Raw genomic sequence first — 57671 nt, 5'->3', positions numbered from 1 at the left:
ACCTTGCCACTTCACTTCACAGAGGACGGCCTCAAATTATCAAAAAAGGAATTTTATGAGTTGGGTCACTCTTGTCATTGCAGGAATTTTTGAAATTTTTTGGGCAGTAGGTCTTAAATATACAGATGGTTTTTCAAAATTAATCCCAAGTTTATTTACAATAATTGCAATGCTAGTTAGTATTTGGTTATTAAGTCTTTCTTTGAAAACTCTTCCTTTAGGAACTGCTTATGCTGTTTGGGTAGGAATAGGAACAGTAGGAACAGTAATTGCTGGAATAATGTTATTTGGTGATTCTATAAATATAATTAGAATAATTAGTATTTTATTTATCATCTTAGGTATTATTGGTCTTAAATTTACAACTGCTTAGGATTTTTTTGTAAAAGAGGTAATCTTACCTCTTTTTATTATAACTCTTTTAAATATTCAACATAATTTTTTGCAGATTCTTCAAGTTTTTCATCACTTATTACAAAAGTTTCATAAGTTACAAAAGGTTTTGCATAATTCATTTTTGTATAATTCGCTGTTGCTTCAAATGAATTTAAAAACTCTTCAACCGTAAATTTATTGCTTCCATTTTTATTATATTGCGCTATTCCACTTCCTACACTTGTTGCTATTGCTAAAGTTTTGTTTTCTAATTTATAGTGTTCACCAAAAGCAAAATTATATTCTAAAACTACATCTAACCACTCTTTTAAAAGTGCTGGTGAACTTAACCAATACATTGGAAATTGAAAAATTATTACATCATTTTCTAATAGTAATTGTTGTTCTTCTTTTGCATCAATTTTAAAATCTGGATATTTTGCATATAAATTATTGATTGTTATAAAATCTTCTTTTTGTGCAACTTCACTTAAAACTTTATTTACTCTTGATTCATCCATATTTGGGTGAACTAAATTTATTAAAACTCTTTTTTTAGTTTGTGCCATTTTTTGTCCTTTTAAAATAATTATTGAAATAATACATATTTTTGACATATTTGTCAATATTAGACTTTATTGTCATAATTGATTTTTTTAAGATTATTTGATACACTTCAAAAAAGGAAAATAATGATAAGTCTAAATGGAAAAGTTTATGAATGTCCAAGTAAAATCCCTATGGATTTAGTTGATGACAAATGGAAATTTTTAATTCTATGGAGTCTCTCGTTTAAAGCTCTTAGAATTAGTGAATTATCTGAAAAAATAAGTGATATTTCACAAAGAACTCTAAGTAGAAAGTTAAAAGCTTTAGAAGAAGTTTCATTGGTAAAAAGAGTAGTTTTTGCAGAAGTTCCCCCAAGAGTTGAATACTCTTTAACAATACATGGAGAAAGACTGCTTGAAGTCTTTAATATCATGAGTAAATGGGGAGAACAATATGCAAAAGAGATGGATGCTATAATAGAATAGCTACTCTTTTTTTAATAAAATTAAAGTTGCTAATGAAGAGATAAAAATTCCCAATAACATCCAAAAATTTATACTTTTTAACTCAAATAAAAAAAGTAAAATAGCAATTGTTCCTGGATTTAAATATACATAAGCCATTACTTTTTTTGAACCTAAAATAATCGTACCTTTCTGATATAAATATGAAGTAATTAAAGTAGCAAAAATAGTTAAATATCCCAAATATAAAAACTCTTTACTACTTATTTTTTGCCAATTTAAAGGTACATCAAATAAGACTAAAGCTAAAGTCATCCAAATTATTCCACCAACTAAAGTCATAAAAACTAATACTACTAATTCATCATCTTGTTTATGAAAATATTTCGTACTTATTGAATATAAAGCCATACAAAAAGTTGAAAAAATAAATATTACATCTCCTTTATTTAATGATAAAGATAAAAATAACTCTAAATTTCCTTTAAAAATCACCATACAAGTTCCAATTATTCCAATTAAATAAATCAAATATTGATTAAAAGATATTTTTTGTTTAAATACAAATATTGAAAAAAGCGCAGTTAGAAGTGGAACTAAAGTGAATATTGTTCCTGTATTTAAAGCTGTTGTAAACTCTAATGCTTTAAACATTCCTATAAAATAAATAGAGTAAAAAAAGCTTATAATCATGGCTCTTTTAAAAGTTGAGATAATTTTTTCTCTATATTTTTGATTTAAAAATACAATTGGAGCTAAAAGCAGTGAAGCTATAATAAATCTAAGAAGTGTTATAGAAATTGGATCTATTATTCCTGATAATTTTTGTGATATTATAAATGAACCCCCAACTAAAAAAGTGGCTAATAGTATTATAAAATGTGCATTTAAATCTTTTGACATAATTCTCCTTTGAAAATGAAAGAATATTAAAATAAATTTTTTTAGTCATTTACATAGGTTGATTTTTTAGAGATTTTTTTATATTCTTTGCAAAAAATAAGTAGAATAATGAAAATAAACAATGATGAAATATTTGAATCTTTAAATAAAACGATGAACTCGTACTTTCCCATTTCAAAAACTACTTGGGAAGAGTTTGAAAAAATATGTATAATTAAAACTATCAAAAAGAATGAGTATGCTTTTGATATGTATGACAAAGTAAATGCTATAAGTTTTGTATATAGTGGACTTTTTAGAACTTTTATTATAAATGAAAAAGGTGAAGAATATACAAAAAACTTCTTTTGGGAAACAAGATTTTATGGTCCAATGGTTGCTTTACTTACAAACACTCCTATAACTTCTATTGTTCAAGCTTTGGAAGATTCGATTGTTGTTGATATACAACATGATAAATATAGAGAGATTTTAGCTAAATATGATGATTTGAAGATGTATCATATTTTGTATTTAGAAAAGCATTGGATTATGCAAAAAGATGACAATGGATACTCTTTGGTTTTAGAAGATGCAAAACAAAGATATGAAAGATTTAAAAAAGAGTTTGGACATATCTTATCAAGACTTTCTCAATATCATATCGCTTCATATTTAGGTATTTCACCAACTCATCTAAGTAGAATAAAAAAAGAGTCTTAAGGCTCTATTCCCATTCTTAAAAATCCTGTAAATCCTGAATTATCAGATGTAAGTTTATTTGAAACTTGTTTTTTCATCTCATTTAAAACTTTTTTGTATGCATTATAAAATTCAAAAGTTGGTTTTGGTTTATAAACTAAATTTTCTATTTCCAAATATTTCAATACATTTTTTGTAGTTGTTGGTTTGATAAAAAACTCTTTAGTTGGTGAAAAATAGTAAGGAATAAGTGTAATTATCGACCATTTTGCTAGATTTTTTTGAGTTAAAATATCAACTATATCCTCAAATCCATCTTTAAAATTACCATAAAGAAGTTCATCTAATGCAATACAAAACATATCTTTTTCATAAATACTCATTGATTTTATAGCATCTCTTACTTTTGGTTTTTCAAATAGTGAAATAAGAGGAGATTTTGAGATAATTTTTGAAAAATTATCACAAATAATCTCTGGTTGTGAAAAGTTCTCTTTTTTGAAAAGTTCTTTTGTTTCTTCATGAAATTTTGATGACTTAAATCTTTTGATTATTGGTAAAAGCTTATCATCTTCAAAACCATTTGGATAGTATTCAAAAAAACTCTCTTCTAACTCTTTTAGTTTTTTTATATTCATTATCTCAATCTCCCCTATTTTAAATCAGAAAATTACAACTGGTTTAATCAAATTTCTTGGTTTATCTTTCATCAAAAGTAAAGCTTCTTCTATGTGTTCCATACCATTAAAAGTATGAGTTATCAATTTTTTAGGATTTATTCTTTTTGATTGAATTAAAGAAACAAGTTTTTCAATTCTTAGTCTTCCTCCTGGCATCAATCCTCCAACTATTGTTTTATGAGCCATTCCATTTCCCCAAGCAAGTCTCGGAATTTTCACAAAATCACCTGAACCTAAATAGTTTACATTTCCTATTGTTCCGCCTGGTTTTAATATATTTGTAGCTTGAACAAAAGTTTCTATATCTCCACCTGCGATAATTACTCTATCAACACCTTTTCCTTTTGTTTTTTCCATAACTTGTTCTACAATATCACCATTTTTATAATTAATAATATCTGTTGCTCCAAAATCTTTAGCTACTTCAATACAATTTGGACGACTTCCAACAGCAAAAAGTCTTGAAGTTCCTCTTATTGCTGAAGCTCTTACAGCCATCAATCCTACTGGACCAATTCCTATAACACAAACACTATCTCCAAATTTGATATCTGCAAGTTCAGCACCATGAACTCCTGTTGGAACCATATCGCATAACATAACTGCTTCAATTGGATCAACATCATCAGGCAAAAGTGCTAAATTTCCATCTGCATCATTTACATGAAAATATTCTGCAAATACTCCATCTTTAAAGTTAGAAAACTTCCAACCTGCAAGCATTCCACCTGAATGCATAGAGTATCCAGCTTGTGCTTCCAAACTATTCCAATCAGGCGTAATAGCAGGAACAATTACTTTATCACCTACTTTAAAATCTTTTACCAATGAACCAACTTCTACTACTTCGCCAACAGCCTCATGTCCTAAGATCATATCATGTCTATCACCTAAAGCTCCAGCCCAAACAGTATGAACATCAGATGAACAAGGTGAAACTGCTATTGGTTTAACTATCGCATCCATTACACCACAAGTTGGTTTTTCTTTTTCTATCCAACCTACTTGCCCTATTTTCAACATTGCAAAACCTTTCATAGTAATCCTTTCTTAGTAAAATTATTGTCTTTATAATGTAGCACCTTTTGATTAATTATAAGTTAAAACAAAATATTATTTTTTAGAAAACTTAAAAATATTTTGGCTTTTATCTACTTTTACTGAATAGATTTTTGGTAATGCCATTAAAAATTTATCAAAATCATCTATGTCAAACTTACCTGTTATTAGAGTTTGAGATACTTTTTCATCTTGAAATTCTATTTTTATATTTTTATATCTTGAAAACTCTTCTAAACTATCTTTTAAAGTAGTTTTATCAAAAGTTAAAAAACCTTTTTCCCAAGTTGCTATATCTTCTACTTGTGTTTTTGCTAACTCAATTTCTTTATTTTTATCTATATATATTTTTTCACCTTGATTTAAATAAGCAATTTTTTTATCAAAAAACACTTTTACTCTTCCCTCTTTTACTTTTACACTAAAACTATCATTTAAATTTGAAACTTCAAATGCCGTTCCAACTACTTCAATTTTTTCATCTTTTGTTTTTATTATAAATGGTTTGTCTTTATTTTTTGAGACATAAAAAACTGCTCTTCCATCTATAAAATCAACATGTCTACTACTTTTATAATAGTTTACATTCATATTTGAACTTACATCTAAAACTATTTTAGAACTATCAGGAAGGATAAAAATATTCTCTTTTTCTTGAATTGCAACTAGATTTTGTGAATAAACTGGAATAAAAAAATAATCTATTCCAAAACAAATACAGAAAAAAAGTGAAGCAGCAACAAAAAACTTTTTTGATTGTTCTATAAATTTAGTTTTTTTAGCTCCTTGATTTGCTTTTTCTACTAATTTTTCTTTCATATTTTCTGATATTTTTGAAAATCTTTCTCTTAAAAGTTTATTTGTATTGTAAGATTTTTGATGAGAAGGATTTTTTTCTAACCACTGTTTTAGTTCAATTTTTTCTGTTTCATTTAATCCTTCTTTTTCTTTTATTAGCCAAGAAATAGCTTCTTCATCAATAGTTTTCATCAATTATTTCCCTCAATACTTTCTAACTTTTCTTTTATTTTTTCTGTCGCTCGAATAATATGTTTTTCAACTGCAGATACACTTATTCCCATTTTAGAAGCTATTTCTTTTCTATTAAAACCTTCAAAAACATGTAAAATGAAAGCTTGTGCATTTTTGGCAGGAATTGTATCTAAAATTTCAAATAGTATTTCTTGTTGATTTTCTTCTAAAAGTAGTTCATCTGGTTGTTGTTCTTGTGGGATATTATATGCTTCTTCATAATACTCTATTGAAAGCAAATGTTTATCTTTTCTTGCAATATCAAAAACGATATTTCTAGCTAATTTATATAAAAAAGCTCTTTTATTTTCTATTGGAGTTATTTTATCTATATCTAACATCCTACTATAAGATTCTTGTATTATGTCTTTTGCTTTCTCTTTATCTCCAACCATTTTTTGAACATAATACAGTAATTCCTGATAATACTGAATCATAAAAAAATATCCCTTTTATTTTTTGAGATATACTATCATAATTACTATTGTGCTTATATTAAAAATATAGCTATTTCTTTTTCCATTCTAAGTAGAATTTAGTTACTATTACTTTTTAATCAATAATATAAGGAATTTCAATGAATATAATAGATTTTGAAAATATTGATGTAGGATATGATGAAAAAATAGTTCTAAAAGATGTAAATTTAAAAATTAAAGAAGGTGAACACTGGGCAATTTTAGGTGCAAATGGAAGTGGAAAATCAACTTTAATGAAACTAATCCAATCAGAAATTCATCCAAGACATACAAAAGAGTTTAAAAAAGAAATTTTTGGTAAAAGTAGATATTCTATATTTGAATTAAGATGTGAACTTGGGATTATAACAAATGACTTACATAACTATTTTGCAAAAGAAGCTGGTTATTTAACTGGTTTTGAAGTTGTTTTAAGTGGACATTATGGTTCTATTGGAATTTTTACTCATCAAGATTTTACTAAAGAGCAAATATTAAAAGCAAAAGAAGTTATGCAATTTTTAGAAATAGAAGATTTAAAAGATAAAAAAGTTGCTGCAATGAGCACAGGACAACTACGAAAATGTATAGTAGGACGAGCATTAATTCATAATCCAAAAGCTTTTGTTTTAGATGAGCCAACAGTAGGTTTAGATATAAAAGCACAAATAAACTTTATAAAAATGTTAAAAAAACTAGCTCTTCGTTCTTCTATTATTTTAGTAACTCACCATTTAGAAGAAGTTTTTGAAGAGATAGCAAATGTTGCTTTAGTTTATAACCAAACAATCTATAAAAATGGAAAAAAAGAGGATATTTTGACAAGTGAAAATCTATCAGAGATTTTTGAAACTAAACTTACTTTAAAAGAGAAAAATAAAAGATATTTTATTGAAGAGATTTTATAATCTCTTCTTTTTATATATTATTTAACAATTTATCTATTTTATTATTTGAATCTATAATCTTTTGTAAACTTATTTGTTTATTTTGAACTTGTAAATAAACAGTATCTACAATCTCTTTTAGAGTAACTGGTTTTGCTAATTGATTTGCAAAAAGTAGCATATTAACTCCAGAATTTATAGCTAAAGTTAAAGTCTGTTTTAAATCATAATGTTTTGAAATAGCGCTCATTTGTAAATCATCTGTTACAAGAACTCCTTTATATCCCAACTCTTCTCTAAGTAGTTTTGTATTTACATTGAAAGACAAAGTTGCAGGATAATTTTTATCTAAATTTTCATTAAATACATGAGCTGTCATTATCATATCTACATTCTTATTTTTTATAAAATATTTATATGGTTCAAGCTCTTTTTGATTCCAAGTTTTTGTAATATCTACAAATCCTAAATGAGAATCAGCTAAAGATGAACCATGTCCAGGAAAGTGTTTTAAAACTGAAATTACATTTTGTTTTCTTAGTTCATCAACAAAAATCGAAGAGTATTTTATAACTTCACTTGAATTCTCACCAAAACTTCTTCCTCTTGTTACGATAACTTTGTTATTTTTGTTTATAGATAAATCAACAACTGGAGCAAAATCAAGATTTATTCCAACATCTTTTAAATCCTTAGCAAGTGCTTTATAACTTTGTTTTGCAAAATCTTCACCATTTGTAGCAATATCTTTCGCACTTAAAGTATCTACAAAACCACTATCTTTTTTAAGCCTTTGTACTACTCCACCTTCTTGATCAATAGAAATTAACAATTTTTGATTTGAAATTGCTTGAAGTTGTGTATTAAGATTTTTTAACTGATTTTTATCTTTTATATTTTTTATTTTTGTTTTATCATTTGGGTCTTTATCAAATAGTATTACACCACCAAGTCCTGATTGTATATTTTTATATATTTCATCATTTTTATCTACACTTGTACCATTAAAACCTAAAATAACCATTTTTGCTATCATTTTTTCTATTTGTGCTTTTGAATAATTTTCATCTGCAAATAAGCTATTTGATACAAATAAAATAGCTAAAATCAAAAACTTTTTTATCATCTATTTTTTCCTTTATTTCATCCAATTTTTATAATTTGTAAATGCTGGAAATTGTCGTTTAAACTCTTCCTCATCAAAAGAATAACAATAATTATCCATATAAGCTAAAAGCAAATCATAATTTTTTTTAAGTTCTGTAAACTTTTCATTACTACCTTCTGGCATATCAGGATGATACTTTTTTGATAATTTTAAATATTTATTTTTTATATCTTTTTTTGAAACTGTTGTTAAAATACCAAACATATCTACTGCTTTTTCAAATTCACTATAATCCATAAAAATCCTTTGTGTGGTATTGTACTTAAATAATTTTAATTTAAAATGATTTTTATATAATACAAAATTATTTTTAAAAGGTATTTTATGTATAACAATACAATTCTTTATATATTTAACAGAATTTTGAGTGTTGCTATTTTTCTTTTTATTTTATATTTAATATTTACAAACTTTGGAACTTTTTTGATAATTATCGCAATAATAGTTTCTATAATTGCATTTATAATCTATAATTTCAAAAAAAAGTTAAAACAAAGCAATTTTAATAACTTTGAGTTTAGATTTGATAATTCACAGTTTCAAAATGGAAAATTTGATTTTGATTTCAAAGATTTCCAAAACTTTAATAACTCAAGTTTTCAAGGTTTTTCAAATACTGCAAGATTTGATGAAGTTTCAAAAGCAAAAGAGTTTTTTGGATTTACTCAAACTCCTACAAAAGAAGAAGTAAAAAAAAGATATAAAGAGTTAGCGAAAAAATATCATCCAGATTTAAACAATGGTAATGAAGAGAAAATGAAAGAATTAAATCATTATAGAGATATTTTGATGAATATAGTAAATTAAAGGATTTTTTTGAACATAGATATGACAAAAGTAGCAAATATTATTTTATACATGCTACATAAACAAGTAAAACAACTTAATGATAAAAAAATATTAATTATGCTTTTTTTGATAGATTATAATCACTTAAATTTTTGTGGTAAAAAGATTACAAATGACAAATATAAAAAAAGTGCTAGATATCCTGAAGCAGTTATTTTAAGTGAGCTTTTTGACATTATTGCAAATAGTGAAGATTTAGAAGAAGATGATGAAAGAATCTATTTAATTCAAGAATTATTTGATTATTTAGATATTGAAATTAAAGAAAAAGAGAATTTTATAGAATTAAACTTTATAAAACTTCCAGATGAAGATTTTGATGAATCAACATTTTCTAAAGATGAGATGAAAACTATTCATAAAATCGTTTCTTTATACAAAGATTTTAGTAGTAGAAATCTAGCAAATGAATGTTTTAAAATAGAAGATGTAAGAAAAACACCAAAAGATGAAATAATAATATAAGAAAGAGTTAACTTTCTTATATATTACCATTTTGGGTCAAAAGTCACTCTCTCTCCATCATCAGTAGTATGTTCTTCTAATGAATTTTCTTTTGATTGAATAACTATATAAATCATAGTCTCATCGGAGTTATTTTTAATACCTCTAATTCCAGAAGGTGCTACACGAATAACAGAACCCTCTTTTATTCCAAAACAGTTTCCATCTACTTGAAAATATCCATAACCTTTTAAAATAATATATGTTTCTTCATTTTTTTTATGAATATGGAAATATGGTTGTTCAGCTTTTGGAGCTAAAGAGTTAAAAGAGATTTCAGTACCTGTTGCATCTATTGCATCTTTTATAAAAACTTTTCCTTCAATTTTTTGCTTATTAATTTTATGTATTAAAGAATATTCCATTAATTCATCTAAATTTCCTAAATCAATAGCTGTATAATTTTTATCTTTAACAATTTCTTTAACTGTTTTCATTTTATTTCCTTGTTTTTATTTGACCTATTAGTCAAGTAGAATTGTAACAAAAAATAATTAAAATAAAATGAATTTTAAAATATTTTATATAGTGAGAAATTTGAATTATTTAAGAATAAAAAGAGATAAAAATCTCTTTTTATATTATTTAGATATGATAGTTAGGAGCTTCGTTTGTGATTGTTACATCATGAACATGAGATTCTTTTAATCCTGCACTTGTAATCTCTACAAATTCTGCTCTTTCTTGGAATGTTGGAATATCTTTTGAACCTAAATATCCCATAGAACTTCTAAGTCCTCCAACCATTTGGTGAATGATATCTGCGATGCTTCCTCTATAAGCAACTCTTCCTTCAATTCCTTCTGGTACAAGTTTATCAGCGGCTGTTCCTTCTTGGAAATATCTATCTGTACTTCCTTTTGTCATAGCACCAATTGAACCCATTCCTCGATAAGTTTTAAATTTTCTTCCTTGATATAAAACAACTTCACCAGGACTTTCATCTGTTCCAGCTAATGCACTTCCCATCATAACAGAACTAGCTCCAACAGCTAATGCTTTTGCAACATCACCAGAATATTTAATTCCACCATCTGCAATAATTGGAGTTCCTGTTTTTGCACCTTCAGCTGCACATTCATCAATAGCAGAAATTTGAGGAACACCAACACCTGCAACAATTCTTGTTGTACAGATACTTCCAGGTCCTATTCCAACTTTAACTGCATCAGCACCAGCTTTTATTAAATCTGCTGTTGCTTCAGCAGTTGCTACATTTCCAGCAATAATTTGAACATCCATCTCAGCTTTAATTGCTTTAACTGTATCTAAAATACCTTTTGAATGACCATGAGCTGAATCTAATACTAAAACATCAACACCAACAGCTACTAAAGCTCTTGCTCTATCTAATTGATTTACACCAATAGCAGCTCCAACTCTTAATCTTCCAAATTCATCTTTATTTGCATTTGGATATTCTCTTTTTTTATTTATATCTTTAATTGTAATTAAACCAATTAATTTATTATTGTTATCAACTATTGGTAATTTTTCTATTTTATTTTGATGCATAATATCAGCAGCTTCATCTAAAGTTGTACCTTCTTTTGCTGTTACTAAAGGCATTTTTGTCATTTTATCAATTGCTTTTTGTTTAAAATCTTTTGTAAATCTCATATCTCTATTTGTTAAAATACCAACTAGAATACCATTATCATCAACTACAGGAACACCTGATATTTTATAAGAAGCCATAATATCTTCTGCATCTTGCAATGTTTGTTCAGGTTTAATTGTAATTGGGTCAATAATCATACCAGACTCAGATTTTTTAACTTTTTTACATTGTAAAACTTGAGATTCTATATCCATATTTTTATGAATTATTCCTATTCCACCAAGTCTTGCCATTGCAATTGCAGCTTCAAACTCTGTAACTGTATCCATTGCTGCACTTATAAAAGGAATATTTAATTCAATTTTTCTAGTTAATTTTGTTTTTGTACAAACTTCTTTTGGTAAAACTTCTGATTTCGCAGGTACCAAAAGCACATCATCGAAAGTTAATGCTCTTTTTTTAATTCTCATTTTAAATCCTAGTTAATATTTATTTTTTATAATTTATAGCTTTTTCTAAAGATAAAGCACCATCAAATAAAGTTTGTTCTTCATACACATTTGCAATAAACTGTAATCCTATTGGCATTCCATCTTCATCTTTATCAACAGGAAGTGAAATAGCAGGAAGTCCTGCAAGGTTCACAGAAATTGTATAAATATCACTTAAATACATCTCTAAAGAAGTTTTAAATGAACCAAATTTTGGAGCTGTTGTTGGGGCAACTGGAGATAAAATCAAATCAGCTTCACTAAAAATTTTAGAATATTCATCTTTTATTAGATGCCTTACTTTTTGAGCTTTAATATAATAAGCATCATAATATCCAGAACTTAAAACAAAAGAACCTAACATAATTCTTTTTTGTACTTCTGGTCCAAAACCTTGTGATTTTGTTTGAACATACATATCTTTTAATCCACTGTCACCTTTTCTATTACCGAATCTAACACCATCAAATCTAGCTAAATTTGCACTAGCTTCTGCTGTTGCAACTATATAATAAGTTGAAACTATTTTTTGAGTATCAAGCATATTTTTATGAATTATTTTATGCCCAGCTTCTTCTAAAGCCTTTACAGCTTTTTCAAAACCTTTTTGTATTGCATGACTTGCTTGTGATACAAAGTTATCAATAACAGCAATTGTTAATTTTTTATTTGGATTTAAATTTGGTGTAATTGCTTCATAATTAATATTTGCAGATGTTGAATCCATTGGATCATATCCAGAAATAATATCATATAAAATAGCTGCATCCTCTACATTTTGTGTAATTGGTCCACATTGATCCAAAGATGATGAATAAGCTGTAATTCCATATCGTGAAACTCTTCCATAAGTTGGTTTCATCCCAACACAACCACAATAAGCTGCAGGTTGTCTAATACTACCACCTGTATCTGTTCCAAGAGCAGCAACAGCAATACCAGCAGCAACAGCTGCGGCACTTCCACCACTACTTCCACCTGGAACTTTTTCATTATCCACTGGATTCAAAGTTTTCCCATAACAAGAAGATTCAGTTGAACTTCCCATAGCAAATTCATCCATATTTGTTCTACCAAATGGACTTAATCCAGCTTTTTCTAATTTTTCAATAACTGTTGCATTATAAGGAGATATATAACCTTTTAAAATATTACTAGAACAAGTTATTTCCCAATTTTTAACATTTATATTATCTTTTATTGCTATTGGAATACCTACGCCTGATTGCGAAATATCTGCCGAAGTTAATTGTTCAACATAAGCACCTATTTTGCTATCTTTTATTTTTGAAGTTAAATCATTTCTTAATTTTTTTATATCATCACTAGCTAAGTTTAGTGCTTCTTTTAAAGTCATCAATCGGTTCTCCTATGATTTTTAGGTTGTAGTATTCGGCGAAGTATATCAAAAATTTGATTAAAAAAAAGTTAGATTTTAGAAATAAAAAAAGGAATAGGAAATAAATCCTATTCCTTATAAAAACAGTAAAAAACTCTTAGATAAAAGAGATAAATGCCATAGGAGTAGCATCACCTTTTCTAATTCTAGTTTTAATTATAGAAGTATATCCACCATTTCTACCTTCGTATTTTGGTGCTATTTCATTAATAAGTTTTTTTGTAGCTTCTTTTGACTGTAATGCAGCAAATACTTGTCTATGAGTATTTAAGTCTGCATTTCTAGCAACAGTTACTAATCTTTCTATATATCTTTTTAACTCTTTTGCTTTTGGTACAGTTGTCTCAATTTTTTCTCTTTCGATAATTGCAATTGCTAGATTTTTTAACAATGCTTTTCTATGAGAAGAAGTTCTACTTAACTTTCTATATCCATGCTTATGTCTCATATTAAACCCTTAAATTATGCTTTTAGTTGCTCTAATTTTCTTCTTAACGCAGAAGCAACATTTTCTGGAAGTGTATTTTCAACTGGGTATCCTAAAGATTCTAACTTTTCAGCTATTTCATCATAAGACTTTTTCCCAAGATTTTTAATATTTTTTACTTCAACTTCGCTCATAAGTACTAATTCACCTAAGTATTTTAGTCCTGCTCTATCCAAAGAGTTAAAACTTCTAGCACTTAAATTTAAATCATCAATTCTTATAACTAACTCTTTTAACTCAACTGGTTCTTCACCAGATTCACTTACTGTTACTTCAGATAAATCAAAAACTTTATTAAACACTGACATTTGAGAATACATAACTGAAACTGCTTCTTTAAATGCAGCTACTGGAGAAATTTGTCCATTAGTTTGTACTGTAAATACAGCTTTTTCATAGTTTGGATTATCTTCAACTAACATTTTTTCAATATTATAAACTACTTTTTTAACAGGTGTGAAAAAAGCATCAATTGGAATATAATCAGCTCCAACAATATCTCTAATATCTTCACTTGGCATATAACCTATACCTTTTTGAAGAATTACAGAAAAAGTCAAATTACAATCACTATTAATCGTTGCTAAATGAGCATCTTTTGAAACAACATCAACTTCAGAGTTAATTAAATCTTCACCCTTAATATCTCTTGGTCCATTAAATGAATACTCAACAACAACTTGCTCTTTATCACTATTTATTTTAAATTTAATGTTTTTTAAATTTATAACAAAAATAGCTATATCTTCTAACATACCTCTTAATGAGTCAAACTCATGAGAAGCACCCTCAATTTTCACAGCGATTGGTGCACAACCAACTGATGAACTTAGAAGTAATCTTCTCAAAGGGTGTGCTAAAGTAATTGCAAAACCATCCTCAAATGGATATGCTGATATTTTAGCTTCATTATCACTGATAGCTTCTATTTCAACTTCTGTTGGTAAAAACGGAGTTTCTGCAAACTTTTTCATTAGCTACCTTTTATTTATTATTTAGAATATAACTCTACGATTAATCTCTCTTCAACAGGAATAACAACTTCTTCTCTAGCTGGGATTCTTGTGAAAATTCCAAATACTTTATCTTTATCTACATTAACCCAATCAACCATTCCAGTTTGATTTGTTAATTCTAATGCTCTAACAACTTGAGGATTAGATTTAGATTTTTCTTTAATTTCGATTTTTTGTCCAGGTTTTACTAAGTAAGAAGGAATATCAACTTTTTTACCATCTACTAAAACATGTCCATGAGTTGTAAATTGTCTAGCATTTGCTCTAGTTGTAGCAAATCCCATTCTAAATACAACATTATCTAATCTTTGTTCAATTAAACTAATAAGAATTGCTCCAGTGTTACCTTCTCTTCTTACCGCTTCTTTGAAGTAATTTCTAAATTGTTTTTCAGAAATACCATACATAAATTTAACTTTTTGTTTTTCTCTTAATTGTAATCCGTACTCAGAAATCTTAGCTCTTCTTTGTCCGTGTTGTCCTGGAGCAAATGGTCTTTTTTCTAAAGCACTTTTACCTGATAATCTTCTCTCACCTTTTAATCCAAGATCCGCATCAAGTCTTCTTTCGATTTTTTCTACTGGTCCTCTATATCTTGCCATTATTTACCCCTTACACTCTTCTTCTTTTAGGAGGTCTACAACCATTGTGTGCTAATGGTGTAACATCTTTTAACCAAGTAACTCTAATTCCATCCATAGAACCTACCGCTTTAACTGCTGTATCTCTTCCAGAACCTGGTCCTTGAATTTTAATTCCAACATTTTTAATACCATGTTCCATTGCTTTATTCATTGCATCTTCAACTGCAGCTTGTGCAGCAAATGGAGTTGATTTTTTAGAACCTTTAAATCCTAAATTTCCAGCACTTGACCATGCAATTGCATTTCCTGCATTGTCTGTAACTGTAACCATTGTATTATTGAAACTTGCAGCAATATGTACGATACCATCAGCAATATTTTTTCTTACAATTTTTTTTCTAGTAACTTTTCTTTTTGCCATTTACAATCCCTTATTTAGTTGCTGCACCAACAGTTTTCTTTTTACCTTTTCTTGTTCTTGCATTAGTTTTAGTCTTTTGCCCTCTACAAGGTAAACCTTTTCTATGTCTTAATCCTCTATATGAACCTAAATCCATTAAAGATTTAATATCCATAGCAACTTTTTTTCTTAAGTCACCTTCTACTAGGTAGTTTTCTTGGATCTCTTTTCTGATTGTTGCTGCTTCATCTTCTGTTAATTCAAAAGCTCTTTTGTTGAAATCAATTCCAACTGCATTTAAAATTAATCTTGAATTATGTAAACCTATACCATAAATATACGTTAATGCATATTCCATTCTTTTTTTATTTGGTAAATCAACACCCGCGATTCTTGCCATGTGTCTTATCCTTGTCTTTGTTTATGTTTTTTGTTTTCGCAGATTACTCTAACGATACCTCTTCTTTTGATAACTTTGCATTTATCACACATTTTTTTTACTGAAGCTCTTACTTTCATAAGTCTTGTCCTTCTTATTTGTGTTTTTTACCACTTCCAACAGGAAAAAGCCCAAAAAACTCTCACCAACTCTTTATAAAATAGTAAATATTCTATAAAAACTTCCTCAATGGTTGGAAAAATGGAATTTGGATTATATTTAACTTATGCTTAAAGCTAGTTGAATATTAATTTTAATAGCAATTGTAGTATTATTCAAAATATTTTATAAATAAGGTTAGTAATGTTACTTTTTAAAAATGAATTAATAAAAATAGAGATTGAAAATAGTGAAATTCCTTGGTTGAAAATATTTACGAATGAACCAATAAAAGAGTTTTCTTTTTGTGATTTTAAAACAAAAGAAGAAATTTGGAAATATTTAGACTTAATTGAAAAAGAGATGTTAGAATACTTTAAACCAGAAAAAATAAATATAGCATCATTTGGGAATTATGTTCCTCACGTACATTTTCACATAATGTCAAGATTTAAAGAAGATTCTTATTTTCCAGAACCAATGTGGGGAAAAAAACAAAGAGATTCAAATTTGAATTTACCTTCTTTTGAAGAATTTTATGAAATATTAAAAAAGAAGTTTTAAAACTTCTTTTTTATCCATCTTGATTTATTTTTTTTATTAATTCTTCTAAAACAGTTTGTGCTTTTTGTGTCTCAATTTGACAACCACCAGCAGCAATGTGTCCACCACCACCATATTTAAGCATTAATTCACCAATATTTGTTTTTGAAGTTTTATTAATAATTGATTTTCCTGGACTAAATACAATATTTTGTTTATCTCTACCCCAAACTACATGAATAGATATATTTTGCTCAGGGAATAAAGCATAAACCATAAATCTATTTCCTGGATAAATTACCTCTTCTTCTCTATAATCTACAATTAAAAGATTGTTTATAACTTTTGTACATCTTTTTAATTGTTCTTTAAACTCATTTTCATATTTGAAGTATAATTCAACTCTTTCTTTAACATCTGGTAGTTCTAAAATTTCATCAATATTATGTTTTGCACAATAATTAATTAAATCCATCATTAATTGATAATTAGAAATTCTAAAATTTCTAAATCGTCCAAGTCCTGTCCTACTATCCATCAGAAAACTAAGTAATGCCCAAGCTCTTGGTTCCAATATATCTTCTATTGTGAAATCTGCACTATCAGCTTTATTCGCACCAATCATCATTGAAGTGAAATATCCAGGAAAAACTTCATCTCCATTATAATATTCATAAACAACTTGTGCGGCACTTGGAGCATCTGGATTAATAATATGATTTTCTTTTTTTTCATTTCTCAAAGTTTCAGAAAAATGATGATCAAAAGCTAAATATACACCATCTACATAAGGTAGATTTGTTGTTATATCATTTTGTGTTATTTCTACTTTTCCATCTTGCATATCTTTAGGATGAACAAAAGTGATTTCATCAATAATATCTAGATACTTAAGTAAAGTACCACAAACTAAGCCATCCATATCACTTCTAGTAACTAATCTATATTTTTTATCACTCATCATTTAATCCCAATAAATATAAAATTATGAATTTATATATTTAACAATAATATCACCCATTGAAGATGTATTTAACACTTCTTTTGCATCATATGCTGCTAAATCTTTAGTTCTATAACCATCTTTTAATACAGCTTTTATAGAATCTTCTATTAAATCTGCTGCTTTTGATTCATTTAATGAATATCTTAACATCATTGCTGCACTTACTATTGTTGCTAATGGATTCGCAATACCAAGCCCTGCAATATCAGGTGCTGAACCATGAATTGGTTCATAAATTGCTGTTTTATCACCTGTTGAAGCTGATGGAAGTAATCCAATAGAACCAACAACCATTGAAGCTGTATCAGATAAAATATCTCCAAAAATATTTCCAGTTACAATAACATCAAATTGTTTTGGATTTCTTACTAATTGCATTGCAGCATTATCTACATACATATGACTTAAAGTTACTTCTGGATAATCTTTTGATAATTCATTCATAGTATCTCTCCAAAGTTGAGAAACTTCTAAAACATTTGCTTTATCAACAGAACAAACTCTTTTATCTCTTTTCATTGCAAGTTCAAATGCTGTTTTACCAATTCTTACTATTTCTGGTTTTGTATAAACCATTGTATTAAATGCTTTAAATCCATCATTTTCTCTTGGTTTTCCAAAGTAAATACCACCAATTAATTCTCTTACAATCATAATATCCACACCAGTAATTACTTCAGGTTTTAAAGTTGAAGCATTTACTAATTCATCATAAATAATTGCAGGTCTTAAGTTTGCATAAACACCCATCTCTTCTCTGAATTTTAATAATCCAGTTTCAGGTCTTAACTCTCTTGGTAATGTATCCCATTTTTCTCCACCAATTGCACCAAATAAACAAGCATCACTAGCTAATACCCCATCTATTGTTTCTTGAGGAAGAGGAACACCAGTTGTATCAATAGCAATACCACCCATTAAATATTCTTTATAATTTAATTCAAAATCACATTTTTTTGCTGCAGCGTTTAATACTTTTATTGCTTCATCAACGATTTCTGGACCTATTCCATCACCTTTTATTATTGAAATATTGTAATTTTTCATTTATATTGCCTTTTTCATTTCTGCTTTTGCATAATTTATTAATCCACCAGTTGCAATTAATTCTTGCATAAATGGTGGAATTGGAATAAATTTATAAGTTTTTTTAGTTGTATTATTTGTAATTTCACCTTTATCTAAATTAATAGATATCTCTTCACCCTCTTTTATCTCTAAAGATTCTGGTAATTCAAATATTGGTAATCCCATATTAAAAGCATTTCTATAGAAAATTCTTGCAAAAGAAGGTGCAACAACAGCAGCAACTCCTGCAGCTTTTAAAGCGATTGGTGCATGTTCTCTACTTGAACCACATCCAAAGTTTTCTCCAGCAACAATAATGTCACCTCTTTGTAATTTTTTTGGAAACTCTGGATCTGCATCTTCCATAACATATTTAGCTAAATGTTCTGGGTCTGAACTATTTAAATAACGAGCTGCAATTATAACATCAGTATCAATATTCGCTCCAAAATTCCAAACTTTCCCTGTAATAGTATTCATACTTTTTATCCTTGATATTTAATAAACTAATTTTTTTATTAATTAAAAATGAGACATTCTAACTAATTTTTTAGTAATTTTTCTTTAAATAAATTATTCTTAATCAGATATTTAATTAATTTGGGTATAATCCTCTCTTATCATAAAAAAGGAGATTTCCTAGCAAAATGAGCGTAAAAGATATAAATAAAACTATTGAACTTCTTGTAAAAGAGTACAAAGACTCAGTTCTTACTTATGAAAAAATTATTAAAATTTTTCCAAAAGCGCCATCTGGTCCTACTATTAAAAAACTTTTAGCACTAATTCAATTATATAATGTAACAGTTATTAGTTCTCAAGAACAAGCAAAAAGAATGAATGATGAAGAAGCTAAAAAGAAAAAAGAGTTAAGAGAAAAGCTTATTGAAAATGAAGATGATGTTTTCGATTTATTAAAAAATAAAGAGCTACTTGAATGGTCGAGATCAGATTCTCCTGTTAGAATGTATTTAAGAGAAATGGGACAAATTCCTCTTTTAACAAAAGAAGAAGAAGTTGAAATATCAAAAAAAATTGAGACTGGTGAAGATATCATTCTTGATGCAATTTGTTATGTACCATATTTGATTGATTTTATTTTAGAATATAAAGAACCTTTAGTTAATAGAGAAAGAAAAGTAAAAGAATTATTTAAAAACTTTGATGATGATAACGAAGAGGAAGAAGATGATTTTGATAATGAAGATTTAGAGGAAGAAGATTCTGAAGAAGAAAATTTTGAAGATGATGATGAAAAAGTTTCTGGTAAAAAACAGAAAAAACTAGATAAAAGAGCTCAAACAATCATCGAAGCATTTAAAAATCTTGAAAAAGCAAAAAAAGAGTGGCTAAAATTTCAAGCAAAAGAGACTGCTAAATCTGATGATGAATCTGATTTAATGACTTTTAATCTTGCAACTGCCTTTAAAAAAAGACTTTTAAAAGAAGCATTACTTGATTTAGGTCCAACATCTAAACTTATTACAGAAATTGTAAAAGCTATGGAAACAGCACTTAAATCAGATACTGGTTTTGATAGTGAATTAAAAAGATTAGAGTACAAATTACCACTATTTAATGAAACTTTACAAAAAAACCACCAAAAAATATTGGATAACATTGTAAATTTATCAAAAGCACAAATAACTACAATGGTTCCTGAAGCTACTATGGTTTCTACATATATGGAAATAAAAAAATTATTTCAAACAGCAGAAGCTTCTAAAGATGGTTTTGATTTAACTCCTGAAGAGTTAAAAGCAGTTCTTGAACAAATAAAAAGAGGTAAACAAATAACAGATACTTCAAAAACAAGAATGGCAAAATCAAATTTAAGACTTGTTGTTTCTATTGCAAAAAGATATACAAATAGAGGTTTACCTTTCTTAGACTTAATTCAAGAAGGAAATATCGGTCTAATGAAAGCTGTTGATAAGTTTGAATATAAAAAAGGTTACAAATTCTCAACTTATGCAACTTGGTGGATTAGACAAGCTATAAGTAGAGCAATTGCAGATCAAGCAAGAACTATTAGAATTCCAATTCACATGATTGAAACTATTAATAGAATTAATAAAATCATCAGAAAAGGTGTTCAAGAAAATGGTAAAGAGCCTGATATTGAAGAAATTGCAAAAGAAGTTGGATTACCTGTTGATAAAGTAAAACAAGTTATTAAAATTACAAAAGAGCCTGTATCTTTGGAAGCTCCTATTGGAAGTGATGAAGATGGTAAATTTGGAGATTTTGTTCCTGATGAAAAAGCTCCAACACCTATTGATAATATCATGAAAGAAGATTTACAAGGACAAATTGACCAGATTTTAAGTCAGTTAAATGAAAGAGAACAAGCAGTTATTAGAATGAGATTTGGTCTTATGGAAGATGCAAGCGACAGAACATTAGAAGAAATTGGTAAAGAACTAAACGTAACAAGAGAAAGAGTTAGACAAATTGAATCTAGTGCAATTAAGAAGCTAAAACATCCAAAAGTTGGTAAAAATCTTAAAAATTACGTAGAAAGTTAAATATGAATTTTTTTGAAAATTGGGTAGAAATGGATTTAAATCCTATTTTATCTTTTTCATCTAACGCAAAAATATTGTATTCTAATTCAGAAGCACAATTTTTATTGAATAGAATAAAACCTAAAGAGCTTTTTGATTTAGCACTTACTTATGCTCCAAAAACTTTTGGAGCATTAACTTCGTATATTGATTTGACAATTCAAAACTACACTTTTTATGCTATTACAGTTATGTATGAAAATGATGAAGAAATACATGTAAAACTTTATAAGAGTGCAATGGTAAAAAAAGAGACTAATTTAAATATAAAAAATATTAATACTACTAATATTTTTACTTTAGTTGATTTAGCTATTTCTACAAGTAAAATCAAATCAAATATTAATTTTGCAAAAAAATATGATCCTTCAATTCCAGAATTTAAACTTGATGCAAATTCTTTTATAAAAACACTAAATCATGTATTTGAAGAATTTAGTAGTGAGACAAAAAATGTATCTTGTTCTATTTTATTAAAAGTTGGAGAGCATATAAAAATAGATGAAAAGAAATACTCTTTAATAAGTGTAGATATATCTTCTTATGATAAAAATAGTGATTTTTCTAAAATAAATATAAAAGACAGTAACTCTTTCATAATAACATGCAACAAAAATCAAGTAACTATAGACTTGCCTTTAGTTCTATAATTTCAAAGTTATTTTTTAACTAACTTTGAAATTAAAACTCCAATTGGAACTACTCCCAAACCTACAATAAAAGCTATTGGCATAAAAATTTTATTATTATTTAAAACAAAAAAACCAAAAATCAGTATAACATATCCAAAAACTCTATAAATAGACAAAAATCCACTTGCAGAAAAGATTGTATTTTTTACAGAATTTCTTTTAACTTTTGATTTCTCATCATTTATTATTTCTTTGATTTTTTCGGCTGTTAATTCATTTTCAGGAATTTCTTCATATTCAGTATATAAATCATAAGGATCATCTATTTCATCAATTTTATCTCTATCTTCACCTTTTGATATTTTTGAATAATCAAAGTTTGATAATCTATTTTGAATATTCTTTTTATAAGAGATAAAAGAAGCAATTGTTATAAGTAAAGATGAAATAAAAGCTATTTGAGTATTTAAAAGCCATAATTTATTTTGAAAAACTAAAGCATAAATAAAAATGCAAAGGTCTAAAAAAATAAAAACCTTTGCAAATTTGATAATCTCATCATTAATCTTCATCATCAAAAGATTTATCTCCATATTTTGCTCTATGAGCATATCTTGGATCATCTTCTAAGCCTTCAAACTCTTTTTGAGCTCTCTTATAAGCTTTATAGATATTTAATCCCGCTGCTAATATTCCCCAAATAATTCCAAGCCATAAAGTCCAAGTATAACCTGTTAGATGTTTTAATCCATAACCAATACCAAAACCAATTAATATCGCGGCAACAATAGAAATACCTAAAGATAAATTATCTAAAGCGACAATCTTATCTTGATGTTTAGGTTTTTCATATTTTTCTTCATTTTGCATAAAATACCAACTATTTAATGTAAGAACAACAATAATCAGTTATTGTTTTAACTTTTATATCAAAACTTGAGTTTGCAGGAACACTAAAAGATGTATTAGCACCGTATATTTTCCACTCATTTGTATCTTTTAGTTTAACTTCAACTTCTCCAGCAACAATTTCCATAAGTTCAGCTTCATTTGTACCAAAAGTATATTCACCAATCATCATAATACCTAAAGTTTTTTTCTCACCATTTGACTCAATAAAAGTTCTACTTGTAACTTTTCCATCAAAATAAATATTTGCCTTTTTTACTAATTCAACATTTTTAAAACTTTCCATTTTTTTTCCTTTTTTTATAAATTTTTCATAACTTCATTTGCTGCTTTTAAACAAGCATCAATATCTTTATTTGTAATTTTTGTACAAATAAAACCTGTTTCATATTGAGAACAAGCAAAATAGAAACCTTTTTTTAACATTTCATGATGAAATGTTGCAAATCTTTTAAAATCACAAAGTCCAACATCTTTGAAATTTTTTGGTTCTTTTTCACAAAAGAAAAAACCAAACATACTTCCTCTTGTATCAACTTGAAATGGGATTTCATATTTATTAGCAATTTTTTTCAAACCATTTACTAATCGTAAGGCTTTTTTATTTAATTCATTGTAAATCTCAGGATTTGCTTTTAATTTTCTTAAGCTTTTTAAACCTGCAGCCATAGCAACAGGATTTCCACTTAAAGTTCCAGCTTGATATATTTTTCCTTCAGGTGATAAATTGCTCATAATCTCTTTTGATGCAGCGAAAGCGCCAACAGGCATTCCAGCTCCTATTACTTTTCCAAAAGTAATAATATCAGCTTTTGTTTTTACAATTCCACTAGCTCCTGTTAAACTAGCTCTAAATCCACTCATAACTTCATCAAAAATCAATAAAGCACCATGTTTATCACAAAGTTCTCTACAAGCTTTTAAAAACTCTTCACTTGCAGGAACTAATCCCATATTTCCTGCAATTGGCTCAATAATAATACAAGCAATATCACTTGAATCAGCAAAGCATTTTTCTAAATTTTTTATATTGTTATATTCACAAAGTAAAGTATGTTTTGTCAAATCAGAAGGAACTCCAGGACTACTTGGACTTCCAAAAGTTGCCAATCCAGAACCAGCTTGAACTAATAATGAATCAGAATGTCCATGATAACAACCTTCAAATTTAACAATATCATTTTTTCCTGTAACACCTCGTGCCAATCTAATAGCACTCATTGTTGCTTCTGTTCCTGAACTAACAAATCTAACTTTATCAATATTGTCATACATTTCAACAATTTCTGAAGCTAATTTTGTTTCAAGTTTTGTTGGAGCACCAAAAGACAAACCTTTTTTCGCAGTTTTAATTACAACTCTTTCTATATCTTTATCACAATGTCCAAAAATTAGTGGTCCCCAACTTTGTACAAAATCTACATATTTATTTCCATCAACATCATATAAATATGCACCTTTTCCTTTTTTTATAAATGGAGGTGTTCCTCCTACACTTTTAAATGCACGAACAGGCGAATCAACTCCACCAGGAATTACTTCACAAGCCTTAGTATAGGCTTCTATTGATTTTCCAAACATTTATATTCCTAATTAATTAATTATTAGCTCAATTGTACTATAATCCCGCTATGAAAAATATTATCTTCGCATTTATAATCTCTGTAATACTCCACTTATTACTATTGGTAAGTTATAATAAAAGTTTAAATGAAACAAAACAAGAGAATAAACAAGAACAAAATGAAAAAATAGTTGAAAAAAAGTCTGATGTAAAGTTTGTAAAAATTCAACAAGAAAATATTTCACAAGAAAAAAAAATCGAGCCAAAACCTGAACCAAAAGTTACCCAAAAGATTATAGAAAAACAGATAAAACTTCCTAAAAACGAATCTGAAAGTAAAATTGCTCAAAATACAAAAAAAAGTGCTGATATAAAACAAGCTAAAGAGATACAAAAAAATATTCTAAAAGAATCAAATGCATTACAAGAAAAGACTTTAGAAAATTTTTTATCTCAAAAAGAGCCTATAAATAAAAATATTTTAAATGAACTTGAAAAACTTTATGGTGAAGAATATAAAACTTTCACAAAAGTTCAAAAAGCTTATCTAGAAAAAAATTTAAATAATTTTCAAGTTATAACACAAAGGGTTTTAGATAGACTTGGTTACCCAAAACTCGCAGCAAAACAAAAAATTGGTGGAGTAAATATTGTCGAATTTATGTTTCATCCAAATGGAGATATAAGTGATTTAAGAATTATAGATTCATCTGGATATGCTGTTTTAGATGAATATACTATTGAGTTAATTCAAATTGCTTATAAAGATTATCCAAAGCCAGAAACTACAACGAAATTAAGATTTAAAGTATTTTATAGAATATATTAAATAGAGTAAAAACTCTATTTTTATAATTTTCTTTCATAGTTGTACATATTCATATATCTAAATGCTATTAAATTTTCCAAAATAGCAAATGTCACAATAAAATTAATAAAAGAACTTCCACCATAAGAAAATAAAGGTAAAGGAATTCCAACAACTGGTGCAAAACCTATAACCATTAAAAGATTAACACTCATATTAAAAAATATAAGTAACCCTAAACCAGAAGCAAAAACTTTTATGACGTAATCATCTTTGAAAAAATAATTCATTGTAAGAAGATGCAATATAATTAATACATATAAAACAATTAATCCAATTGCTCCTAAAAAACCATATCTTTCAACCAAATATGCAAAAATAAAATCGCTTGTTGCAATTGGTAAAAATCTCAATTGTGTTTGAGTTGCTTCATCACTTTCTTTTCCTGTAAGCCCTCCAGAACCAATTGCTATTATAGATTGCTGCACATGATAACTTGGCTTTTCTGCAACAATAAAATCATGAATTCTTTTCTTTTGATAATCTTTAATTAAATAAGTATAAATAAAAGGGGAAGATACACCTATTGCAATAAATATTGCAAACCAAATCTTCCAATTAACTCCAACTAAAAATAAAATTCCATAACCAACAAATAACATTACCATTGCAGTTCCTAAATCTGGTTCTTTTGCAATTAGAACAAATGGTAATAAAATATAAAATGAAAAGTACATAAAATCTTTAAGATTGTAACCATTTATTGGTGGAGGTTTTCTACTTATTAAATATCCTAACATTAAAATATAAATAGGTTTTATTAACTCTGAAGGTTGAATTGTTGTATCAAGTAAAGGAATATGAATCCATCTTTTAGCGCCTAATTTTGAAATTCCTATAAATTCAACCAAAATAAGTAAAATAATTCCTAACCAATACAAAGCTGGTATTAAATGTAGTTTTTTTCTAATTGGTAGCATAAATACTATCATAAATGCAAAGATAGAAAGTGTATAATAAAATAGTTGTTTATATGCTAATAGTTCGTTTGTTTCACTAATTAAATGGTATGATAAAAATATCAAAGGTAAAACAAATATTATTAACAAATAATCAAAGTGTAAAATAATTCTTTTATCAAATAATCGCATAACGAAAGAGTATCAAAATATGAATAAAAACTTTATTGTTTTAGAAGAAAATAGATTAGATAAATTTTTGGCACAAAATATAGATGCCTCAAGAAACCAAATAGAGCAATTAATAAAAAAAGAGTTTGTAAAAGTTGATGGAAAAATTGTAAGTAAAACCGGCTTAAAATTAAAAGAAAATCAAAATATTGAAGTTTTTTTTCCAGAAGTTCAATTAAATAACTTAAAAAATGAAAATTTTATAAAAAATTCTTTAGGAGATAAAGAAGTAGAAATCATTTATGAAGATGATTATATTTTAGTTCTAAATAAACCTTATAATTTAACAGTTCATGATGCACCAAGTGTAAAAGATGCAACTTTAGTCGATTGGTTAAAATTGAAAAATATTTCACTTTCAACAATAAGTGGAGAAGAAAGACATGGTATTGTTCATAGACTTGACAAAGGAACAAGTGGAGTAATGGTTGTTGCAAAAACAAATGAAGCTCATATAGGGTTATCAAAACAACTTGAAGATAAATCAATGGGAAGATATTATCTTGCCATTATTGACCTTTCATTAAAAGAAAATATGATTATGGAAAAACCAATAGCAAGAAATCCAAATAATAGACTTAAAATGTCTATTGAACAAAATGGAAGATATGCAAAATCAGCTTTTTCAAAGATTGCTTTAAGTGATAATGAAAAATTTGAATTAGTAGCTTGTAAACTTTATACAGGAAGAACTCATCAAATACGAGTTCATTTAAGTTCGATAAATAGGCATATACTTGGTGATAATTTATATGGATTTAAGGGCGAATTAAATAAAATAAATAGATTTCTTTTACACGCTTATTATTTATATTTAACTCATCCAGTTACAAATGAGCAAATGTGTTTCAAAGCAAATCTACCAAAAGATATGGTAAATTTTCTAAATACTAATTTTCAAAAGGAGAATATAAATGATAAAATTAATGAAAAATATATTATTGATAGCTTTAGTTTTACTGTTTAGTGCTTGTAGTGATATTATAGATAGTATTTCATCACCATCTACACCAAAGATAAACAATAGTGTTCCAACGGTAAATTATAGTTCTATAAAATCTATTTCAGATATAGCATCAATTGGTTTTGAATGGCAAAGAGTAGATGATCCAAGAGTTGTAGGTTATAACTTTTATAGAACAGATTTACAAAGTGGAGAAAAAACTTTAAAACTTATTAGAGCTATTGAAAGTAGATATACAACTCACTATGTTGATAAAGAGCTAGAACCAAAAACAAAATACGCTTATCAAATCTCTTCAAGATTAAGTGATGGAAGTGAATCTGTTACAACAGAAGCTTATATAGCTGAAACTTTACCTAGAATAGTTCCTGTAAATGGAGCACAAGCTATTTCAAATTTACCTAAAAAAGTAAAATTACTTTGGCAACCACACCCAGACCAAAGAATTCAATATTACAGAGTTGAAAAATATAATACAACATTAAATGAGTGGATATATCAAGCAACTGTAAATCAAAGATTATCTGCTGAATATCTTGATACTGGTTTAGAAAACAATACAACTTATCAATATAGAATTAAAGCTTTTACTTTTGAAGATGTAGAATCAGCTCCTACAAAAACTTTAAGTGCAAAAACAAAACCCGCTCCAAAATCACCAACAAGTGTTAAAGCTTCAAATAATATTCCTAAAAAAATATTTATAACTTGGTCACCTTCTCAAAATCAAGATATCATTGCTTATGATATTCATAGAAGTAGTTATAGCTCTTTTGGATTTAGCAAAATTTCAAGTGTAAATTCAACAACTACAGAATATACAGATTCTGTTGATGATGATGGAAGAACTTATTATTATAGAATAATTGCAGTTGATAAAGATAACTTAGAAAGTGCAGATAATATAACAGCAACAAAAGGTATAAGTTTACCAAAACCTATAAAACCAACTATAACATCTGCACAAATTCAAGGAAGTGTAAACTTAAGTTGGCAACCAGGTGATAATAGAGCAGTTTCATATAATGTAGTAAAAAAAATAAAACAAAATTTTTTCCAATATAAAACAGTTATATTCAATAATATTTCAGGTACGAGCTTTAATGATAGCGATATAGTAAGTGGCGTTGACTATAAATATTCTGTTCAAGCTGTTGATGAATTTGGTTTAATTTCTGAAAATTCAGATGAAAAAACACTATCTAGAAAGTAAAAAATAAATGCCTCATATAGTTTTCGAAAAAAATGATTTACTTAAAACTCCATCAGCAAAAGATGGAGTCTCTTTTGAGTTTATTGCAAAATCATATAACTTTACTTCAAAACCAAGAAGAGATGAATATAAAATCGCAGTAAAAGACCAAGATAAAGATTTTTTATTATCAATAAAACCAAAAGATGATGATTTGATGATAAAAGCTGATAAGGTTACAAGAATATCTCCTGTTAGCTTAATAAAAAAAGCTTTGAATTATTATGTAGAACTAAATAATTCTAAAATATTATTTTCAAATACAAATAATCTACAAGTAAAAAAAGAGCTAAAAAACGAATATCTAAAAGACATAAACTACTTTGTTGATGATTTTAAAACAGACAAAGAGATTCAAATAGAGATTGGTTTTGGAAGTGGAAGACATCTTTTACATCAAGCAAAATCAAATCCAAATATCCAATTTATTGGGCTTGAGATTCACTATCCATCAATTGAACAACTCTTAAAACAATTAGAAATTCAAAATATCGCAAATGTATTAGTAGTAAATTATGATGCACGACTTTTTATGGAGTTTATTGAATCAAATAAAGTTGGAAGAATTTTTGTACATTTTCCTGTTCCTTGGGATAAAAAACCACATAGAAGAATCTATTCAAATGAGTTCGTAAATGAAGCTTTAAGAGTTTTGAAAATTAGTGGGACATTAGAACTTAGAACTGATAGTAGAAAATATTTTGATTTTTGTACAGAAGTTTTAACAAATCTTCCAAAAGGAAGAATTACTATAGATATAAATAAAGACTTAGCAGTTTCAAGTAAATATGAAGATAGATGGAAAAAACAAGGTAAAAATATCTATGATGTAGTTTTAGAAGCTTGGAATGAAGATGAAAATATCAATCTAAATTATGATTTTTCATTTAATTTTGAGGCAAATTTTAATAAAATTATAAATTCAATTCCTCAAAAATCAATAATTGAAAAAAATTACTTCGTCCATATAGAAGAAGTTTATACTATTTTAGATAAAGATAATTCAGGATTAATAAAAATTACAATGGGAAATTTCGATAGACCAGTGACAAAATATCTACTTATTCAAAATAAAAGAATTTCATACTATCAAGGAAATCCTCTTCCAACAAGTGCGAATATAGATGCACATAAAAAATTAATAGAGATTTTAAGTATATGATTGAAGCTAGAAATATTTACCTTACTTATGATGACAATAGATATATTATCAAAAAAGGTAATTTCACTATAAAACCAAAAGAATTTATATTCATTGGTGGAAACTCTGGAAGTGGTAAATCTACTTTATTAAAATCATTTTATGGTGATATTCCATTAAAACACGGTAGTTTAAAAATCGAAAATCAAGAAGTTTTTGGAATAAAAGGAAAAAAATTAAGACTTCTTAGAAAAGATATTGGTATTATTTTTCAAGATTATAAACTTATAAATGAATATACGATTGAAGAAAATATCATGATACCACTTAAAATAAATGGTTACTCTCATGAAGTTTCACAAGTTCAAGCAGATAACCTATTAAAACATGTGAGATTAAGCCATAGAAAAGGTTTTTATCCAAATCAATTAAGTGGTGGAGAACAACAAAGAGTTGCAGTTGCAAGGGCACTTGCTCATAATCCAAAAATTATAATTGCAGATGAACCAACTGGAAATTTAGATGATTTTTCAGCTGAAGTTGTTTGGAATTTATTAAAAGGTGCAAATGAACAACTTGGAATTACTGTAGTTGTTGTAACACATAGAGTTCCTAAAAATCTAGGGATTAAATTTAGACAATTATCTATTGAAGATGGGATTATTTATGAAGTCTCTTAAAAATATCTTTGCATTTTTAATTCCCCTACTTTCAATGTTAATTACATTTTCTATATATTTATTAATCAATAATATAGTTGAGAATTATAAAAGTAAGATTTCAAGAGACTACTCTATTATTATTGTTGCTACAAATCCTATCAACAATATAAGTGAACTTGCGGGTATAAAAGTAGAAAAAATACAAGCTTTACCAAATGATAAAATTATTGAAAACATAAAATCAAATTTATCAAATAATTCTGTTGAATTATTAAAACAAAAACTTCCAAATTTTTATCAAATATATTTAGAAATTTTTCCTACAAGTACAGAATTAGAGGTGATTAAAAATACTTTATTAGCAAATAAAGATATTAAAAAAGTAGAAGTTTTTTATAAAAACCATAATCAAATTTATCTATTACTTCTTATTTTAAATAGTGTATCTTTTATACTATTTTTTATTATTACTTTATTTGCAATTATAATTATTGCTAAACAAATAAAACTTTGGTTTCATGAATATAGAATTAAAATTTCTATTTTAAGATTACATGGAGCTTCTATTTTATATAGTGCTTCATCAATATTAAACTATGCACTTATAAGTTCATTTTTGTCTTTTTTAATTGCAGGAGCTTTTTTAATCTTTATTTCAAATAATTTAGATGTTTTATTTCCATTGGAATTACAAGAAATTGTTGATGTAAAAATAAATTTAGTAGTAGAATTAATAAAACTATTTTTATTATCATTTTTTATCTCAATTTTTACAATTTTTGGTGTATTACTAAAATACAAGATAAGTAATGATTAAAATATATTTTGCTCTATTTTTGGTAATAAATTTCTTATTTGCAGCCTCAAATGTTGATAAAAAAATTCAACAAAATCAAAAAATTTTAGATACAAAAGAGAAAGAAAAAGAGACAGCAACTCTAAAAATCAAAGAATTAGCAGATAAAATTGAAGAACAAAATAAAAATATCACCGATTTAGAGCAAGAAATAAAAGATATAAATAATGATATTGAAGAACATCAAAAATTACTTGAAGAATCAAAAGATAAATTAGAAGATTTAAAAACAAAATCTAGTGAATTGTTAAAAGAAAAAAATAGTAATGAAACAGAAATAATAAATACTATTGTTGAAGAGTTTTCTATTTCAATGGCTTTAAAATTAGCTTCTGAAGACTCTTTACAAGAATTAATTGATAGTGAAATTTTTACTTTATTATCAGAACATGCTAAAGAAAAAGTTATAAAATTAAATAACAACTACAATGTTGTTTCTGAAAATGCAAAAAATAACCAAAAAGATATTGATAAAATATCTTCATATATCAATGATCGACAAAAAACAAAAGTTAAATTAACATCATTAAAAGAAAAACATGCAAAATCTTTAATAGATATTGAAGGGCAACATAAAGCTTATCAAGAAGAATTAAATAAGGTAGTAAAAAAACAAACAGAATTGAATAAACTTCTTGGTGAATTAAATATTCTAAAAGATGCAGAAATAAAAAAAGCAACCGAAGCTAAAAAATCTCAACAAGCTTCAACAACTGATGACAATGATGGCTATAGCCAAATGCAAACTACTGATGTAAGAAATCAAAAATTTGCAAAAGATTTAAACTTGGATGTAAAAAAAATTGGTTCTTCAACAGATGGTGTTCAGATTGTAAAATATAAAGGTGCAAAAACTATTGCTCCATTAAAGTCTTTTAAAGTTGTAAAAAATTTTGGTACATATTATGATCCTATTTATAAAATAAAATTGTTTAATGAGTCTATTGTATTAAAGGCAACTGATTCAGAATCAAAAGTAGTTTCTGTATTGAATGGTAAAGTGGTTTATGCAAAAAAGAATGCAGGAATGCTTGATAATGTTGTAATTATTCAACATGAAGGTGGATTACACACAATTTATGCTCATTTAGATGAAATTGCTCCAACTTTGGTTGTAGGTAAATGGGTACAAAAAGGTTCTGTTGTAGGAAGAGTAAATGATTCTTTAAGTTTTCAAGTTACTAAAGACTCAGCTCATATTGATCCAAAAGATTTATTTAATATTTAGGCAATTATATGGAAAAAAATAGTTTAGATAATCCATTTTTTTTATTCACTATATTGGTTTTAGCCGTAATTTCAAATCTAATTGCTTCAGTACATTTTTTATTAATTTTATTTGGTGGTATAATATTTACTGCTTTTTACAGAACTCTAAAAAAAAGATATTACTATTTATTTTTTTTAGTTATTATTGCTTTTTTATTTATAGAGATAAATAGTGGGTTAAAGCCCTTTTCTTTATCCCTTTTATCATTTTTTATATATATTTTTATCATTCCAAGATATGAATCTAACTCATTGAGTAGTTTTGTTTATGTAATATTTTTCTATCTTGGTTTAACAATAATGTGGTTTTTATCTTTTGGACTTGATGAAAGAATAATTTATGCACTTATTATAAATTTATTTATAGATTTAATATTTTTTGGAGTATTTCTTTGAACATAAGACTAAATATTGTTTATATAATTATTCTAGCTATAGCTTTAACTTTACTTTCTAGAGTATATTTTTTAAGTATAAAATCAAATACATATTATGATGAACTATCAAAAAACAACTATATTAAAAGAATTTATAAAGTTCCAGTTCGTGGTGTTATAGAAGATAGAAATGGTGAACCATTGGCTTTAAATAAGATTGGTTTTTCTGTTTCAATAAAACCTCATTTAAGAAGTGAAAAATATCAAGAAAAGTTAGAAAGTATTGTTGATTTGGTAGTAAAACATTTTCCTCAATATGACAAAAATAAACTTTTAAAAGAGTATAAAAGAAACGATTCTGCTTATAATCATGAGTTTATAGAGATAATTGATTTTATTCCTTATGAAGAATTTTTTCCAAAATATACTATTTTGGCTTCGAATGAAGATTTAAAAATTGAACCATCATCAAAAAGATTTTATCCTTACAATGAAACAGCTGCACATATTATTGGATATGTAGGAAAAGCTTCAAAATTAGAAATTTTAAATAATGAATTAGCTATTCATAGTGGTATTGTTGGAAAAAATGGTTTAGAAAAATATTATAATTCTAAACTTCAAGGAGAGTTAGGATACAAAGATGTAAAAGTAAATGCTTTAAATCAAGAGATAGAAGTTCTTGAAGAAAAAAATGCATCAACAAATAATAATATAGAAATTTCAATAGATATAAAACTTCAAAGATATTTACAAGAGTTATTTGAGGGTAAAAGTGGTTCTGTTATCGTAATGGATGCAACAAATGGTGAAATTATAGCCGCAGCATCTTTTCCTGAATATGATAGTAATATTTTTGCAAGAGGTATTTCTCAAAATGAATGGAACCAAATGAGAAATGATTTTAACCATCCATTTACAAATAAAATTATAAATGGTCTTTATCCTCCTGGTTCAGTTATAAAAATGGGTGTTGCTTTATCTTTTTTAGAAAATGGTATTCCAGAAAATTTCACAGTAAATTGTAGTGGTTCACTTCCTATTGGAAATAGAAATTTTAGATGTTGGAAAACAACAGGACATGGAAATATTAACTTTAGAAGTGCAATTGCAGAAAGTTGTGATGACTTTTTTTATAAAGGAAGTTTAAAATTAGGAATTAATAAAATTTCACATACTCTTGATAAATTAGGATTTGGACAATTAACGGGAATTGATCAAATAAATGAATTTGTAGGTGTTAATCCAAATAAAGAGTGGAAAGAAAAAAGATTTAATAAACCATGGTATGTTGGAGAAACTGTTATTACATCTATTGGTCAAGGAAATATGCTTACAACTCCTCTTCAAATTGCAAGATATACAGCATATATAGCAACAGGAAAACTACCAAAACCACATCTTTATAAAGCAAATTATGAAGAACCTAAAGACGTTGATATTCCAGAAAAATATCTTGATTTAATGAGAAAAGGTATGTACGATGTATCTTATGGAGAAAGAGGAACAGCAAGAAGATATATAACATCAAAAGTTCCTATTGCTTCAAAAACAGGAACTGCACAAGTTGTTTCTATTCCTCAATCTGAAAAAGTTAGGATGAAAGAGAGTGAACTTGAGTATTATCAAAGATCTCATGCTTGGATTACTACTTATGGACCATTTAAAAACCCTAAATATGTAGTTACGGTTGTACAAGAACACGGAGGTGGTGGAGGAAGTGCCACAGGAGGAGTTGCTAGTAAAATTTATGATAAACTTTATGAGCTAGGATATATAACTCAAGATGAGCTGTAAATCGTTTGATAATCCTATTTTTAAAGATTTTTTAGATATTATCAGCTTTTATTTTAGTTTTTTATAGGATTTTTTTTGAAAATTATTTTTACTGTACTATTTTTTTCTATCTTTGCTAATGCAGCAGATGCTCCAATGATAAATCTTTCAGTTGCAGCAATAGAACAACCAGTACAATTTGTAAGAACTATTAATATTGCAATTATTTTAGCACTATTAGTTTTAGCACCAACACTTTTATTAATGGTTACTTCATTTACAAGACTTATAATTGTATTTTCACTTTTAAGACAAGCTATGGGGTTACAACAAACACCACCTTCTCAAATAATAATTTCTTTGTCTCTTATTTTAACTATTTTTATTATGGAACCTTATGCAAGAAAATCTTGGGATGAAGCAATAGTTCCATATATGGATGAAAAAATTGGTTATGAAGTTGCTTTTGATAAAGGTGTTGCACCTTTTAAAGAGTTTATGATAAAAAATACAAGAGAAGCTGATTTAGCACTATTTTATAGAATAAAAAAAGAACCAAATCCAAAAAATATAGAAGCTGTTCCACTTACTTTACTTATGCCAGCATTTATTGTTAGTGAATTAAGAACTGCTTTTGAAATAGGATTTTTAATATTTTTACCATTTTTGGTTATTGATATTATCGTCGCTTCAATTTTAATGAGTTTGGGTATGATGATGTTACCTCCTGTTATGATCTCTTTGCCTATTAAAATAATTTTCTTTATAGTTGTTGATGGCTGGCAACTAATAATTGGAAATCTCGCACAATCTTTTAAATAACTAAATATATTTAATCACCTTAGGACTTATATGAAAAATATTTTATATTTTTGTTTTACTTTTTTCGTTTTATTATTACTATCTTATAAATTATATTATGTACCAGAAATTAAAAACTTAACAAATCAAATATATCTAAATAAAAGTGTAGAAATAAAAGAATTTTTCAAAGAAGAAGTTGAAAAAAAGAAAAAAAGAACTTTTGCACTTACATATTTAATAAGTCAAGATAAAAGAATAATAACGGCTTTAGAAAGTAAAAATAATAGCTCAATTACTTCATATAAAGAGATTATTGAAGAAATGGGAAGCCATAATGAATTTAAAAACTTATGGTTACAAGTTATTGATAAAAACGGTCATAGTTTTTATAGAAGCTGGACTAATGATGTAGGAGAAGATGTAACTCCTATAAGAATTGATGTTGAAAGTATGATTAAAAATCCTAGAACAATGGAAGAAATAAGTGCAGGTAGAATAGATATATCTTTTAAAACAATGATTCCTTTATATGATAATAAAAAAGAATTTGTAGGAATGGTAGAACTAATATCAAAATTCAACTCTATTGCTGAAATTTTAAAAGAAAAAAATATTGAACCTATAATGATTGTAAATAAAGATTATAGTAAAAACATTATACAACCTTTTTCAAATCTTTTTATTGATGAGTATTATGTTGCAAATGTAAATGCTTCAAAAAATCTAATGGAAATGATAAAAAAAGAAGGTATTCAAAAATTTTTAGATTTAAAAGGTTATATGATATTTAATAAATATCTTATAACAACTTATGAAATAAAAGATATCAATAGTGATGATATGGGATTTTTTATCTTTTTATTTAGTGAAAAGAACATCAATAAATCAGTTATTTCAGAATTTAAAACAGCTTATCTATCAAAAGTAATTATTTTTATGATAATTTCTGGTTTACTTTTTTTATATCTTCTAAATAAAGCATATACTAAAGCCTTAAAAATCAGATTAAAAGAACAAACTTCTCAAATGATGAGTCAAGAAGAAGAATTAAAATCTTTATATGAAATCTATGATAAAAATGTAATTTTTTCAGTTACAGATTTAAAAGGAACAATAACTCACGCAAGTAGTGCTTTCTGCAAAATTAGTGGTTATACAAAAAAAGAGTTAATAGGTAAACCGCATAATATAATAAGACATCCAGAAACTCCTAAAGAAACTTTTAAAAAGATGTGGGAACAAATTCAAAAAGGTAATAAATTCACAGCTGAACTAAAAAATCTAAGAAAAGATGGTAGTTTCTATTGGGTTGTTGCAGAAATTGAACCAAAGTATGATAAAAAAGGAAATCATATAGGTTATTTTGCCGTAAGAGAAGATATAACAGCAAATAAAGAGATAGAAGAGATTCAAAAAGAGATTATTTTTACTATGGGTTCTATTGCTGAATCAAGAAGTAAAGAGACATCAGAACATATTGAAAGAGTTGCAAAATACACTGAACTTATTGCTTTAGAATTAGGTTTAGAACCAAAAGAAGCAAAAATGTTAAAACTTGCAAGTCCAATGCACGATATAGGAAAAATTGCGATTCCTGATTATATATTAAATAAACCTGCAAAATTAACGCCTGAAGAGTTTGAAATAGTAAAAACTCATACAATAAAAGGTTATGAAATGTTAAATCTTTCAGAAAGACCTCTTTTAAAAACAGCAGCAATAATTGCACTTACTCATCACGAAAAATATGATGGAACAGGTTATCCTAAAGGTTTAAAAGGTGAAGAAATTCCACTATATGGAAGAATAACAGCAATAGCTGATGTTTTTGATGCTTTAGCCCATGAAAGATGTTATAAAAAAGCTTGGAGAGTTGATAAAATAGTTGAATATATCAAAGAAGAAAGAGGAAAACATTTCGATCCTAAATTGGTTGATTTATTCTTTGAGAACTTTGATAAAATATTAGAAATCAAAAAAAACTACCAATAATATCTTAAATAAATAAAAATTATAATATTTAGAATCTTCTATTATATTATAATATTTTTTAATAATTCTCATATTGATTTCTCTTTTTTTTAAGCTATAATTCCTAAATTAGATTATTTAGGATTATTTATGATAAAAAAGATTTATTTATCTTTTCTAATTTCTACATTATGTTACTCACAAAGTATAAATTTTAATGAAGTTTTACAACAATCATTAGAAAATAGCAAAGATTTAAAAAAACAAGCATTAAATATTGATTCGATAAAACAAGATTATAATATAGTAGATGGAATAAATTATGGAAAATTATCTATTTCATCTGAAGTTAGTAGAACAAATCATGCTGGATATGTTTTTAATTCAAAATTATCTTCAAGAGAGGCAACATTTAGAGATTTTGGATTTTCTCAAATGAACGAAGGTATGGATATAATTCCAAAAGATTTAAACTATCCAAATGATAGAACAAACATCAACTCTTATGTAAGTTATGACATTCCTCTTTTTATGGGATTTAAAATAGAAAATCAAAAAGATATTCTAAAACTTCAAGAAAAAGCAAACGAACTTTTATATAATCTTGATAAAAAGAATTTAGAGTTTGAAATACTAAAAGCTTATAATGGCACAGTTGTAGCTAAAGATTTTGTAAAAGCTTTAGAAAAAGCAAAACAAACTGTTGAGTTTATTTATGAAGGGGCAAAAGAGTTTCATAAAAATGGACTTGTAACGAAAATTGATGTAAATGAAGCAAAAGTTTATCAATTAAATATCAATTCAACACTAACTGAAGCAAAAAACAATTTTAATTTAGCTCTTGCTTATTTAAAATATCTTACTTCAAATGAAAATATTACAGATGTTGAAAACCTTGAAAATATATATTTTGATTTAAAAAACTTTGATGAGTTATATAACAATGCACTTGAAACTAGAGATGAAGTAAAAATGCAAAACATCACAATTGAAGCAAATAAAAAAAATATTGATATACAAAAAGGTTTATATTATCCAACTGTTTTTTCACACTTAGAATATGGTGTAAATGATGATAGATTCACTGCTTCAAAAGACAAGGATTATTATATTGCTTTAGTTGGTATATCACTAACTTTATTTGATTCTTCGCGAAGTGCTTATCTTGAAAAAAGTAAAATTGAACATCTAAAATCTACTTTAGACTATGAAAAACTAAAAGATGGAATAAAACTTGAACTTGAAAAAGCTATTTTAGATTATAAAGCTAAACAAGAAATTTTAAAAGAAAAAATTGAGGCAAAAAATCTAGCATTTGAAGTTTTAAATCAAGCAAATCTCCAATATAAAAATAGACTTATTTCTATGACAACCCTACTTTCACAAGAAGCAAATTTTAGAAAAAGTGAATCAATGCTTATAAATGCTAAATATGAAAACTCTTTGGCTTTAGCAAAACTAAATCTTGTTTTAGGACAAAACTTGAATAAGGATGAAAAATGAAAAAATTATTATTAATACAACTACTATTTATAAATCTTTTTGCAACAACTTTAGAACTTGATGGAATGGTTGAATCTGAAAATGAAAAAGTAATCTCAAGCAAAATGATGGGATATATCACAAAAATAAATGTAAATGAAGGTGATAAGGTAAAAAAAGGTGATATTTTATACGAAATTGACGCTTCAAATATTTCATACAATGCCGATATATTAAAAAATCAAGTAAAAAACCTTGAATTAAATCTAAAAAGATACAAAAATCTTTTAGATCAAGACTTAGTTTCAAAGTATGATTATGAACAACTTGAGCTAAATTTGATAAGTGCAAAAGCAAAATTAAGTGAACTAAATGCTCAATATGATTATTTAAAAATCAAAGCAACAAATAATGGACTTATAGTAAAAAAATCTATTAAAGAAGGTGAAATGGCTATGCCAGGTATGCCTCATATGATTTTAACAGATTTAGATTCTTTAATTATAAAAACAAATATTGCAGAATCTATGTTGAAAGATATAAAATTAAATCAAGAAGTAAAAATAACTATTCCTTCACAAAATTATGAAAGTATAGGGAAAATAGTAGCAATCTTTCCAAATGTTATCTCAAATACACACTCATTTACACTCAAAATTTCATTTGACAAAAAAGATTTTAATATTTATCCAAATATGTATGCAAAGATATTTATGCAAATAGGTTCAAATGATGAACAATAATCTTAATATTGCTGGTCGTACTGCTAAAGCATTTATCAATCATCCTTTAACTTTTATTTTAGGAATTTTTATACTTATTTTAGGATATTTTTCACTTCTTATTATGCCAAAAGAGGAAAATCCACAAATCAAAGTAAGTGGTGGAGTTGTAATAGTAGCACTTCCAGATGCAAAAGCAAGTGAAATTCAAAAAGTGATTATAGAACCACTTGAAAAAAAAATCAAAGAGATAAAAGGAGTTGAACATATTTACTCTTTTGCAAAAGATTCAGTAGGAATTGTACAAGTTCAGTTTTATATAGGCGAAGATAAAGAGATTTCAAACTTGAAACTTTATGACCAAGTTATGAGAAATATGGATTTAATGCCTAAAAATGCTATGCAACCAATAATCAAAACTATGGATATAGATACGGAAATTCCAATAGCAACTATTGCATTTTATAGTTCTAAAAAGAATAAAAAAGAGTTGATTTCTCAAACAGAACTTTATAATGAAGTTAGTCGTTTATCAAAAGAGATAAATAAAATAAAAAATGTTGCACTTGTGGATTTAAAAGGCGAAAAAAAAGATCAATTTAATATTTTAGTTGATATAAACAAACTCTCATCTTATAATTTGGCTCTTGCTCAAGTTGCAAAACAAATTCAAGCGCTATCATATAATACTCCAAATATAAAAACTTCTACAAATAACAATGAATTAGTTGTATTTGGGATAAAACAAGCTATTGAAAGTGTAAAAGATTTAGAAAATTTAATTATTGCGTATAACTATCAGGCTCCAATATATTTAAAAGATATAGCAACAATAGAAAAATCTTATGATATTCAAAATAAAAAAGAAGCCTATATTTATTTAAAAGATGAAAATGGAAATTTTGAAGAAAATAATCAAATAACACTAAGTGCTTCAAAACTAAAAGGTTCAAATTCAGTTATTATAAATGAAGAGATTTTTGCTTTTATGGAATCACAAAAAGACAATTTATTAGCAAAAAACATAAAATATACTATTACAAGAGATGATGGTTATACAGCAAATAATGCTGTAAATTCTTTAGTAAAAGATTTACTTGTTTCTATTATAATCATCTGTATTTTGCTTATTTTCACTTTAGGATTTAAAGAAGCTATGATAGTTTCTCTTACTGTTCCTATGATTTTGTCTCTTACACTTTTTGTAGGTTTTATGTTAGGAGAAACAGTAAATAGAATCACACTTTTTGCTTTGATTGTTTCACTTGGAATGTTAGTTGATGCAGCTATTATAGTAATAGAAAATATCCATAGACATAAACATGAAACACCAAATTTAGATATAGAAACTTTGGCTATAACTGCAACAAATGAGATAGGAAATCCTACAAATATAGCAACTATTGCTATTATCATGGTATTTATTCCAATGTTTTTTGTTGGAGGTATGATGGGACAATTTATGCACCCTCTTCCTGTATTTGTACCTATTTCTTTAGCTATTTCACTTTTTGTAGCTTATGCTTTTACTCCATATTTTGTAAAAAAATTTTTGGGAGATAAAAAATGAGACTAGAAAAATTTATTTTAGATATTTTAAATAATAAACAAAAATCTCTTTTAGTTTATTTTATAACTCTTATTTTATTTATTTTAAGTATTTTGACTTTTCCACTTGAAATAACAAAAGCAAAAATGCTTCCAAGTAAAGATTCTGATACATTTTCAATTTATGTAGATTTAAAAGATGGTTCAAGTATAAAACAGACTAAAGAGCTTGTAAATTGTGTTGTTAACAATCTTCAGAATGAAGAGAATATCACAAATATATCAGCTTTTTTAGGAGTTGGTCAACCTTTAGATTTTGCGGCTTTAGTAAAACAAAGTGCTTTGAAAGATAAAGAATCTCAAGCTGAAATAGTTGTAAATATAAAAAAAGCAAAAGAACGAAATATTTCAAGCTACAATCTTGTGAGTAATTTAAGAAAAAATGTTCAAGAAAAATGTTCTTTATATGAAGCAAATATCAAATTTATCGAACTTCCAGCAGGTCCGCCTGTTCTTGCTTCTATTGTTGCAGAAATTTATGGTGGGAATAATTTTGAAAGTAGAAGAGATTTTTCTTTAAAAATTGCAAAAATATTCAAAAATCAAAATACTTTAGTTGATATAGATGTTTTAGCTGATAAAGATTTTGTAACTTATGATTTACACATAAATAGCAATAAAACTATTATGAGTGGAGTTGATTTAGAACATTTGAAAGCAACTTTATTTTTAGCTTTTGAAGGTATGAAAATATCAGTTATAAATGATAGAAATGCCCAAAGTCAAATTCCTATTTTTATAAGACTTGATGATTCAAGAAATCTTGAAAAAAATAGTAAATTAGCACTAAATGCTAAACTTCAATCTTTAAAAATCATGAACAATTTAGGACAAATGATAAGTATATCAGAACTTGTAAATATAAAAGAGTCAATAAAAGAGCCAACTCTAACTTCAAAAGATTTAAATTTGATGATAAATGTAGTAGCTGAAACTTCTAAAGATAGTCAAATTTATCCTTTACTTGATGCAAGAAATGAGATGTTAAACTCTTTATCAAATGATTATGAAATTATAAAAACAAATATGTTAAATCTATCTTTTATAGATAAAAAAACCAATGAGAGATTTGATTTAGTTTTTGATGGAGAGTTAAAAGTAACAATTGATACATTTATTGATTTGGGAACAGCTTTTATTATCGCTTTAGTTTTGATTTTTTTACTTATGGTTATTTATTATAAAAGTTTTGCTCTTTCAGGAGTTATTGTTTTATCGAGTTTCATTTCAATTATTGGAGTAATTTTTGCCCATATTATTATGGATTTATTTACACATGATACTTTTTATTTAACTGCAACTTCACTTATAGGATTTATAGGACTTATAGGAATAAATTCAAGGAATTCAACTTTGATTATAGACTTTGCAAAACAATTAATTCATGAAAAAAATCTAAATATAAATGAAGCCATAGCAAAAGCAGCAGCAACACGTTCAAAACCAATTATTTTAACTGTTTTAGTTTTAGTATTTGCAAGTAGTTTGATAGCAAATGATGCAGTATTTGGAGGACTTGGAGTTGCATTAATAGGAGGAACACTTATCTCTTATGTTGTTTCTATGTTTTTTGTACCAGTTATCATAAAAAATCAGTTAAAAAAGATTATTTAAATCTTTTTTAACTATGTATTTTCATCTGTTTTATAGTTTCATTATCTATTTGTGAATTTCTATTTTTTAATTTTTCTAAAAATTTATTTTTTCTCTCTTCATTTAAGTTTTGCCCTACTTTTATTTTACAACTTTGAGTTTCAATCTTTAACTCAATAATTGCTGTTTTATCAAGCATTTTTGTGTACATTGCTTTATTATAAGCAATTTTTTCAAAACTATCTTCGTTTTGAAACTTTTTCATCAAAGCATTTAAAATATCAGCTTTTTTATCTCCATCTTCTATAAAACTCAATTTTCCTTCAAGCAATACTGAAGCAAAAAATTGAGTTGCAGGACAAGCTGCCATTGTATCACTAAAATATGAAGGTATAAATGAATAAGGTTTTACTACTAAAAAAGCTGCATTTGGATTTGATTTTATAGCTTCAATCTTTTTCCCTTCTTTTGCTCCATGAAAATATATTGCATTATTATATTCTACAAAATTCAAAGCAACAACATAAGGTTTTTCGTCACTTATAAGACTTAAAGTTCCATATTCACAAGCTTTTAATATTTCATCTATACTATTTTTATCATTTATATTAAATTCATCTCTTCTCATCTTTTTCCTTTTTAAGTAATTATTCGTATAATATCAATATTTTGTACCTAATAAAAGATACACTTTTTAGTTTTTTAATAAGGACAGTTATGTATAAATTTGATAACAATTCACCTCTTTATATTCAACTTTATGAACAAATGAAAAATGAAATAAAAAATATGCTAAAAGCTGGAGTAAAACTTCCTTCCATAAGAAAAATAGCAAATGATTATAAACTTAGTAAAACAACTGTTCAAACTGCTTATAATCAACTTTGTTGTGAAGGATACATACAAAGTTTTGAAAAGAGTGGTTATTATGTTTGTGAAGAGATTTACCAGAAATTCAACTCTCAAATTGAAAATAAAAAAGATAGAATAAAAGAAGAGAAAAACTATAAAATAAACTTTTTTCCTGCAAGTCTTGATAAAAATTCTTTTCCAAAACAAACGTGGTTAAAACTTTATAATAAAGTTGTAAAAGAAGATGTTCATTATGGAGTTTATTCAAATTTCAAGGTGATTATGAGCTAAGAAAAGAGATAAAAAAATATCTTCTAAACTCAAGAGCAGTTTTGTGTAACACAGAACAAATTGTCATCACAAATGGATTTTCTAATTCTATGTTTCTTTTAGCAAATATTTTAAAAAGAATTTCAAATAAAGTTGCTATTGAATCTCCTGGATATAGAGTTGCAAGAAAAGTATTTGAGTTATCTTCTTTTGAAATAAATGACATTCCTGTAAATAAAGATAGTTTAGATTTGAATTTTTTAGAAAAAAGTGATTCAAAGATTTTATATACAACTCCTTCACATCAATTTCCAACTGGAGTTACAATGCCAATTGCAAATAGAATAAAACTTATAAATTGGGCGAAGAACAATGATGCTTTTATCATTGAAGATGATTATGATAGTGAACTAAGCTATTATAATCGCCCTATTCCTTCTATGCAAAGTTTAGAAAATAGTGATAGAGTTATCTATTTAGGTACTTTTTCAAAAGCTCTTTCTCCTGCTTTGAGAGTATCTTATATTGTTTTGCCAAACTGTTTATTGGATATTTATCATGATGTTTTTGATTTTGTATTTTCACAAATTCCAATAGATATTCAAAAAACATTAACACTTTTTTTAAAAGAAGGTTATTGGGAAAAACATCTTAGAAAAATCAGAAATTCAAATAGAAAAAAACATAACTTAATGAAAGAGTATTTAAAAATCTATTTAAAAAATGAGATAAAAATCTTAAGAGAAGGAAGTGGATTAAACTTTTTGATAAAACCACTTGTAAATATTGATTTAGAAAAGCTTGAAAAAACAGCCCAAGAAAAAGATGTAAAAATCTATTTTAAAGAGTTTTTTAATCTTGAAAAAGTCATAGCTTTAGGATTTGGTGGTTTTGAAGAGTTTGAAATAGAAAATGCAATAAAAACTTTTAGTGAAATTTGGTTTGAAGTTAAAAGAGTTTAAAATAATTTTTTAGTAAAAAGGATATTTATTGGAAATCTTAAAATATGAAAAAATAGAAGCTTCTTTTAAACCTTGGAATGAGGATTATTTTGCAGTTGCAAAAGCTTTGATTGAGTTTATCTCTACAAAAGAGTTTGAAGTTATACATATTGGTTCAACTTCATTTATGGTTGGTGGAAAAGGAATAATTGATTTATCAATTTTATATAAAAACAATGATTTAAACAAAGCCGTAAATCATATAAAATCTTTAGGTTTTCAAGACCAAATAAGCCAAAAACCTTTTCCAAAAGAACGTCCTAGAAAAGATGGAATGGTTATTTTTAATAATTCAAAATATATTATTCATCTGCATGTTATAGAAAACAATTCAATAGAGTATATAAAGCAGATAAAATACAAAGAATATATGCTTTCAAATCCAAGTGCAAGAAAAGAGTATGAAAACAAAAAATTAGAGATTTTGAAAAAAGGAATAATTGAACAAGAAGCGTATGGAAAAGAGAAATCTCCTTTTGTAAAATCAATTATTACTAAAATTGATATTTAACTACACTTTTAAATCACAAAAAAGAACCTTTTAGCTAAACTAACAAAAAATTAATTATGATAAATTTTGAGGAAAAAATGAAATATAAAATATTTGTAGATGGACAACATGGAACAACAGGATTAAAAATCCATGAGATGTTAGATGGACGTAATGAAATAGAACTTTTATCTATAAAAGAAGAAGAAAAAAAAGATTTAAATAAAAGAAAAGAGCTTTTAAATAGTGCTGATTTAGTATTTTTATGTCTTCCTGATGCTGCTTCTATTGAATCAGTTAGTTTAATCACAAATGAAAATGTAAAAGTAATCGATGCAAGTACAGCTTTTAGAACAAATCCTTCTTGGACTTATGGAATTCCTGAAATTACACCAACTCAAAGAGAAAAAATCAAAAACTCAAAACGAGTTTGTGTTCCAGGATGTCATGCAAGTGGATTAATCATTGCTATGAAACCTTTGATTGTAAATGGGATATTAGCAAATTCTCAGAAACTAATTTGCCATTCAATTACTGGATTTAGTGGTGGTGGAAAAGCTATGATTGATGATTATGAAAATGGAAAGTTTGAAGATATTGGAGGTCAAAGACCTTATGCTCTAACACTTCACCATAAACATCTTCCTGAAATGAAATATGTTTTAGAGTTAGATGAAGCTCCACTATTTACGCCAAGTGTTGGAAACTTCAAACAAGGTATGCTTGTTATGAGTTATTTAGTTAAAAAAGATTTCAAAAAAATAGTTTCAAGAGAAGAAATTTTAGATTTATATAAAAACTATTATAAAGATGAACTTTTTATAAATATTGTTGAAAATAATGATTCATATCTTGATGCAGGACTTTTAAATCCTATGAAATGTAACAATACAAATAGTTTAGAGATTTCTGTTTATGAAAATGATACTGATATGGTTGTTATCTCAAGACTTGATAATCTAGGAAAAGGTGCAAGTGGAGCTGCTGTTCAATGTATGAATATCATGCTAGGACTTGAAGAATCTAAAGGCTTAGAAATAAAAAAAAGCTAGAAGTTAAAAACTTCTAGCTTTAGGTTAAGTTCTAACAAAAAAATCTATATGTTCTTCGAATGAAATCATGAATTTTATAGCAAAATGAGACTAATCATAAAAATAATATTTATGTGAACAAGGAAACGAAACACATAAAATATAAAACGCTATAAAATTCATAAAGTTAAGCTTATAAAATAAGTTATAAACTTAAGTAAAGAAATTATAAACCACAAATATTAATATAGAATTAACTATAAATTAATAAATTTCTACACTTAAATTTATAAAGAGAGAAACTCTCTTTATTATATTTGTTAAAATTCCATTTTCATGGAAAATGCAACAGTTCTTGGATCACCTAAATATATATTGCTAGCCCAATAATCTTTATCAGTCAAATTTGATACATTTAATAAAAATGTTGTAGGATATTTATCTAACTTAGTTTTGTATCTAAGTCCAGCATCATATAAAGTATAACTTGGAATCTTATCTGTATTTGTAGTATTTCCATATTTTTCACCAGTATAATATGCTCCACCAGTTACAGTTAAGCCTTGAATTATAGGAATATTATACTCTGCATAAAGTTTTGCCATTTTCGATGCTGCATTTGTAGGCTTTTTACCTTCTAATGCAGGATTATTTGATTCTGATACTTCAATATCCATCAAAGTTCCTCCACCAAATAAAGTTAGATTATCAGTAACTTTTCCTGTTACTGTAAGTTCTAACCCTTGGTGAATTTGTTCACCATCTTGAACATATTTTGGCATAGGAGTTGCCAAATCTGAATATTGATTTGCTTTTTCTATTCTAAATAAAGCACTAGTTAATAAAATACTTTCATTTACTGAATATTTTGCTCCAATCTCATATTGTTTACTTACAAGTGGGTCTAAGATTTCACCTGCATTTGAATATGTATCTGCTACAATTCCTCCCGTTTCTAAACTTTCCATATAAGTTATATAAGTTGTTAAATCTTCAAGAGGTTTATACATCAAAGATAAAGTTGGAGTAAGTTCTGATTTATCATATTTTGAACTTTGTATACCTGCACTATAACTTGTATTTACCACTGTAGCGTAATTAAATCCAACTAAAGCACTCCATTGATCATTAAATACTATATCATCACCAATAAGAATATTTTTATATTGTGTTTTTGAAAGTGGTAACATTTCACTACTTGGAATAATTATATTAGGAATAGATAAATTCTTTATATCATTTAATGAAATTGCAGATAAACTAGTACCAACGGCCCAATTTCTAGTTCTTGAATATTTATAATAATTTTCTGAATAACCAGTAGTTAAAAGATGATTTATTCCAAAAGTTTCAAATTTACTATCTAAATATAAATTTCCTGCATAACTTTCAATTTCTTGTGGACGAGAAGGGTATTTATAATTATCAACATCATATAAACCATCTGTTCTAGTATATATAATTGTATTTCCAATCAATCCTCTATCTGATTGCTCATAAAGAAGTGAACTTCGAAGAGTAAAAGTATCATTTATGTTCCATTTTAAATTTGACATTACTCTATCATTTTCTTCATCCACTGAAACCCAATCTGCTGTATAACTTTTGCTAGTATCAATTTTAGGTCGAATAGTATTAGAACTAACATTAATAATAAGCTTTTGATTTGTTCTTTTTAATTCTCTATGAGCATAGTTTAAATCTATAGTAAAATCATCAGTTGGTTTATAATCAAAAACTACACTTACAAATTTTTGCTCTTTTCCTACATCTGCTACACTATCTCCATCTTGATATAAGGCATTGATTCTATATCCAAAAATCTTTTTTTCATCTATTTGCCCACTTAAATCTACATGTCCATAGTATTGCTCACCACCGTAGTTTCCTATTTTTATACTTCTTTTATCTTCCAAAGTTGGTTTTTTTGTTACATAATTTACAGCCCCTCCAACTCTTCCGCCACCATATAAAAACCCAGTTGCTCCACTAATTGTTTCAACTCTTTCTAAATCTTCCATTGTTGTAAAACTATAAAAATCTGCCAATGGCATTCCATTAACAACACTACTATTTGAAGAGAAACCTCTTATAACATTATAATAGTTTCCTGATGGTTGGTCTCCACCATCTTGAGTAATAGGATTCATTTTAAAGATTTGTGCCATATCATTGGCTTGAACATTTTCAATAAGTTCTTGAGGTATTACACTCATAGAATAAGGTGTATCTTGTAAACTTCTTTTTCCCCATAGTCCAACACCTGTTATATCTTCACTTAAATATCCATTTTCAGCTGTTCCAGTTTTACCACTATTAACTGAAATTGGCTCTAAAACTGTACCTTTTCCTATAGTTTTTTCTTTTATTATTACAATAGCTTCATTTTGAATAATAGCTTTTAGTCCAGTTCCTTCTAAGATTTTGTCTAAAGCTTTTTGAGTTCCCTCGATATTTTCTATACTATTAACTTTTTTTGTTTCAAGTATCTCATCATTTGCAATATACGATAAGTTTGATTTTTTCGATATAATCTCCAATGCCTCTTTTAGAGTTTTATTTTGGATTGTATAAACTTCATCGGCAAATAAGTTCACACCAAAAACTAAAGCTAAACTTGAGGCAACTAATGCGTGCTTTGAAAACTTCATTTTCTTCCTTTATTTAATAAATATTTTGAGAATTGGTATCTCTAATATATTAAACGAATGAAATCAAAAAAACGGACATCATTTTTAAAAGAATTTTGAAATTTATCTATATTCTTTAAAATATTAGAAAAATTCTTTATTTTTTACTAATTTTTATTATATTTCCATCTTTTGTCATTTTAACTGGATAAATCATCTCTATTGATTTTAAAAAGCTATCATAGTGTAAAGTTGAAAATTTTCCTGATATTTTTAATTGTGATAATTTTTCATCTTCAAATATCATTTTATTATTTGAGTATCTTTCAAACATAGAACTAGCATCTTCTAAACTTGTTTTATTAAACTTTATTAAATCATTTTTCCAAGTTGCTATTTCATTTGTATCTATTGTATTTTGAACATAAACTTTTTTTTCATTATTTAAAATAAGAGACTGAGATTTTTCAAGTTTAGCTAAAGTTTGAGTTTTAAAAATATTTGCCACATAACTCACCTGAACAACTCCTTCTAAAACATTTATTAGTGTTTTATTATCAAAATTTATCACTTCAAATTTTGTTCCTAAAACTTCAATCAAAGTATTTTGAGTTTTTATTAAAAAAGGTTTAGCTTTATCTTTTGATACAGAAAACATAGCATTTCCATCTTCTAAATCTATGACTCTTTTTGTATCAAAATAACTTATTTTTATTTGCGATTTTTTATCTAAATCTATTATAGAATTATCTGGAAGTATAATATTCAAAATTTTTTCATTTGCACTTACAAAACTTTGAGTAAAATTTGGAATAAAATATCTTTTTATTTCATAACCGCTAAAAACGATAGTAAAAAGTATAGCAACTGAAGCTGAAATATATTTAAAATTAAAATATGATTTTTGTTTTATATCTTTTAAAACTTCATCTTCAAGCTCTTTTATAAAATCATCATCTAAAGATAAACAATCATCTATTAAATTTCTATTTTCTTCATATATTTTTTTGTGATGTTTATTTTCAAGCCAAAGTTCAAACTCTTTTTGTTCAAAAAAAGTTAAACCTTCTTTTTGTCTTATAAGCCAAGAATTTGCTTGTTTTTCTATCTCATTTTTTAAATTCATTAGTAGTCTTTCTTCATTTCATCTTTGATTTTCAAAATAGCTCTTGAGATGTTTTTTTCAACAGCATTTACACTTATATCTAAAATTTGAGCAATTTCTTTTCTTGTATAACCTTTGTAATAATAAAAAACAAAAGCTTTTTTTTGTTGAGGAGGAAGACTTTTTATACATTCTCTTAGTTTTTTCTTTCTAATCTCATCGAGTATCAACTCTTCTGTATAATCATCAAGATCAATAAAATGTTCATTTTCTTCAAAAGAAGTTTGTAATAAAAGTTTATCTTTTCTTATTTTATCAATTACTAGATTTTGAGCTATCTTATATAAATATGCTTTTTGTATCTCAATATCAGAATTTTTTGCTATTTCAAAAACTTTTGCATACGTTTCTTGTGTTAAATCTTTTGCTAAAGCTTTATCGCCTGTGAGTTTAAAAATATAATGACTTATCTCTTTATAATATTGAAGAAGCAAAACGATTATAACCTTTATATAATTTTGAGAATTAATCTTATAATCTATTTTTGCTTTAAAGAAGTTTAAATATCAATTACCATCGCTATTTCATTGCAAATAGGAAAAAGCTTACATCTTATGCAGTCAGCCCAAATCTTTTGTTCAGGAATATCTTCTTTTGCTATTTCTCTAAAACCACAACTTTCAAAAAAACCTTTTTCATAAGTTAAAGATAAAACTTGTTTTATTCCATACTCTTTTGCTTCGTTAATACAGGCTTCTACAAGCTTTTTACCCAATTTCAAACCACGAAATTTTTCACCTACAACTAAACTTCTTACTTCTGCAAGTCTTGGAGAATGAATATGAGTAGCTGTAAATCCAGCCATTTGTCCATCAACTTCAACAATAGTATAAGAACGAATTGTTGTAGCCATCTCATCTTCAGTTCTTAAAAGAATTTTTCCTTTTTCTACTTCTTCTTTTACTAACTCTTGCATAGCTTTAATATCAGCAACTGTTGGTTTATAAAATTTAATTTCCAAATAAATATCCTGTTATTCTATCTTGAAGGTCAATTATACCTCTTTTTTTAAGATTTGATAAAAAAATTCCATCAGGGTAATCTCGTTTTAGTTTTGATAACTCACTGCTATTTAGTTTATCAATCTTTGTAAAAGCATTTATAATTATTTGATCGCCTCTTTTTATCTCTTTTAAAAATTCATCAACATTTTTATCAATTTCAAGTTCAGGGTGTCTTGAATCTATTAGATGAACAAAAATTTGTAAATTTGGTCTTAATTGCAAATATCCTGTTAGATTTCTATTCCACTCTGCTTTTAAACTTTTTGCCACTTTTGCATAACCAAAACCTGGTAAATCTACAAATCTAGCAAATAAATATGGAGTTTCTTCACTTTTTGTTTTAAATTTAATCTCAAAATAGTTTATAAGTTGAGTTTTCCCTGGAGTTGAAGATGATTTTGCTAAACCATTTCTAGAAGTCAAACTATTTAACATTGAAGATTTTCCTACATTTGACCGACCCAAAAATGCAACTTCAGCAACATTTGGTGCAGGAGAATCATTTACACTTTGTGCAGATTGCAAAAACTTTGCATCAACAATAGTCATTATTTTGTTTCCTTATTACCACGTTCAACATTGATGATAAATTTAACTGGTTTATTTTCACTACCTTTTACTTTTGCTTCACCACTTAATTGGTTTACATAAATTGTATCACCATAAATTTTTCTATCATCATTTTTTTCATGAATAAATCCATTTCCAAAAATTGTATATTCTTCTTTTTGTGGAGAATAGATTATTTTATCACCATTTCCAACGTAATGTTTGTCTTTTGTAACAATTTCAAAATCAGCTTTTCCAGTTGCTTCATATCTTAATGGTGTTTTATTATTTGTTTTTTTATCAGTTTCAAAAAATACATCAACTCTTTGTGCATTCAATTTATCTTCACCCATTTTTATTTTTACATCACCTGTAAAAATAGAAATTCCTTTTTTATCATCTGCTTGAAAATCTTGTGCATCAATTATCAAAGTTTCACTTTGTGCAAATAAAAATGTAGAAGTTAAAACCATCCCTATTAAATATTTTTTCACTATTTTTCCTTTTTAGTTTTGTTTAAATCTATTTCAAAATGAGCATTTTTAGATTTTATATTGCTATTGTTTAAATCTAAATATAAATTTGTTCCTTTATATGAGTGCGAATTATATACACTTTCAAAAGGTTTATCATTTTTTGCAATTTTGTTAATATCATCATATATCAAATAATTTGTATTTATTTTTATAAAATCATCTCTTTTATATTTTACATTATCAGTTAAAGTGTAAATTCCACCTCTTTTAACTATTTTATCAGCATTTAATCTTTCATTGTTAAAATCTTGTGAGGGATCTTGATTTTTTAATATTATATCTGCATTAAACATTTCATCTCTATTTTCATATCTTACTGCATTTGATGCAATTACAACTCTATTTACGCTATTTTCATTTAATGTATACATAACTGGTTTTTCAAATATCAATAAAGGAATATCTTTGTTATCTTGATTTTTATTTATGTTAGTTGTAGGAATAAAATAAACAATAAATGCCACAACTAAAAGAGTTGTTATAAAAGATTTTATTGCCATAAACTTAAAAATTCCTCTTCTAAATTATCTTCTTTTAAAATATATTCAATCATCTCTCTAACAGCACCATTACCACCTTTATTTTGACAAACAACATTTACAAAACTTTTTATATAATGGCTTCCATTTGCTGGAGTAAAAGAAAGTCCTACTTTTTTTAACATTTTATAATCGTTTAAATCATCACCAATAGCTGCAACTTGATTCCAAGATAAATTTTCTTCTTTTAAAATATTTTCTAAAACTGCTTGTTTATTTTCAACACCTTGATAAATATGCGTAATATGAAGTTCTTTTGCTCTTCTTTCAGTAATTGAAGAATCTCTTCCTGTAATTATCGCAGCTTTTTTACCTAAATCTTTTGCCCAAGAAGCTATTGCTAAACCATCTGCAACGCTAAAAGATTTTAGTTCTTCACCACTTGTTGAATATGTAATTTTACCATCTGTTAATGTTCCATCAACATCTAAAACAATCAATTCAATCATAAAACACCTTTTGTACTAGGAATTCCTAATTTTTCATTTTTTACTAAAGCCCGTCTAAGAGCTACAGCAAATGCTTTGAAACTAGCTTCTAAAATATGGTGTTTGTTTCTTCCTCTATCTTGAATAATATGAACTGTTAAACCAGCATTTCCTGCAACTGCATGAAAAAATTCTTCAACAAGCTCTACATCAAAATCACCAACTTTACCACTTACATTTACTTCATAAACTAAAAAAGGTCTATTTGATAAATCTAATGCACATGTAGTTGCTGCTTCATCCATAACGACTGTTGCATTTCCATATCTTTCAACTGCAGAAATTGGGAATATTGCTTTTTTTAAAGCTTGTCCTAAAACTATTCCACAGTCTTCAACTGTATGATGCGCATCAATATGTAAATCACCACTACAAGTTAAATCAATATCTATTCCACTATGTTTAGATAAAGCTTCTAGCATATGATCAAAAAAACCAACACCAGTATTAATGTTGATTTTTCCACAACCATCTAAATTAAGTTTACATTTTATATCTGTTTCTTTTGTTTTTCTATTTATTTCTACCATTTTTTATCCTATTGAACAACCATTGCATTTGTTAAATTATTACTATTTTTAAAATTTTGTGCTTCGTCATAAGAACTAAATCCTCTTATGAAAACTCTATATATACCACCATTTTCTACATATTCAACTTTTTTAGAAGGAAATTTCTTTTGATAAGTACTTTGTGTTTGTTGAGCTCCTGAAACTAAACTAAATGCTCCAACTTGAACACTAAAGTTACCTTTTACATTTGCCTTTTGTGTATTTTTAACAGTTGAAGAAACTGTATTAGATACACCAGTATTAACTGCTTTTCCAATATTATTTGATACTTCCGTTGTTGTAATAATATCATCTTTTAGATCTAAAGATTCTGTTCCACCACTAAATGCTGTTGTAGAGTTTATTGGTGATTTTTCTGTTAAAACATCTGGTGCTTGATTATTGTTTATTTCACCGTTATATCCAAGAACTGTTATTTGAACTTTTGCTGTACCTTTTCGTACCATATCAATTTCATGTGCTGCTTTATTTGATAAGTCAATAATTCTTCCATTAACAAAAGGACCTCTATCATTTATCCTAACTATTGTTGATTTTCCATTATCTAAATTATCAACTTTTACAACTGTATTCATAGGTAAAGTTTTATGAGCTGCTGTCATAGCGTACATATTATAAATTTCACCATTTGATGTTTTTTTTGCATGAAAATCAGGACCATACCAAGAAGCAACACCATTAAATCTGTCACCTACTCTTGCGATTTCTGGATAATATTTTATACCAAAAACTGTATAAGGTCTCATTGTTGCTCTATGCATAGCAAGTGAATTATTTATACTTGAATTATGTGTATCTTTATAAAAACTTGAATAGTCATAAGTAGTACTTTTTGAAGAACATCCTGTAAATAAGAATATGCTAAAAAGTACGAAAAATAGAATAGTTTTGAAATTATTTATAAATTTCAATTTTTTCTCCTATTTTTAAAAAATTTGATTTTTTCTTATTGTCTTTTTTTAATTTTGCAACACTTACTTTATATTTTTTTGAAATAGAATCTAAAGTATCACCTTCTTTTACAACATGTTGAATTTTATTTGGTACTATTTTTTTATTTTCAACTGCTTTTTTTACTGGTTCATTTTTTGCTTTTGATGTTGGTTGTTTTTGAACTTCAACTACCGTTGTTGCTTTTATATCATTTATTACGGAATTATAAATATCTAATTTTGTATGAGGGATGTAAATATTATACACCTTTGCATTTTTAGGTAAAACTTCTTTTTTGAAGTGTTTATTTATCTCTTTAAATTCAGCATAATTCATACCAATTGCATCAGAAATATCTTTTAATCTTACACTTTTATCGACTTTTACTTTTTCTAAATTATATTTACTTTTTCTATCTAAATTTTTAAATAAATCTCTATTTGCAATCATAGACAAAGCCACAACTTTGTGAAGATAATCAACAGTTGTTTTAGGTAAATAATCTTTTTTTCCATTGTTTCTTAATAAATAAGATAAATCAAAATAGTTCTCTTTTTCACCTACCCAACGATAGATATTATATAGATTATCTATCCCTTTTTTATTCTTTTTATAATCTTCTAAATAAATTTTATAAATTTTTATAACTTTGTCATCCGCCATTGTAGGATGCTCTTCTAAATATTTATCTAAAGATGCTCTTGCAATACCATCTATTATTCTTCCTTCTCCTGCATTGTAAGCTAAAAAAGCTAGATACCATCTATCAAATCTTTTATAATATTTTCTTAAATATGTACTTGCAGCATCTGTTGATTTTATCAAGTCCAATCTTTCATCTACAAAATCATCATTTTTTAGTTTAAGATTTTTTGCAGTTTGAGGCATAAATTGCCAAAGTCCAGAAGGTCCTTTTTTATTTATTTGGTTTACGAAACTTGATTCAATTAGAGGAATAAAAATTGCAGAGAAAGGAAGATTTTCTTTTTCGATTTCATCTTTAACTATTTTACTGTTTAAAGCAGATTTTTTAAATAAACCATCGTAATGTGCAATATTTTTACTTTTAGAATATTCTTTATACGCTCTTTGTAAAGATGGTTCGTTTAAAAATGAACTATCAATGCCTAAATCTTTCAATATTTCCAAATCTAATTCACTAGGATTATCAGCAAAAAGATTATTGAGTAAAAGGAGTAATATAAAAAGTAGCTTCTTCAAAAATACCTCTTTATTTTAAGATGTATAGATTATATCTAAGAAAGGCTAGAAAACTCTTTAAATAATTTTTTTGCATTATTTGTAGTCAATTGTTGAATCTCTTCATCACTAATATTTAATAATTCTGACATTTTAGAAGATACGAATGTAGTATAAAAAGGCTCATTTCTTTCACCTCTATGAGGATGAGGAGTTAAATATGGAGCATCTGTTTCTATCAATAATTTATCTTTAGGAATTTTTGGTAAAACTTCTACAAGTTTTTTTGCATTTTTAAAAGTTAATACTCCACCTATTCCAAAATAAAAATTATGTTCAGCTAGAGGTAGTAAATGTTCACTTGCATTATAACAGTGTAAAACTCCACCAACTTCTTTTGCATTATAATCAATCAAGATTTGTCTTGAATCATTTGAAGCTTCTCTAATGTGTATTATTAAAGGTTTTTTATATTTTTTTGCAAACTCTATTTGAGATATAAATATCTCTTTTTGTTTTTTAATATTTGCAAGTTTTTCTTCTTCATCTTCAGGAAGTCTATAATAATCCAAACCACATTCACCAATAGCTATACATTTTGGATGATTTACATATTTTTCCATAATATTTTCATCATACATATCTATATCATAAGGATGAATTCCAACAGCAAAATAGACTTCATTATATTTTTCAGCTAATTTAACGGCTTGTGGTAAATCATTAAAATCAGCACCAGGGATTAAAAATCCCTTTACACCATGCTGAAGTGCATTTGATATAACATTATCGATATCTTCATAGTATTGTTTGTTGTCTAAATGACAATGAGTATCTATAATTATAAGAGTTCCTTTGTTAAGATAAGAATCTCTTATTTAGCAGGTTTATAAGATTATTTATTTGTGAAATATCTGACATTTTTATCCAAGCATCAATTCCAAAATTTTTAAAAGCATCATAATCACTTTCATCTTCAATTATCGCTATTGAAACATATTTTTCTTTAGAAATTTGATGTTTATTTTCTTCATATTCGAAAATTGTTTGAATATCTAAAATAACTATATCAGCCAATTCTCCAGTTTTTGAGTGAAAATTTTCCACATTAAACTCAGGATTAAACAAAGATTCATCAATTTCGCAAAATGTTATAACTTTCATAGAAAAAACCCCTTTTTTGTTGTTAAAATTATTGTATCAAAATATTATTAAATTATAGTATATATCTTGCCGTATCTACATTATCAACAATATCATCTAGTTTATCAGAAACAAGTTCTTTTGTAACAACTACTTTTGTACCTTTTTTTTCATCGGCTTCAAAAGAGATATCTTCAATAACTTTTTCTATAACTGTATGAAGTCTTCTAGCACCTATATCTTCAGTTTTTTCATTTGCTGTAACTGAATATTTAGCAAAAGCTCTTATTGCTTCATCATCAAATTCTAACTCAACACCTTCAACTTCTAAAAGTGCTTTATACTGTCTAAGAAGTGAATTTTTTGTATTTGTTAAAATTTTATACAATGCCTCTTCATCTAAAGCTTCAAGTTCAACT

The 57671-nt window shown here is 26.5% G+C and carries 68 protein-coding genes (1 of these 68 only partly in view); 28 read left to right on the top strand and 40 right to left on the bottom strand.

Annotated elements, in window-relative coordinates; translation table 11 throughout:
- Positions 1–55: 55 nt before the first annotated feature.
- Positions 56–373: a quaternary ammonium compound efflux SMR transporter SugE gene (sugE, locus tag B0175_RS06455; RefSeq protein ID WP_108527815.1), complete on the top strand. Its 318-nt coding sequence runs from the start codon at positions 56–58 to the stop codon at positions 371–373.
- 37 nt (positions 374–410) lie between these two features.
- Here sugE and B0175_RS06450 read toward each other — a convergent pair whose 3' ends face one another.
- A complete protein-coding gene (locus tag B0175_RS06450) occupies positions 411–992 on the bottom strand; it encodes an NAD(P)H-dependent oxidoreductase (protein ID WP_323581840.1) in 582 nt (193 codons plus the stop codon).
- 75 nt (positions 993–1067) lie between these two features.
- Here B0175_RS06450 and B0175_RS06445 point away from each other — a divergent pair, with 75 nt between their 5' ends.
- A complete protein-coding gene (locus B0175_RS06445) occupies positions 1068–1409 on the top strand; it encodes a winged helix-turn-helix transcriptional regulator (protein WP_108527813.1) in 342 nt (113 codons plus the stop codon).
- On the opposite strand, the gene B0175_RS06440 is transcribed toward B0175_RS06445, so the two are convergent.
- A complete protein-coding gene (locus B0175_RS06440; protein ID WP_108527812.1) occupies positions 1410–2291 on the bottom strand; it encodes a DMT family transporter in 882 nt (293 codons plus the stop codon). It lies immediately after the preceding gene.
- A 108-nt stretch (positions 2292–2399) separates the two neighbouring features.
- Between B0175_RS06440 and B0175_RS06435 the strand changes: the two genes are divergently transcribed.
- Positions 2400–2993, top strand: a complete 594-nt coding sequence (locus B0175_RS06435) for a Crp/Fnr family transcriptional regulator (protein ID WP_108527811.1) — start codon at positions 2400–2402, stop codon at positions 2991–2993.
- Here the strand turns inward: B0175_RS06435 and B0175_RS06430 are convergent.
- The 4 genes from B0175_RS06430 to B0175_RS06415 form a co-directional block, all read right to left on the bottom strand.
- Positions 2990–3610: a hypothetical protein gene (locus B0175_RS06430; RefSeq protein ID WP_108527810.1), complete on the bottom strand. Its 621-nt coding sequence runs from the start codon at positions 3608–3610 to the stop codon at positions 2990–2992. The genes B0175_RS06435 and B0175_RS06430 overlap by 4 nt on opposite strands.
- 24 nt (positions 3611–3634) lie before the next feature.
- Complete coding sequence (locus B0175_RS06425; RefSeq protein WP_108527809.1) at positions 3635–4690, bottom strand: NAD(P)-dependent alcohol dehydrogenase; 1056 nt, start codon at positions 4688–4690, stop codon at positions 3635–3637.
- 75 nt (positions 4691–4765) lie between these two features.
- The gene (locus B0175_RS06420) at positions 4766–5701 is read right to left on the bottom strand and encodes a FecR family protein (RefSeq protein WP_108527808.1); all 936 of its coding nucleotides are present in this window, start codon (positions 5699–5701) and stop codon (positions 4766–4768) included.
- Entirely contained in the window at positions 5701–6180 is a 480-nt protein-coding gene (locus tag B0175_RS06415; protein ID WP_108527807.1) for an RNA polymerase sigma factor, read from the bottom strand. Before B0175_RS06415 ends, B0175_RS06420 begins: the two co-directional genes overlap by 1 nt.
- 140 nt (positions 6181–6320) lie before the next feature.
- On the opposite strand from B0175_RS06415, the gene B0175_RS06410 reads away from it, so the two are divergent.
- Positions 6321–7109, top strand: coding sequence for an ABC transporter ATP-binding protein (locus B0175_RS06410; protein ID WP_108527806.1), 789 nt, complete (start codon positions 6321–6323; stop codon positions 7107–7109).
- Between the two features lie 10 nt (positions 7110–7119).
- On the opposite strand, the gene B0175_RS06405 is transcribed toward B0175_RS06410, so the two are convergent.
- The gene (locus tag B0175_RS06405; RefSeq protein ID WP_108527805.1) at positions 7120–8214 is read right to left on the bottom strand and encodes a glycoside hydrolase family 3 N-terminal domain-containing protein; all 1095 of its coding nucleotides are present in this window, start codon (positions 8212–8214) and stop codon (positions 7120–7122) included.
- A 12-nt stretch (positions 8215–8226) separates the two neighbouring features.
- Positions 8227–8493, bottom strand: coding sequence for a DnaJ domain-containing protein (locus B0175_RS06400; protein ID WP_004509216.1), 267 nt, complete (start codon positions 8491–8493; stop codon positions 8227–8229).
- Between the two features lie 87 nt (positions 8494–8580).
- Here B0175_RS06400 and B0175_RS06395 point away from each other — a divergent pair, with 87 nt between their 5' ends.
- Both B0175_RS06395 and B0175_RS06390 read left to right on the top strand, forming a co-directional pair.
- Positions 8581–9063: a J domain-containing protein gene (locus tag B0175_RS06395; protein WP_108527804.1), complete on the top strand. Its 483-nt coding sequence runs from the start codon at positions 8581–8583 to the stop codon at positions 9061–9063.
- A gap of 9 nt (positions 9064–9072) precedes the next feature.
- Positions 9073–9570 carry a type II toxin-antitoxin system antitoxin SocA domain-containing protein gene (locus B0175_RS06390; protein ID WP_014468641.1) on the top strand — a complete coding sequence of 166 codons (498 nt, stop codon included), beginning with the start codon at positions 9073–9075 and terminating at the stop codon, positions 9568–9570.
- A gap of 23 nt (positions 9571–9593) precedes the next feature.
- Here B0175_RS06390 and B0175_RS06385 read toward each other — a convergent pair whose 3' ends face one another.
- From B0175_RS06385 to rpmJ, 9 genes are all read right to left on the bottom strand, one after another.
- On the bottom strand, positions 9594–10046 hold the full coding sequence (locus B0175_RS06385) for a cupin domain-containing protein (protein ID WP_108527803.1): 453 nt from the start codon (positions 10044–10046) through the stop codon (positions 9594–9596).
- A 148-nt stretch (positions 10047–10194) separates the two neighbouring features.
- Entirely contained in the window at positions 10195–11640 is a 1446-nt protein-coding gene (gene guaB, locus B0175_RS06380) for an IMP dehydrogenase (protein ID WP_108527802.1), read from the bottom strand.
- Positions 11641–11659: 19 nt separating this feature from the next.
- Entirely contained in the window at positions 11660–13021 is a 1362-nt protein-coding gene (gatA, locus tag B0175_RS06375; RefSeq protein ID WP_210004290.1) for an Asp-tRNA(Asn)/Glu-tRNA(Gln) amidotransferase subunit GatA, read from the bottom strand.
- Between the two features lie 136 nt (positions 13022–13157).
- Positions 13158–13508, bottom strand: coding sequence for a 50S ribosomal protein L17 (gene rplQ, locus B0175_RS06370; RefSeq protein ID WP_108527800.1), 351 nt, complete (start codon positions 13506–13508; stop codon positions 13158–13160).
- Between the two features lie 14 nt (positions 13509–13522).
- Positions 13523–14521: a DNA-directed RNA polymerase subunit alpha gene (locus B0175_RS06365; protein ID WP_108527799.1), complete on the bottom strand. Its 999-nt coding sequence runs from the start codon at positions 14519–14521 to the stop codon at positions 13523–13525.
- A 17-nt stretch (positions 14522–14538) separates the two neighbouring features.
- Complete coding sequence (gene rpsD, locus B0175_RS06360; RefSeq protein ID WP_004509208.1) at positions 14539–15165, bottom strand: 30S ribosomal protein S4; 627 nt, start codon at positions 15163–15165, stop codon at positions 14539–14541.
- A 10-nt stretch (positions 15166–15175) separates the two neighbouring features.
- Positions 15176–15568, bottom strand: coding sequence for a 30S ribosomal protein S11 (rpsK, locus tag B0175_RS06355; protein ID WP_108527798.1), 393 nt, complete (start codon positions 15566–15568; stop codon positions 15176–15178).
- Positions 15569–15578: 10 nt separating this feature from the next.
- The gene (gene rpsM / locus B0175_RS06350; RefSeq protein WP_108527797.1) at positions 15579–15947 is read right to left on the bottom strand and encodes a 30S ribosomal protein S13; all 369 of its coding nucleotides are present in this window, start codon (positions 15945–15947) and stop codon (positions 15579–15581) included.
- A gap of 5 nt (positions 15948–15952) precedes the next feature.
- Positions 15953–16066 carry a 50S ribosomal protein L36 gene (gene rpmJ, locus B0175_RS06345; RefSeq protein ID WP_004509205.1) on the bottom strand — a complete coding sequence of 38 codons (114 nt, stop codon included), beginning with the start codon at positions 16064–16066 and terminating at the stop codon, positions 15953–15955.
- A 223-nt stretch (positions 16067–16289) separates the two neighbouring features.
- Between rpmJ and B0175_RS06340 the strand changes: the two genes are divergently transcribed.
- Positions 16290–16649 (top strand): HIT family protein, encoded by a 360-nt coding sequence (locus tag B0175_RS06340; protein WP_108527796.1) that lies wholly within the window; start codon positions 16290–16292, stop codon positions 16647–16649.
- A 10-nt stretch (positions 16650–16659) separates the two neighbouring features.
- Here the strand turns inward: B0175_RS06340 and B0175_RS06335 are convergent, their stop codons facing one another.
- The 3 genes from B0175_RS06335 to B0175_RS06325 are packed head-to-tail and all read right to left on the bottom strand — an operon-like array spanning position 16660 to position 19182.
- Positions 16660–17589 carry an exopolyphosphatase gene (locus B0175_RS06335; RefSeq protein WP_108527795.1) on the bottom strand — a complete coding sequence of 310 codons (930 nt, stop codon included), beginning with the start codon at positions 17587–17589 and terminating at the stop codon, positions 16660–16662.
- Positions 17590–17613: 24 nt separating this feature from the next.
- Entirely contained in the window at positions 17614–18681 is a 1068-nt protein-coding gene (gene leuB / locus B0175_RS06330) for a 3-isopropylmalate dehydrogenase (protein ID WP_108527794.1), read from the bottom strand.
- Positions 18682–19182, bottom strand: a complete 501-nt coding sequence (locus tag B0175_RS06325) for a 3-isopropylmalate dehydratase small subunit (protein WP_108527793.1) — start codon at positions 19180–19182, stop codon at positions 18682–18684.
- Positions 19183–19349: 167 nt separating this feature from the next.
- On the opposite strand from B0175_RS06325, the gene rpoD reads away from it, so the two are divergent.
- Both rpoD and B0175_RS06315 read left to right on the top strand, forming a co-directional pair.
- Positions 19350–21230, top strand: coding sequence for an RNA polymerase sigma factor RpoD (rpoD, locus tag B0175_RS06320; protein WP_108527792.1), 1881 nt, complete (start codon positions 19350–19352; stop codon positions 21228–21230).
- Positions 21231–21232: 2 nt separating this feature from the next.
- Positions 21233–21919: a hypothetical protein gene (locus B0175_RS06315; RefSeq protein WP_108527791.1), complete on the top strand. Its 687-nt coding sequence runs from the start codon at positions 21233–21235 to the stop codon at positions 21917–21919.
- Positions 21920–21927: 8 nt separating this feature from the next.
- On the opposite strand, the gene B0175_RS06310 is transcribed toward B0175_RS06315, so the two are convergent.
- The 4 genes from B0175_RS06310 to hemL are packed head-to-tail and all read right to left on the bottom strand — an operon-like array spanning position 21928 to position 24391.
- Positions 21928–22476: a hypothetical protein gene (locus B0175_RS06310; protein WP_108527790.1), complete on the bottom strand. Its 549-nt coding sequence runs from the start codon at positions 22474–22476 to the stop codon at positions 21928–21930.
- Positions 22463–22771, bottom strand: coding sequence for an AtpZ/AtpI family protein (locus tag B0175_RS06305; RefSeq protein ID WP_108527789.1), 309 nt, complete (start codon positions 22769–22771; stop codon positions 22463–22465). Before B0175_RS06305 ends, B0175_RS06310 begins: the two co-directional genes overlap by 14 nt.
- A gap of 10 nt (positions 22772–22781) precedes the next feature.
- Positions 22782–23096, bottom strand: coding sequence for a pyrimidine/purine nucleoside phosphorylase (ppnP, locus tag B0175_RS06300; RefSeq protein WP_004509196.1), 315 nt, complete (start codon positions 23094–23096; stop codon positions 22782–22784).
- Positions 23097–23110: 14 nt separating this feature from the next.
- Entirely contained in the window at positions 23111–24391 is a 1281-nt protein-coding gene (gene hemL, locus B0175_RS06295; protein ID WP_108527788.1) for a glutamate-1-semialdehyde 2,1-aminomutase, read from the bottom strand.
- Between the two features lie 50 nt (positions 24392–24441).
- On the opposite strand from hemL, the gene B0175_RS06290 reads away from it, so the two are divergent.
- Positions 24442–25203, top strand: coding sequence for a TonB family protein (locus B0175_RS06290; RefSeq protein ID WP_210004287.1), 762 nt, complete (start codon positions 24442–24444; stop codon positions 25201–25203).
- Positions 25204–25223: 20 nt separating this feature from the next.
- Here the strand turns inward: B0175_RS06290 and B0175_RS06285 are convergent, their stop codons facing one another.
- A complete protein-coding gene (locus B0175_RS06285) occupies positions 25224–26333 on the bottom strand; it encodes an FtsW/RodA/SpoVE family cell cycle protein (RefSeq protein WP_108527786.1) in 1110 nt (369 codons plus the stop codon).
- 19 nt (positions 26334–26352) lie between these two features.
- Here B0175_RS06285 and B0175_RS06280 point away from each other — a divergent pair, with 19 nt between their 5' ends.
- The 14 genes from B0175_RS06280 (at position 26353) to B0175_RS11360 (ending at position 42870) form a co-directional block, all read left to right on the top strand.
- Positions 26353–27339, top strand: a complete 987-nt coding sequence (locus B0175_RS06280; RefSeq protein ID WP_108527785.1) for an RluA family pseudouridine synthase — start codon at positions 26353–26355, stop codon at positions 27337–27339.
- Positions 27287–28549: a fibronectin type III domain-containing protein gene (locus tag B0175_RS06275; RefSeq protein WP_108527784.1), complete on the top strand. Its 1263-nt coding sequence runs from the start codon at positions 27287–27289 to the stop codon at positions 28547–28549. The genes B0175_RS06280 and B0175_RS06275 overlap by 53 nt, the downstream gene beginning before the upstream one ends.
- Before the next feature lie 7 nt (positions 28550–28556).
- Positions 28557–29750 carry a tRNA (guanosine(46)-N7)-methyltransferase TrmB gene (gene trmB, locus B0175_RS06270; RefSeq protein WP_108527783.1) on the top strand — a complete coding sequence of 398 codons (1194 nt, stop codon included), beginning with the start codon at positions 28557–28559 and terminating at the stop codon, positions 29748–29750.
- Positions 29747–30409 carry a cell division ATP-binding protein FtsE gene (locus tag B0175_RS06265; protein WP_020847815.1) on the top strand — a complete coding sequence of 221 codons (663 nt, stop codon included), beginning with the start codon at positions 29747–29749 and terminating at the stop codon, positions 30407–30409. Before trmB ends, B0175_RS06265 begins: the two co-directional genes overlap by 4 nt.
- Complete coding sequence (locus B0175_RS06260; protein ID WP_108527782.1) at positions 30396–31208, top strand: cell division protein FtsX; 813 nt, start codon at positions 30396–30398, stop codon at positions 31206–31208. Before B0175_RS06265 ends, B0175_RS06260 begins: the two co-directional genes overlap by 14 nt.
- A complete protein-coding gene (locus B0175_RS06255; protein WP_108527781.1) occupies positions 31201–32475 on the top strand; it encodes a murein hydrolase activator EnvC family protein in 1275 nt (424 codons plus the stop codon). Before B0175_RS06260 ends, B0175_RS06255 begins: the two co-directional genes overlap by 8 nt.
- A gap of 8 nt (positions 32476–32483) precedes the next feature.
- On the top strand, positions 32484–32912 hold the full coding sequence (locus tag B0175_RS06250) for a hypothetical protein (protein WP_108527780.1): 429 nt from the start codon (positions 32484–32486) through the stop codon (positions 32910–32912).
- Complete coding sequence (gene mrdA / locus B0175_RS06245) at positions 32909–34690, top strand: penicillin-binding protein 2 (RefSeq protein WP_108527779.1); 1782 nt, start codon at positions 32909–32911, stop codon at positions 34688–34690. The genes B0175_RS06250 and mrdA overlap by 4 nt, the downstream gene beginning before the upstream one ends.
- Before the next feature lie 75 nt (positions 34691–34765).
- Entirely contained in the window at positions 34766–35491 is a 726-nt protein-coding gene (fliP, locus tag B0175_RS06240; RefSeq protein WP_108527778.1) for a flagellar type III secretion system pore protein FliP, read from the top strand.
- A gap of 30 nt (positions 35492–35521) precedes the next feature.
- Complete coding sequence (locus B0175_RS06235) at positions 35522–37465, top strand: HD domain-containing phosphohydrolase (protein WP_108527777.1); 1944 nt, start codon at positions 35522–35524, stop codon at positions 37463–37465.
- Positions 37466–37594: 129 nt separating this feature from the next.
- Positions 37595–38947 carry a TolC family protein gene (locus tag B0175_RS06230; RefSeq protein WP_108527776.1) on the top strand — a complete coding sequence of 451 codons (1353 nt, stop codon included), beginning with the start codon at positions 37595–37597 and terminating at the stop codon, positions 38945–38947.
- A complete protein-coding gene (locus tag B0175_RS06225; protein ID WP_108527775.1) occupies positions 38944–39669 on the top strand; it encodes an efflux RND transporter periplasmic adaptor subunit in 726 nt (241 codons plus the stop codon). Before B0175_RS06230 ends, B0175_RS06225 begins: the two co-directional genes overlap by 4 nt.
- The gene (locus tag B0175_RS11365; protein ID WP_108527774.1) at positions 39656–41218 is read left to right on the top strand and encodes an efflux RND transporter permease subunit; all 1563 of its coding nucleotides are present in this window, start codon (positions 39656–39658) and stop codon (positions 41216–41218) included. Before B0175_RS06225 ends, B0175_RS11365 begins: the two co-directional genes overlap by 14 nt.
- A complete protein-coding gene (locus B0175_RS11360; RefSeq protein WP_108527773.1) occupies positions 41215–42870 on the top strand; it encodes an efflux RND transporter permease subunit in 1656 nt (551 codons plus the stop codon). The genes B0175_RS11365 and B0175_RS11360 overlap by 4 nt, the downstream gene beginning before the upstream one ends.
- Before the next feature lie 7 nt (positions 42871–42877).
- On the opposite strand, the gene B0175_RS06210 is transcribed toward B0175_RS11360, so the two are convergent.
- The gene (locus tag B0175_RS06210) at positions 42878–43477 is read right to left on the bottom strand and encodes a pyridoxamine 5'-phosphate oxidase family protein (RefSeq protein WP_108527772.1); all 600 of its coding nucleotides are present in this window, start codon (positions 43475–43477) and stop codon (positions 42878–42880) included.
- An 89-nt stretch (positions 43478–43566) separates the two neighbouring features.
- On the opposite strand from B0175_RS06210, the gene B0175_RS11315 reads away from it, so the two are divergent.
- The 4 genes from B0175_RS11315 to argC all read left to right on the top strand — a co-directional run bounded on the left by B0175_RS11315 (position 43567) and on the right by argC (position 46514).
- Positions 43567–43992, top strand: a complete 426-nt coding sequence (locus B0175_RS11315) for a GntR family transcriptional regulator (RefSeq protein WP_228156074.1) — start codon at positions 43567–43569, stop codon at positions 43990–43992.
- Between the two features lie 8 nt (positions 43993–44000).
- Positions 44001–44933 carry an aminotransferase-like domain-containing protein gene (locus B0175_RS06205; protein ID WP_228156078.1) on the top strand — a complete coding sequence of 311 codons (933 nt, stop codon included), beginning with the start codon at positions 44001–44003 and terminating at the stop codon, positions 44931–44933.
- A 28-nt stretch (positions 44934–44961) separates the two neighbouring features.
- Positions 44962–45483, top strand: coding sequence for a GrpB family protein (locus tag B0175_RS06200; RefSeq protein ID WP_108527771.1), 522 nt, complete (start codon positions 44962–44964; stop codon positions 45481–45483).
- A 77-nt stretch (positions 45484–45560) separates the two neighbouring features.
- On the top strand, positions 45561–46514 hold the full coding sequence (argC, locus tag B0175_RS06195) for an N-acetyl-gamma-glutamyl-phosphate reductase (protein WP_108527770.1): 954 nt from the start codon (positions 45561–45563) through the stop codon (positions 46512–46514).
- Positions 46515–46813: 299 nt separating this feature from the next.
- Here the strand turns inward: argC and B0175_RS06190 are convergent, their stop codons facing one another.
- The 14 genes from B0175_RS06190 to hslU form a co-directional block, all read right to left on the bottom strand.
- On the bottom strand, positions 46814–49144 hold the full coding sequence (locus tag B0175_RS06190) for a TonB-dependent receptor (RefSeq protein WP_108527769.1): 2331 nt from the start codon (positions 49142–49144) through the stop codon (positions 46814–46816).
- A 136-nt stretch (positions 49145–49280) separates the two neighbouring features.
- Positions 49281–50249: a FecR family protein gene (locus B0175_RS06185; protein ID WP_108527768.1), complete on the bottom strand. Its 969-nt coding sequence runs from the start codon at positions 50247–50249 to the stop codon at positions 49281–49283.
- Positions 50249–50722 carry an RNA polymerase sigma factor gene (locus tag B0175_RS06180; RefSeq protein WP_108527767.1) on the bottom strand — a complete coding sequence of 158 codons (474 nt, stop codon included), beginning with the start codon at positions 50720–50722 and terminating at the stop codon, positions 50249–50251. The genes B0175_RS06185 and B0175_RS06180 overlap by 1 nt, the downstream gene beginning before the upstream one ends.
- Before the next feature lie 65 nt (positions 50723–50787).
- A complete protein-coding gene (locus B0175_RS06175) occupies positions 50788–51249 on the bottom strand; it encodes an N-acetyltransferase (protein WP_108527766.1) in 462 nt (153 codons plus the stop codon).
- Positions 51239–51841, bottom strand: coding sequence for a ribosome biogenesis GTP-binding protein YihA/YsxC (yihA, locus tag B0175_RS06170; RefSeq protein ID WP_108527765.1), 603 nt, complete (start codon positions 51839–51841; stop codon positions 51239–51241). Before yihA ends, B0175_RS06175 begins: the two co-directional genes overlap by 11 nt.
- Entirely contained in the window at positions 51841–52335 is a 495-nt protein-coding gene (gene lptA / locus B0175_RS06165) for a lipopolysaccharide transport periplasmic protein LptA (protein WP_108527764.1), read from the bottom strand. The genes yihA and lptA overlap by 1 nt, the downstream gene beginning before the upstream one ends.
- Positions 52335–52877 (bottom strand): LPS export ABC transporter periplasmic protein LptC, encoded by a 543-nt coding sequence (gene lptC, locus B0175_RS06160; RefSeq protein WP_108527763.1) that lies wholly within the window; start codon positions 52875–52877, stop codon positions 52335–52337. The genes lptA and lptC overlap by 1 nt, the downstream gene beginning before the upstream one ends.
- Positions 52868–53365 carry a KdsC family phosphatase gene (locus B0175_RS06155; RefSeq protein WP_108527762.1) on the bottom strand — a complete coding sequence of 166 codons (498 nt, stop codon included), beginning with the start codon at positions 53363–53365 and terminating at the stop codon, positions 52868–52870. Before B0175_RS06155 ends, lptC begins: the two co-directional genes overlap by 10 nt.
- Positions 53362–53934: an imidazoleglycerol-phosphate dehydratase HisB gene (hisB, locus tag B0175_RS06150; RefSeq protein ID WP_004509164.1), complete on the bottom strand. Its 573-nt coding sequence runs from the start codon at positions 53932–53934 to the stop codon at positions 53362–53364. The genes B0175_RS06155 and hisB overlap by 4 nt, the downstream gene beginning before the upstream one ends.
- An 8-nt stretch (positions 53935–53942) precedes the next feature.
- On the bottom strand, positions 53943–54887 hold the full coding sequence (locus B0175_RS06145; RefSeq protein ID WP_108527761.1) for a septal ring lytic transglycosylase RlpA family protein: 945 nt from the start codon (positions 54885–54887) through the stop codon (positions 53943–53945).
- Complete coding sequence (locus B0175_RS06140; RefSeq protein WP_108527760.1) at positions 54871–56130, bottom strand: lytic transglycosylase domain-containing protein; 1260 nt, start codon at positions 56128–56130, stop codon at positions 54871–54873. The genes B0175_RS06145 and B0175_RS06140 overlap by 17 nt, the downstream gene beginning before the upstream one ends.
- Before the next feature lie 35 nt (positions 56131–56165).
- Positions 56166–56954 carry a TatD family hydrolase gene (locus B0175_RS06135; protein WP_108527759.1) on the bottom strand — a complete coding sequence of 263 codons (789 nt, stop codon included), beginning with the start codon at positions 56952–56954 and terminating at the stop codon, positions 56166–56168.
- Positions 56955–56967: 13 nt separating this feature from the next.
- Positions 56968–57273 carry a hypothetical protein gene (locus B0175_RS06130; RefSeq protein ID WP_108527758.1) on the bottom strand — a complete coding sequence of 102 codons (306 nt, stop codon included), beginning with the start codon at positions 57271–57273 and terminating at the stop codon, positions 56968–56970.
- Positions 57274–57325: 52 nt separating this feature from the next.
- Positions 57326–57671, bottom strand: the 3' end of a protein-coding gene (gene hslU / locus B0175_RS06125) for an ATP-dependent protease ATPase subunit HslU (protein WP_108527757.1). 983 nt of this gene lie beyond the right edge of the window; 346 of the gene's 1329 nt are visible here — the last part of the coding sequence; its start codon lies beyond the right edge, outside the window — the gene reads right to left on this strand; it ends in the stop codon at positions 57326–57328.

Origin of the sequence: Arcobacter lacus (assembly GCF_003063295.1) — a bacterium.
In the GTDB taxonomy this organism is placed as follows: domain Bacteria; phylum Campylobacterota; class Campylobacteria; order Campylobacterales; family Arcobacteraceae; genus Aliarcobacter; species Aliarcobacter lacus.
Note: the sequence above shows the minus strand (reverse complement) of the source record. Positions and strands in the feature narration are given on the sequence as shown.

Bases quoted from the DNA above. Each gene is read 5' to 3' on its own strand.
- sugE (WP_108527815.1), top strand. From the start codon at position 56: ATGAGTTGGGTCACTCTTGTCATTGCAGGAATTTTTGAAATTTTTTGG.
- B0175_RS06450 (WP_323581840.1), bottom strand. From the start codon at position 992: ATGTCAAAAATATGTATTATTTCAATAATTATTTTAAAAGGACAAAAA.
- B0175_RS06445 (WP_108527813.1), top strand. From the start codon at position 1,068: ATGATAAGTCTAAATGGAAAAGTTTATGAATGTCCAAGTAAAATCCCT.
- B0175_RS06440 (WP_108527812.1), bottom strand. From the start codon at position 2,291: ATGTCAAAAGATTTAAATGCACATTTTATAATACTATTAGCCACTTTT.
- B0175_RS06435 (WP_108527811.1), top strand. From the start codon at position 2,400: ATGAAAATAAACAATGATGAAATATTTGAATCTTTAAATAAAACGATG.
- B0175_RS06430 (WP_108527810.1), bottom strand. From the start codon at position 3,610: ATGAATATAAAAAAACTAAAAGAGTTAGAAGAGAGTTTTTTTGAATAC.
- B0175_RS06425 (WP_108527809.1), bottom strand. From the start codon at position 4,690: ATGAAAGGTTTTGCAATGTTGAAAATAGGGCAAGTAGGTTGGATAGAA.
- B0175_RS06420 (WP_108527808.1), bottom strand. From the start codon at position 5,701: ATGAAAACTATTGATGAAGAAGCTATTTCTTGGCTAATAAAAGAAAAA.
- B0175_RS06415 (WP_108527807.1), bottom strand. From the start codon at position 6,180: ATGATTCAGTATTATCAGGAATTACTGTATTATGTTCAAAAAATGGTT.
- B0175_RS06410 (WP_108527806.1), top strand. From the start codon at position 6,321: ATGAATATAATAGATTTTGAAAATATTGATGTAGGATATGATGAAAAA.
- B0175_RS06405 (WP_108527805.1), bottom strand. From the start codon at position 8,214: ATGATAAAAAAGTTTTTGATTTTAGCTATTTTATTTGTATCAAATAGC.
- B0175_RS06400 (WP_004509216.1), bottom strand. From the start codon at position 8,493: ATGGATTATAGTGAATTTGAAAAAGCAGTAGATATGTTTGGTATTTTA.
- B0175_RS06395 (WP_108527804.1), top strand. From the start codon at position 8,581: ATGTATAACAATACAATTCTTTATATATTTAACAGAATTTTGAGTGTT.
- B0175_RS06385 (WP_108527803.1), bottom strand. From the start codon at position 10,046: ATGAAAACAGTTAAAGAAATTGTTAAAGATAAAAATTATACAGCTATT.
- guaB (WP_108527802.1), bottom strand. From the start codon at position 11,640: ATGAGAATTAAAAAAAGAGCATTAACTTTCGATGATGTGCTTTTGGTA.
- rplQ (WP_108527800.1), bottom strand. From the start codon at position 13,508: ATGAGACATAAGCATGGATATAGAAAGTTAAGTAGAACTTCTTCTCAT.
- B0175_RS06365 (WP_108527799.1), bottom strand. From the start codon at position 14,521: ATGAAAAAGTTTGCAGAAACTCCGTTTTTACCAACAGAAGTTGAAATA.
- rpsD (WP_004509208.1), bottom strand. From the start codon at position 15,165: ATGGCAAGATATAGAGGACCAGTAGAAAAAATCGAAAGAAGACTTGAT.
- rpsK (WP_108527798.1), bottom strand. From the start codon at position 15,568: ATGGCAAAAAGAAAAGTTACTAGAAAAAAAATTGTAAGAAAAAATATT.
- rpsM (WP_108527797.1), bottom strand. From the start codon at position 15,947: ATGGCAAGAATCGCGGGTGTTGATTTACCAAATAAAAAAAGAATGGAA.
- rpmJ (WP_004509205.1), bottom strand. From the start codon at position 16,066: ATGAAAGTAAGAGCTTCAGTAAAAAAAATGTGTGATAAATGCAAAGTT.
- B0175_RS06340 (WP_108527796.1), top strand. From the start codon at position 16,290: ATGTTACTTTTTAAAAATGAATTAATAAAAATAGAGATTGAAAATAGT.
- B0175_RS06335 (WP_108527795.1), bottom strand. From the start codon at position 17,589: ATGAGTGATAAAAAATATAGATTAGTTACTAGAAGTGATATGGATGGC.
- leuB (WP_108527794.1), bottom strand. From the start codon at position 18,681: ATGAAAAATTACAATATTTCAATAATAAAAGGTGATGGAATAGGTCCA.
- B0175_RS06325 (WP_108527793.1), bottom strand. From the start codon at position 19,182: ATGAATACTATTACAGGGAAAGTTTGGAATTTTGGAGCGAATATTGAT.
- rpoD (WP_108527792.1), top strand. From the start codon at position 19,350: ATGAGCGTAAAAGATATAAATAAAACTATTGAACTTCTTGTAAAAGAG.
- B0175_RS06315 (WP_108527791.1), top strand. From the start codon at position 21,233: ATGAATTTTTTTGAAAATTGGGTAGAAATGGATTTAAATCCTATTTTA.
- B0175_RS06310 (WP_108527790.1), bottom strand. From the start codon at position 22,476: ATGATGAAGATTAATGATGAGATTATCAAATTTGCAAAGGTTTTTATT.
- B0175_RS06305 (WP_108527789.1), bottom strand. From the start codon at position 22,771: ATGCAAAATGAAGAAAAATATGAAAAACCTAAACATCAAGATAAGATT.
- ppnP (WP_004509196.1), bottom strand. From the start codon at position 23,096: ATGGAAAGTTTTAAAAATGTTGAATTAGTAAAAAAGGCAAATATTTAT.
- hemL (WP_108527788.1), bottom strand. From the start codon at position 24,391: ATGTTTGGAAAATCAATAGAAGCCTATACTAAGGCTTGTGAAGTAATT.
- B0175_RS06290 (WP_210004287.1), top strand. From the start codon at position 24,442: ATGAAAAATATTATCTTCGCATTTATAATCTCTGTAATACTCCACTTA.
- B0175_RS06285 (WP_108527786.1), bottom strand. From the start codon at position 26,333: ATGCGATTATTTGATAAAAGAATTATTTTACACTTTGATTATTTGTTA.
- B0175_RS06280 (WP_108527785.1), top strand. From the start codon at position 26,353: ATGAATAAAAACTTTATTGTTTTAGAAGAAAATAGATTAGATAAATTT.
- B0175_RS06275 (WP_108527784.1), top strand. From the start codon at position 27,287: ATGATAAAATTAATGAAAAATATATTATTGATAGCTTTAGTTTTACTG.
- trmB (WP_108527783.1), top strand. From the start codon at position 28,557: ATGCCTCATATAGTTTTCGAAAAAAATGATTTACTTAAAACTCCATCA.
- B0175_RS06265 (WP_020847815.1), top strand. From the start codon at position 29,747: ATGATTGAAGCTAGAAATATTTACCTTACTTATGATGACAATAGATAT.
- B0175_RS06260 (WP_108527782.1), top strand. From the start codon at position 30,396: ATGAAGTCTCTTAAAAATATCTTTGCATTTTTAATTCCCCTACTTTCA.
- B0175_RS06255 (WP_108527781.1), top strand. From the start codon at position 31,201: ATGATTAAAATATATTTTGCTCTATTTTTGGTAATAAATTTCTTATTT.
- B0175_RS06250 (WP_108527780.1), top strand. From the start codon at position 32,484: ATGGAAAAAAATAGTTTAGATAATCCATTTTTTTTATTCACTATATTG.
- B0175_RS06235 (WP_108527777.1), top strand. From the start codon at position 35,522: ATGAAAAATATTTTATATTTTTGTTTTACTTTTTTCGTTTTATTATTA.
- B0175_RS06230 (WP_108527776.1), top strand. From the start codon at position 37,595: ATGATAAAAAAGATTTATTTATCTTTTCTAATTTCTACATTATGTTAC.
- B0175_RS06225 (WP_108527775.1), top strand. From the start codon at position 38,944: ATGAAAAAATTATTATTAATACAACTACTATTTATAAATCTTTTTGCA.
- B0175_RS11365 (WP_108527774.1), top strand. From the start codon at position 39,656: ATGATGAACAATAATCTTAATATTGCTGGTCGTACTGCTAAAGCATTT.
- B0175_RS11360 (WP_108527773.1), top strand. From the start codon at position 41,215: ATGAGACTAGAAAAATTTATTTTAGATATTTTAAATAATAAACAAAAA.
- B0175_RS06210 (WP_108527772.1), bottom strand. From the start codon at position 43,477: ATGAGAAGAGATGAATTTAATATAAATGATAAAAATAGTATAGATGAA.
- B0175_RS11315 (WP_228156074.1), top strand. From the start codon at position 43,567: ATGTATAAATTTGATAACAATTCACCTCTTTATATTCAACTTTATGAA.
- argC (WP_108527770.1), top strand. From the start codon at position 45,561: ATGAAATATAAAATATTTGTAGATGGACAACATGGAACAACAGGATTA.
- B0175_RS06190 (WP_108527769.1), bottom strand. From the start codon at position 49,144: ATGAAGTTTTCAAAGCACGCATTAGTTGCCTCAAGTTTAGCTTTAGTT.
- B0175_RS06185 (WP_108527768.1), bottom strand. From the start codon at position 50,249: ATGAATTTAAAAAATGAGATAGAAAAACAAGCAAATTCTTGGCTTATA.
- yihA (WP_108527765.1), bottom strand. From the start codon at position 51,841: ATGACTATTGTTGATGCAAAGTTTTTGCAATCTGCACAAAGTGTAAAT.
- lptC (WP_108527763.1), bottom strand. From the start codon at position 52,877: ATGGCAATAAAATCTTTTATAACAACTCTTTTAGTTGTGGCATTTATT.
- B0175_RS06155 (WP_108527762.1), bottom strand. From the start codon at position 53,365: ATGATTGAATTGATTGTTTTAGATGTTGATGGAACATTAACAGATGGT.
- hisB (WP_004509164.1), bottom strand. From the start codon at position 53,934: ATGGTAGAAATAAATAGAAAAACAAAAGAAACAGATATAAAATGTAAA.
- B0175_RS06130 (WP_108527758.1), bottom strand. From the start codon at position 57,273: ATGAAAGTTATAACATTTTGCGAAATTGATGAATCTTTGTTTAATCCT.